At 36.6% G+C, this 56600-nt stretch carries 64 protein-coding genes and 1 tRNA gene (2 of these 65 cut by a window edge); 35 read left to right on the top strand and 30 right to left on the bottom strand.

The window, feature by feature from the left end; all coding sequences use genetic code 11:
- Together ilvB and SIB75_RS08080 are read left to right on the top strand one after the other, a co-directional pair.
- A protein-coding gene (gene ilvB / locus SIB75_RS08085; RefSeq protein ID WP_413682762.1) for a biosynthetic-type acetolactate synthase large subunit crosses the window boundary here: on the top strand, positions 1-596 show its final stretch. 1168 nt of this gene lie to the left of the window's left edge; 596 of the gene's 1764 nt are visible here — the last part of the coding sequence; its start codon lies off the left edge, out of view; its stop codon occupies positions 594-596.
- 15 nt (positions 597-611) lie between these two features.
- Positions 612-959 carry a nuclease gene (locus SIB75_RS08080; RefSeq protein WP_413682761.1) on the top strand — a complete coding sequence of 116 codons (348 nt, stop codon included), beginning with the start codon at positions 612-614 and terminating at the stop codon, positions 957-959.
- A gap of 29 nt (positions 960-988) precedes the next feature.
- On the opposite strand, the gene pgeF is transcribed toward SIB75_RS08080, so the two are convergent.
- The 3 genes from pgeF to SIB75_RS08065 form a co-directional block, all read right to left on the bottom strand.
- Positions 989-1639, bottom strand: a complete 651-nt coding sequence (gene pgeF / locus SIB75_RS08075) for a peptidoglycan editing factor PgeF (RefSeq protein WP_413682760.1) — start codon at positions 1637-1639, stop codon at positions 989-991.
- A gap of 168 nt (positions 1640-1807) precedes the next feature.
- Positions 1808-2695, bottom strand: coding sequence for a Tab2 family RNA-binding protein (locus tag SIB75_RS08070; RefSeq protein WP_413682759.1), 888 nt, complete (start codon positions 2693-2695; stop codon positions 1808-1810).
- Between the two features lie 23 nt (positions 2696-2718).
- A complete protein-coding gene (locus tag SIB75_RS08065; RefSeq protein WP_413682758.1) occupies positions 2719-4011 on the bottom strand; it encodes a S1 RNA-binding domain-containing protein in 1293 nt (430 codons plus the stop codon).
- 101 nt (positions 4012-4112) lie between these two features.
- Between SIB75_RS08065 and SIB75_RS08060 the strand changes: the two genes are divergently transcribed.
- The 5 genes from SIB75_RS08060 (at position 4113) to SIB75_RS08040 (ending at position 8647) form a co-directional block, all read left to right on the top strand.
- Positions 4113-4910 (top strand): creatininase family protein, encoded by a 798-nt coding sequence (locus SIB75_RS08060; protein ID WP_413682757.1) that lies wholly within the window; start codon positions 4113-4115, stop codon positions 4908-4910.
- Between the two features lie 74 nt (positions 4911-4984).
- The gene (locus SIB75_RS08055; protein ID WP_413682756.1) at positions 4985-5710 is read left to right on the top strand and encodes an aldehyde oxygenase (deformylating); all 726 of its coding nucleotides are present in this window, start codon (positions 4985-4987) and stop codon (positions 5708-5710) included.
- A gap of 146 nt (positions 5711-5856) precedes the next feature.
- Positions 5857-6897: a long-chain acyl-[acyl-carrier-protein] reductase gene (locus SIB75_RS08050; RefSeq protein ID WP_413682755.1), complete on the top strand. Its 1041-nt coding sequence runs from the start codon at positions 5857-5859 to the stop codon at positions 6895-6897.
- 26 nt (positions 6898-6923) lie between these two features.
- Positions 6924-7913: an acetyl-CoA carboxylase carboxyltransferase subunit alpha gene (locus tag SIB75_RS08045; protein WP_413682754.1), complete on the top strand. Its 990-nt coding sequence runs from the start codon at positions 6924-6926 to the stop codon at positions 7911-7913.
- Positions 7914-7939: 26 nt separating this feature from the next.
- Positions 7940-8647 (top strand): SDR family oxidoreductase, encoded by a 708-nt coding sequence (locus tag SIB75_RS08040; RefSeq protein WP_413682753.1) that lies wholly within the window; start codon positions 7940-7942, stop codon positions 8645-8647.
- A 26-nt stretch (positions 8648-8673) separates the two neighbouring features.
- Here SIB75_RS08040 and SIB75_RS08035 read toward each other — a convergent pair whose 3' ends face one another.
- Positions 8674-9348: a phosphoribosylanthranilate isomerase gene (locus SIB75_RS08035; protein ID WP_413682752.1), complete on the bottom strand. Its 675-nt coding sequence runs from the start codon at positions 9346-9348 to the stop codon at positions 8674-8676.
- A 63-nt stretch (positions 9349-9411) separates the two neighbouring features.
- Between SIB75_RS08035 and SIB75_RS08030 the strand changes: the two genes are divergently transcribed.
- Positions 9412-10653: a site-2 protease family protein gene (locus SIB75_RS08030; RefSeq protein WP_413682751.1), complete on the top strand. Its 1242-nt coding sequence runs from the start codon at positions 9412-9414 to the stop codon at positions 10651-10653.
- On the opposite strand, the gene SIB75_RS08025 is transcribed toward SIB75_RS08030, so the two are convergent.
- A complete protein-coding gene (locus SIB75_RS08025) occupies positions 10644-11393 on the bottom strand; it encodes a lipoate--protein ligase family protein (protein WP_413682750.1) in 750 nt (249 codons plus the stop codon). The two genes, SIB75_RS08030 and SIB75_RS08025, sit on opposite strands and share 10 nt — an antisense overlap.
- A gap of 270 nt (positions 11394-11663) precedes the next feature.
- On the opposite strand from SIB75_RS08025, the gene SIB75_RS08020 reads away from it, so the two are divergent.
- Both SIB75_RS08020 and SIB75_RS08015 read left to right on the top strand, forming a co-directional pair.
- On the top strand, positions 11664-12068 hold the full coding sequence (locus SIB75_RS08020) for a hypothetical protein (RefSeq protein ID WP_413682749.1): 405 nt from the start codon (positions 11664-11666) through the stop codon (positions 12066-12068).
- 69 nt (positions 12069-12137) lie between these two features.
- Positions 12138-13151, top strand: coding sequence for a protochlorophyllide reductase (locus SIB75_RS08015; protein ID WP_413682748.1), 1014 nt, complete (start codon positions 12138-12140; stop codon positions 13149-13151).
- A gap of 16 nt (positions 13152-13167) precedes the next feature.
- Here the strand turns inward: SIB75_RS08015 and bchL are convergent, their stop codons facing one another.
- Positions 13168-14058, bottom strand: coding sequence for a ferredoxin:protochlorophyllide reductase (ATP-dependent) iron-sulfur ATP-binding protein (gene bchL, locus SIB75_RS08010; protein ID WP_413390057.1), 891 nt, complete (start codon positions 14056-14058; stop codon positions 13168-13170).
- Between the two features lie 357 nt (positions 14059-14415).
- Here bchL and SIB75_RS08005 point away from each other — a divergent pair, with 357 nt between their 5' ends.
- Together SIB75_RS08005 and SIB75_RS08000 are read left to right on the top strand one after the other, a co-directional pair.
- Positions 14416-15675 carry a ferredoxin:protochlorophyllide reductase (ATP-dependent) subunit N gene (locus SIB75_RS08005; RefSeq protein ID WP_413390058.1) on the top strand — a complete coding sequence of 420 codons (1260 nt, stop codon included), beginning with the start codon at positions 14416-14418 and terminating at the stop codon, positions 15673-15675.
- Positions 15676-15679: 4 nt separating this feature from the next.
- On the top strand, positions 15680-17257 hold the full coding sequence (locus SIB75_RS08000) for a ferredoxin:protochlorophyllide reductase (ATP-dependent) subunit B (protein WP_413682747.1): 1578 nt from the start codon (positions 15680-15682) through the stop codon (positions 17255-17257).
- A gap of 11 nt (positions 17258-17268) precedes the next feature.
- Here SIB75_RS08000 and SIB75_RS07995 read toward each other — a convergent pair whose 3' ends face one another.
- Positions 17269-17634 carry a hypothetical protein gene (locus SIB75_RS07995; protein WP_413390060.1) on the bottom strand — a complete coding sequence of 122 codons (366 nt, stop codon included), beginning with the start codon at positions 17632-17634 and terminating at the stop codon, positions 17269-17271.
- A 101-nt stretch (positions 17635-17735) separates the two neighbouring features.
- Here SIB75_RS07995 and SIB75_RS07990 point away from each other — a divergent pair, with 101 nt between their 5' ends.
- On the top strand, positions 17736-18512 hold the full coding sequence (locus SIB75_RS07990; RefSeq protein ID WP_413390061.1) for a BMC domain-containing protein: 777 nt from the start codon (positions 17736-17738) through the stop codon (positions 18510-18512).
- Here SIB75_RS07990 and SIB75_RS07985 read toward each other — a convergent pair.
- On the bottom strand, positions 18509-19099 hold the full coding sequence (locus SIB75_RS07985) for a non-canonical purine NTP pyrophosphatase (protein ID WP_413390062.1): 591 nt from the start codon (positions 19097-19099) through the stop codon (positions 18509-18511). The two genes, SIB75_RS07990 and SIB75_RS07985, sit on opposite strands and share 4 nt — an antisense overlap.
- A gap of 160 nt (positions 19100-19259) precedes the next feature.
- Positions 19260-19457: a hypothetical protein gene (locus SIB75_RS07980; protein ID WP_413390063.1), complete on the bottom strand. Its 198-nt coding sequence runs from the start codon at positions 19455-19457 to the stop codon at positions 19260-19262.
- Between SIB75_RS07980 and SIB75_RS07975 the strand changes: the two genes are divergently transcribed.
- The 9 genes from SIB75_RS07975 to SIB75_RS07935 all read left to right on the top strand — a co-directional run bounded on the left by SIB75_RS07975 (position 19456) and on the right by SIB75_RS07935 (position 27178).
- Complete coding sequence (locus SIB75_RS07975; protein ID WP_011130577.1) at positions 19456-19767, top strand: BMC domain-containing protein; 312 nt, start codon at positions 19456-19458, stop codon at positions 19765-19767. The genes SIB75_RS07980 and SIB75_RS07975 overlap by 2 nt on opposite strands.
- Positions 19768-19839: 72 nt before the next feature.
- Entirely contained in the window at positions 19840-21252 is a 1413-nt protein-coding gene (locus tag SIB75_RS07970) for a form I ribulose bisphosphate carboxylase large subunit (protein ID WP_011294510.1), read from the top strand.
- A gap of 95 nt (positions 21253-21347) precedes the next feature.
- Entirely contained in the window at positions 21348-21689 is a 342-nt protein-coding gene (locus SIB75_RS07965) for a ribulose bisphosphate carboxylase small subunit (RefSeq protein ID WP_036906978.1), read from the top strand.
- Positions 21690-21787: 98 nt separating this feature from the next.
- Complete coding sequence (locus SIB75_RS07960; protein WP_413682746.1) at positions 21788-24175, top strand: CsoS2 family carboxysome shell protein; 2388 nt, start codon at positions 21788-21790, stop codon at positions 24173-24175.
- A gap of 7 nt (positions 24176-24182) precedes the next feature.
- On the top strand, positions 24183-25718 hold the full coding sequence (locus SIB75_RS07955; protein ID WP_413682745.1) for a carboxysome shell carbonic anhydrase: 1536 nt from the start codon (positions 24183-24185) through the stop codon (positions 25716-25718).
- On the top strand, positions 25719-25994 hold the full coding sequence (locus SIB75_RS07950) for a carboxysome peptide A (RefSeq protein ID WP_413390066.1): 276 nt from the start codon (positions 25719-25721) through the stop codon (positions 25992-25994).
- Positions 25994-26245 carry a carboxysome peptide B gene (locus SIB75_RS07945; protein WP_413390067.1) on the top strand — a complete coding sequence of 84 codons (252 nt, stop codon included), beginning with the start codon at positions 25994-25996 and terminating at the stop codon, positions 26243-26245. Before SIB75_RS07950 ends, SIB75_RS07945 begins: the two co-directional genes overlap by 1 nt.
- Positions 26246-26290: 45 nt before the next feature.
- The gene (locus tag SIB75_RS07940) at positions 26291-26839 is read left to right on the top strand and encodes a BMC domain-containing protein (protein ID WP_413682744.1); all 549 of its coding nucleotides are present in this window, start codon (positions 26291-26293) and stop codon (positions 26837-26839) included.
- 75 nt (positions 26840-26914) lie between these two features.
- Positions 26915-27178, top strand: coding sequence for a 4a-hydroxytetrahydrobiopterin dehydratase (locus tag SIB75_RS07935; protein WP_413390069.1), 264 nt, complete (start codon positions 26915-26917; stop codon positions 27176-27178).
- Here the strand turns inward: SIB75_RS07935 and SIB75_RS07930 are convergent.
- From SIB75_RS07930 to gloB, 3 genes are all read right to left on the bottom strand, one after another.
- Positions 27175-27405 (bottom strand): DUF3136 domain-containing protein, encoded by a 231-nt coding sequence (locus SIB75_RS07930; protein WP_413390070.1) that lies wholly within the window; start codon positions 27403-27405, stop codon positions 27175-27177. The genes SIB75_RS07935 and SIB75_RS07930 overlap by 4 nt on opposite strands.
- Before the next feature lie 86 nt (positions 27406-27491).
- Positions 27492-27899 carry a Rid family detoxifying hydrolase gene (locus tag SIB75_RS07925; protein ID WP_413682743.1) on the bottom strand — a complete coding sequence of 136 codons (408 nt, stop codon included), beginning with the start codon at positions 27897-27899 and terminating at the stop codon, positions 27492-27494.
- Positions 27900-27944: 45 nt separating this feature from the next.
- A complete protein-coding gene (gloB, locus tag SIB75_RS07920) occupies positions 27945-28700 on the bottom strand; it encodes a hydroxyacylglutathione hydrolase (protein ID WP_413682742.1) in 756 nt (251 codons plus the stop codon).
- Between the two features lie 50 nt (positions 28701-28750).
- On the opposite strand from gloB, the gene hisG reads away from it, so the two are divergent.
- Genes hisG through SIB75_RS07905 form a run of 3 tightly spaced genes read left to right on the top strand, consistent with a single transcriptional unit; the run spans position 28751 to position 31752 of the window.
- Positions 28751-29413 carry an ATP phosphoribosyltransferase gene (hisG, locus tag SIB75_RS07915; protein WP_413682741.1) on the top strand — a complete coding sequence of 221 codons (663 nt, stop codon included), beginning with the start codon at positions 28751-28753 and terminating at the stop codon, positions 29411-29413.
- Positions 29400-31196 (top strand): ABC transporter ATP-binding protein, encoded by a 1797-nt coding sequence (locus SIB75_RS07910; RefSeq protein ID WP_413682740.1) that lies wholly within the window; start codon positions 29400-29402, stop codon positions 31194-31196. The genes hisG and SIB75_RS07910 overlap by 14 nt, the downstream gene beginning before the upstream one ends.
- 13 nt (positions 31197-31209) lie before the next feature.
- The gene (locus tag SIB75_RS07905; RefSeq protein WP_413682739.1) at positions 31210-31752 is read left to right on the top strand and encodes a GNAT family N-acetyltransferase; all 543 of its coding nucleotides are present in this window, start codon (positions 31210-31212) and stop codon (positions 31750-31752) included.
- Positions 31753-31774: 22 nt separating this feature from the next.
- On the opposite strand, the gene SIB75_RS07900 is transcribed toward SIB75_RS07905, so the two are convergent.
- Positions 31775-32479 carry a TIGR04283 family arsenosugar biosynthesis glycosyltransferase gene (locus tag SIB75_RS07900; protein ID WP_413682738.1) on the bottom strand — a complete coding sequence of 235 codons (705 nt, stop codon included), beginning with the start codon at positions 32477-32479 and terminating at the stop codon, positions 31775-31777.
- Positions 32428-33150, bottom strand: coding sequence for a TIGR04282 family arsenosugar biosynthesis glycosyltransferase (locus SIB75_RS07895; protein ID WP_413682737.1), 723 nt, complete (start codon positions 33148-33150; stop codon positions 32428-32430). The genes SIB75_RS07900 and SIB75_RS07895 overlap by 52 nt, the downstream gene beginning before the upstream one ends.
- Positions 33151-33372: 222 nt before the next feature.
- On the opposite strand from SIB75_RS07895, the gene dnaA reads away from it, so the two are divergent.
- Entirely contained in the window at positions 33373-34773 is a 1401-nt protein-coding gene (gene dnaA, locus SIB75_RS07890) for a chromosomal replication initiator protein DnaA (RefSeq protein WP_413682736.1), read from the top strand.
- 26 nt (positions 34774-34799) lie between these two features.
- On the opposite strand, the gene SIB75_RS07885 is transcribed toward dnaA, so the two are convergent.
- Positions 34800-36041: a glutathione S-transferase N-terminal domain-containing protein gene (locus SIB75_RS07885; protein ID WP_413682735.1), complete on the bottom strand. Its 1242-nt coding sequence runs from the start codon at positions 36039-36041 to the stop codon at positions 34800-34802.
- Between the two features lie 41 nt (positions 36042-36082).
- Between SIB75_RS07885 and gorA the strand changes: the two genes are divergently transcribed.
- Entirely contained in the window at positions 36083-37444 is a 1362-nt protein-coding gene (gene gorA / locus SIB75_RS07880) for a glutathione-disulfide reductase (RefSeq protein ID WP_413682734.1), read from the top strand.
- 14 nt (positions 37445-37458) lie between these two features.
- Here gorA and SIB75_RS07875 read toward each other — a convergent pair whose 3' ends face one another.
- Positions 37459-38553: a calcium/sodium antiporter gene (locus SIB75_RS07875; RefSeq protein ID WP_413682733.1), complete on the bottom strand. Its 1095-nt coding sequence runs from the start codon at positions 38551-38553 to the stop codon at positions 37459-37461.
- A gap of 148 nt (positions 38554-38701) precedes the next feature.
- Between SIB75_RS07875 and pyrC the strand changes: the two genes are divergently transcribed.
- The 6 genes from pyrC (at position 38702) to SIB75_RS07845 (ending at position 41847) form a co-directional block, all read left to right on the top strand.
- The gene (gene pyrC, locus SIB75_RS07870) at positions 38702-39781 is read left to right on the top strand and encodes a dihydroorotase (protein ID WP_413682732.1); all 1080 of its coding nucleotides are present in this window, start codon (positions 38702-38704) and stop codon (positions 39779-39781) included.
- A 125-nt stretch (positions 39782-39906) separates the two neighbouring features.
- Positions 39907-39993, top strand: a tRNA-Leu gene (locus SIB75_RS07865).
- Positions 39993-40265: an NAD(P)H-quinone oxidoreductase subunit L gene (locus tag SIB75_RS07860; protein WP_413682731.1), complete on the top strand. Its 273-nt coding sequence runs from the start codon at positions 39993-39995 to the stop codon at positions 40263-40265. Before SIB75_RS07865 ends, SIB75_RS07860 begins: the two co-directional genes overlap by 1 nt.
- A gap of 3 nt (positions 40266-40268) precedes the next feature.
- A complete protein-coding gene (locus SIB75_RS07855) occupies positions 40269-40601 on the top strand; it encodes a DUF3007 family protein (protein ID WP_413682730.1) in 333 nt (110 codons plus the stop codon).
- An 83-nt stretch (positions 40602-40684) separates the two neighbouring features.
- Positions 40685-41485, top strand: a complete 801-nt coding sequence (gene trpA / locus SIB75_RS07850) for a tryptophan synthase subunit alpha (RefSeq protein WP_413682729.1) — start codon at positions 40685-40687, stop codon at positions 41483-41485.
- A 92-nt stretch (positions 41486-41577) separates the two neighbouring features.
- Positions 41578-41847, top strand: coding sequence for a YciI family protein (locus SIB75_RS07845; protein ID WP_413682728.1), 270 nt, complete (start codon positions 41578-41580; stop codon positions 41845-41847).
- Here SIB75_RS07845 and SIB75_RS07840 read toward each other — a convergent pair.
- The 5 genes from SIB75_RS07840 to hisIE all read right to left on the bottom strand — a co-directional run bounded on the left by SIB75_RS07840 (position 41823) and on the right by hisIE (position 44908).
- A complete protein-coding gene (locus tag SIB75_RS07840; protein WP_413682727.1) occupies positions 41823-42110 on the bottom strand; it encodes a c-type cytochrome in 288 nt (95 codons plus the stop codon). The genes SIB75_RS07845 and SIB75_RS07840 overlap by 25 nt on opposite strands.
- Before the next feature lie 76 nt (positions 42111-42186).
- Entirely contained in the window at positions 42187-42519 is a 333-nt protein-coding gene (locus tag SIB75_RS07835; RefSeq protein ID WP_413682726.1) for a hypothetical protein, read from the bottom strand.
- On the bottom strand, positions 42516-42881 hold the full coding sequence (locus SIB75_RS07830) for a YkvA family protein (RefSeq protein WP_413682725.1): 366 nt from the start codon (positions 42879-42881) through the stop codon (positions 42516-42518). Before SIB75_RS07830 ends, SIB75_RS07835 begins: the two co-directional genes overlap by 4 nt.
- Positions 42882-42883: 2 nt before the next feature.
- Positions 42884-43807 (bottom strand): sigma-70 family RNA polymerase sigma factor, encoded by a 924-nt coding sequence (locus SIB75_RS07825; RefSeq protein WP_413682724.1) that lies wholly within the window; start codon positions 43805-43807, stop codon positions 42884-42886.
- Between the two features lie 459 nt (positions 43808-44266).
- Entirely contained in the window at positions 44267-44908 is a 642-nt protein-coding gene (hisIE, locus tag SIB75_RS07820) for a bifunctional phosphoribosyl-AMP cyclohydrolase/phosphoribosyl-ATP diphosphatase HisIE (protein WP_413682723.1), read from the bottom strand.
- A gap of 77 nt (positions 44909-44985) precedes the next feature.
- Between hisIE and SIB75_RS07815 the strand changes: the two genes are divergently transcribed.
- Positions 44986-45456 carry a 6-carboxytetrahydropterin synthase gene (locus SIB75_RS07815; RefSeq protein ID WP_413682722.1) on the top strand — a complete coding sequence of 157 codons (471 nt, stop codon included), beginning with the start codon at positions 44986-44988 and terminating at the stop codon, positions 45454-45456.
- Between the two features lie 51 nt (positions 45457-45507).
- Here the strand turns inward: SIB75_RS07815 and clpB are convergent, their stop codons facing one another.
- The 9 genes from clpB to SIB75_RS07770 form a co-directional block, all read right to left on the bottom strand.
- Positions 45508-48099 carry an ATP-dependent chaperone ClpB gene (gene clpB / locus SIB75_RS07810; RefSeq protein WP_413682720.1) on the bottom strand — a complete coding sequence of 864 codons (2592 nt, stop codon included), beginning with the start codon at positions 48097-48099 and terminating at the stop codon, positions 45508-45510.
- Between the two features lie 386 nt (positions 48100-48485).
- Positions 48486-48836: a plastocyanin gene (gene petE / locus SIB75_RS07805; protein ID WP_413390093.1), complete on the bottom strand. Its 351-nt coding sequence runs from the start codon at positions 48834-48836 to the stop codon at positions 48486-48488.
- Positions 48837-48890: 54 nt separating this feature from the next.
- On the bottom strand, positions 48891-49877 hold the full coding sequence (locus tag SIB75_RS07800; protein ID WP_413682719.1) for an NAD-dependent epimerase/dehydratase family protein: 987 nt from the start codon (positions 49875-49877) through the stop codon (positions 48891-48893).
- Positions 49874-50932, bottom strand: coding sequence for a uroporphyrinogen decarboxylase (gene hemE / locus SIB75_RS07795; RefSeq protein WP_413682718.1), 1059 nt, complete (start codon positions 50930-50932; stop codon positions 49874-49876). The genes SIB75_RS07800 and hemE overlap by 4 nt, the downstream gene beginning before the upstream one ends.
- A 161-nt stretch (positions 50933-51093) precedes the next feature.
- The gene (gene glgB, locus SIB75_RS07790; protein ID WP_413682717.1) at positions 51094-53361 is read right to left on the bottom strand and encodes a 1,4-alpha-glucan branching protein GlgB; all 2268 of its coding nucleotides are present in this window, start codon (positions 53359-53361) and stop codon (positions 51094-51096) included.
- 56 nt (positions 53362-53417) lie between these two features.
- Entirely contained in the window at positions 53418-54995 is a 1578-nt protein-coding gene (locus tag SIB75_RS07785) for a CocE/NonD family hydrolase (protein WP_413682716.1), read from the bottom strand.
- 7 nt (positions 54996-55002) lie between these two features.
- The gene (locus SIB75_RS07780; RefSeq protein ID WP_413682715.1) at positions 55003-55272 is read right to left on the bottom strand and encodes a hypothetical protein; all 270 of its coding nucleotides are present in this window, start codon (positions 55270-55272) and stop codon (positions 55003-55005) included.
- A gap of 66 nt (positions 55273-55338) precedes the next feature.
- A complete protein-coding gene (locus SIB75_RS07775; protein WP_413682714.1) occupies positions 55339-55737 on the bottom strand; it encodes a DUF4332 domain-containing protein in 399 nt (132 codons plus the stop codon).
- The gene (locus tag SIB75_RS07770; RefSeq protein ID WP_413682713.1) at positions 55730-56263 is read right to left on the bottom strand and encodes a Ycf51 family protein; all 534 of its coding nucleotides are present in this window, start codon (positions 56261-56263) and stop codon (positions 55730-55732) included. Before SIB75_RS07770 ends, SIB75_RS07775 begins: the two co-directional genes overlap by 8 nt.
- A gap of 72 nt (positions 56264-56335) precedes the next feature.
- Between SIB75_RS07770 and SIB75_RS07765 the strand changes: the two genes are divergently transcribed.
- Positions 56336-56600 carry the 5' end (the start) of a translocation/assembly module TamB domain-containing protein gene (locus SIB75_RS07765; protein ID WP_413682712.1) on the top strand. Its footprint extends 3692 nt past the window's final position, so the window shows 265 of its 3957 coding nt (coding positions 1-265); the start codon lies at positions 56336-56338; the stop codon falls past the right edge of the window.

Genomic DNA, 56600 nt, shown 5'->3' with positions numbered 1-56600 from the left:
ATCCACAGGAAGTATTGATTGCGTTAAGAGATTTGGCGCAAGATGCTTACATCACGACTGATGTGGGACAACATCAGATGTGGGCAGCTCAATATTTGTTGAATGGACCAAGACAATGGATTAGCAGTGCTGGACTTGGAACAATGGGTTTTGGAATGCCTGCTGCAATGGGAGTCAAAGTTGCTTTGCCTAAGGAGCAAGTAATTTGTATCGCAGGTGATGCAAGTATCCTCATGAACATTCAGGAACTTGGAACAATTGCTCAATATAAGTTGAATATAAAAGTAATTATCATCAACAATCATTGGCAAGGGATGGTTAGACAATGGCAAGAAAGTTTTTATGATGAACGATATTCGGCATCTAACATGTCAGTTGGGGAACCTGACTTTATTTCGCTATCAAAGGCTTTTGGGATTGAGGGCATTGTGATTTCTGAAAGAGAGAATCTAATTCCTGAGCTTAAGAAAGCAATGGCGAATGAAGGACCAGTTCTTGTTAACGTAAATGTAAGAAAAGGTGAAAATTGTTACCCCATGGTGCCACCCGGAAAAAGTAATGCTCAAATGGTTGGTATACCTGATATTAAGAAATAATTTAAAAAGTTTTTTATGAATAAAATTTTTTCAAAGATCTTAATATTATTTATTTCTTTTTTATGTTTTTATTCGGAAGTTTTTGCAGCTGAAATTTTGCAAGTTACTAGTTCGTCTGTTTTGCTGATCGGAGATCATAATCGTACCTATACTGTTAAATTAGCATGTACAGAAGTCAGCCCAGAGTTAGAAGAAAAATCTGTTAAGTGGCTCAAAAAACAACTACCAAGACATACAAAAGTCAATCTAAAACCTAAAGGATCAGTCGATGGTGTGCTGGTTGCTAAAGTTATTCCTTTTGATAGCAATGTTGATATAGCTGAGAAATATATAAACGAGGGATTAGCCAGAGAAAAATGCTAAATTAATTATAAAATTCTATTAACCAATGATTATGAATATATACAACTCCATTGTCTTGAATTGGTTTTATCTCTTCTGAAAGAATTAAATAGTTTTGGATTTGAGAATGTGCAGATTCTATTTAGATTTATTTGATTTTGTTTAATACCTTCTTTAAACAATTGTAAAATGGCGGCAGCTTGTATATCAATAAGTATTTTATTAGGGTTGGAATCTTCTTTGAATAAGGGAATCATTTCTTCTCCTTTGATTTCTCTTATGTATAAACTTTTTTCCATAAAGCTGCTACCTGTAAGTTGAACAATTAAACCTTCAACATCTTTTTTTTCAACTTGATATTTATCTCCTGTGATAGAAGGCCCTATGGCAATAATTAAATTATTTTTCTTAGAACCGATTTCTTCTAATTTTTTTAATGTCTTTGAGATTATTTGCTTTTTAATACCTTTTAATCCAGAATGACAAGCTGCTATATTTCTGGTCTTTATATCAGCGATAAGTATAGGAATACAATCTGCTGTGTATATCCATAAGCTTTGATATTGCTCTTTCGTTATTAAGCAATCAGCAATTTTAGGCTTTAAATTTGATTTATTATCTACTTGAATTACTTTATCACTATGTACTTGCTGCGCATAATGAATATTAGAAAATAGATTCAGTTTGTTTTGTAATTCCATAGGCTTATTATTGTTTAATCTTTTCGTGAAGAATGCATGTGTGAAACTATTTTCTGTTAATAGATCAGATTGAAAAAAATTAATTTCCTTATAAGTTAATAACCTCATATTTCTAAGATACTCTTTATGCCGAGAAATCTATTTGAACTTTGTAGTTAGAGTAAATTGTTAAATTTCTCCAATATCCTTTAGCATCCAAAAACCGTCTAGAGAATTTTCTTCGGGACTTTTTTGAACTGAAATAAATTGAAGTCCATCTGCCTCTAGTTTCGTATTTAGAAAATTATTTTCAATAGCTTTTTTTGCTTCTTCTTCAACATCAGTAACTAACCATCTATCAGCTTGTCCTGCTTCCAAAATTATTTGAGTACCTTCTATTAAAAGCTTTGCGGGTTCAAGTCCCCCAAGCCAAGCGGCAAGTGCTAAGGACCTTTTTTGACTAAATAGCCTAATGCCTGGGATAGAAACATTTTGATTGATTGAATCTTTTATGGGAATTAAATTGGAAAACTCTATTTTCCATTCATCAGCTTCTCTAAGTGTATTGAGAGAAAGTGAAGCAAAGCTCCAAGAATCTCCCCTTACTTCCTCCGGTAATGGTATGGCTTGGTTTGTGATTGGGTTTGATGGAGGGGCAAGATTAACGCCTGTATATCCTTTTTGCTGAGGATAAAAAGTCCTTTCTCTGTTTATAAGCCATTCAATCAATGAATATGTTCTTCTGCTGGAAATAAGTTCAATTCCGATTTGATCTGCTGCACGCTTTATCATTGTTTTCATAGAGGACCGCCAACAGCGAATAACGGAAGGCTTATCCCAACCTTGTGAATAAGCTTCTTCAATTGCTTCTTCTAATGCATCTTTTAACCAGATAGAATTAACACTTGATGCTGGACATATTTTTTCCCATTTAAAAGTTTTTATATCATTGAAATTATTTGTAGATGTAATTAATAACTCCCATCTTTTTTTACCATTTTCATCAATTATGGGGCGGGAATAAAAATCTATTTCCCAGTCTGCTTTTTTTAAATTAGATTTTTTTGAATCAATCACAATTTTTTTTCTTCAATAGAAATTTATGAGGATAGTTTTTTTTCTTGTTCTTCTTTTTTATTATCAACTTTTTCTTTATTCAAACTATTTCGAGCTTTAACTGCTCGCTCATCCGCTTCTTCCATTACTTTTGCTTTGTCAGTAATAAGCTCTCCGGGAGGACCCTCCAAAAGAGCTGTATTCAATCCAATTCGTCCCCGTGAAGGATCTAAATCAGTTATCAAAGCTTTGATAGATTCACCTGTTTGAAAAACTTCTCTAAGGCTTCTCATGCTTCCGTTGGTCACCATTGAATGATGCAATAATCCACTAACGCCCTTCAAATCAACAAAGAATCCATAAGGTTTTATGGTTAATATTTCACCTTCTATTAATTGTCCAATTTCTAATTCCGAAAATCTTGAAGCAATTGCAGCTTTCTTTTCGGAGAGAACAAGTTTTCTTCTCTCAGGATTTACTTCTAAAAAAGCAGTGTTAATTGTTTTTGAAACAAGAGATTGATGATCCTCTCCATTTTCAAGTTGTGACCTTGGAATAAAACCTCTTAATCCTTCGAAGTCGCAAGTAACCCCCCCACGGTTAAAACCATTTATTTTGACTCGGATGACTTTCCCTTCTTTTGCAAGGTTTTGAACTTTGTCCCAGCTTTTTCTTAGCTCTAATGCTCTGCAACTAATTGTTACCATCCCATCTGCATTTTGTTCCCTGGTAACAAGCACTTCGACTTGTAAACCTTTGGGAAAGCGCTCTTTTAAATTTGTAATTACACCCAGACCACATTCATTTTTAGGCATAAATCCAGGAGCTTTGCCCCCTATGTCTACATAAATGCCATCACTTTCAATTGCAATAACTGAACCTTTTGCAATTTCTCCAGTGGTGCCGATTGGTTGATTCTCTTCTAATGCTGCTAAAAATTCGTCTTCATCAAAATCAAATTCATCAACTGTTCTACTTTTTTGTTCAAAAATATTTTGATCTTCAAAAGCCTCAATATTTTTATAGTCGGAATTATTTTCAGATCTCAGAACATCTTCCATAGTCGTTGCTTTGAAATTATCGGTAGATTCTTCTGGAATTAATTTTTTCTTTTCAGGAGCTTTCTTTAGGTGAAAAATTTCTTTTTGATCTAGAACGTTTTCCTCAAATCTTTTATCTTTGGATTGATTTGAAATATCTTTCTCAGATGATCCTTTATCAATGATGTTTTCTTCAGTCTTCCGACTGATGTGCATAACCTGTAATGGCTTCCGCGGAGCATTTGCTGCCGGTCTGGGGGGAGTAGCTTTTTTAGGCTGAGAATCTGACCCGGCCATAATACCCTTGTAATAAGTTAAACATTCTTACAGTCAAGGGTAAGTTGTTTTTTAATTATTAGGAGATTTCTATCATTTTTCAAACTCGTCGATTTGAGCATTTGACCTGGCCTGAAGCGTCTAAAGCCGCTTCAGCTAAAGGATCTACATTGGTTTGGCCTTTTGGGGCATGTGAACAACATGGACCTCATTTACCTTTAATTACTGATACTTTTTTTGCTGAAAATATTTTATTTAAGACACTTGAAAGTTTGCCAGCAGAAATGCCGATATGGATGATGCCAAGCCAGTCAATTGGCTTCTCTCCTGAGCATCAATCTTTCCCAGGAACTTTATCCTTATCAGCAGATGTTTTACTTTCACTAGTTACTGATGTCGGTAAGCAAATAGCCACTATGGGATTCACAAGATTAGTCTTCTTTAATGCTCATGGAGGACAAATAGGGCTTTTGCAAGCTGTTTCAAGGCAACTAAGGATTCAATGTCCTTCCTTAGCCGTATTGCCTTGTTTCCTTTGGAGTGGCGTCCCAGGTTTAGATGAGCTCCTACCTCAGAAAGAAGTTGAGGAAGGACTTCACGCTGCTTTGGCTGAAACAAGTCTTATGTTGCACATGGATAAAGATTTGATTCAAAATGACTCTTATCTAGAAAAAAAAGAAACAGATCAAGAAATAATTTCTACTCCAAAGGGGTGGAGCCTTGAAGGTGCATCACCATGTGCATGGCTTACAGAAGATTTGAGCTCATCTGGAGTTATTGGAGATGCTAGTGCTTCAAATTCTGAATTGGGTGCCGCTTTGGAAAATGCACTAATAGATCATTGGAAGTCCCTGTTTATAAGCCTTTTGGGGAGTGATTGGCCGCCAACTATGTCAAAAAGACCTATTTCTAGCAGTTAAGATGTGGTAACTGAACTACCATTTTGCAATTAATTCTGTAAGATCACTCAGATTGATAAATTTCTAATAGATCTATGCAAGCTCTTGCATCCGACAATTTAACCGTAGAGAAAGAAGAGTTATGTGCTGACTCTCTTCCGGATTTCACCTCAGAATCCTACAAAGATGCATATAGCAGAATTAATGCAGTTGTAATTGAAGGTGAGCAAGAGGCTTATGCGAATTTTCTAGATCTCGCAAAGTTGATCCCTGAGCATGCAGATGAACTTGTGAGATTAGGGAAGATGGAGAAAAAGCATATGAATGGTTTTTGCGCTTGTGGAAGAAATCTTGCCGTAAAGCCAGATATGCCTTTTGCGAAAACCTTTTTCTCAAGACTCCATAATAATTTTTTAGAGGCTTTTAAAGTTGGAGATACAACTACTTGTCTTCTGATTCAATGCATTTTAATTGAATCTTTTGCAATATCTGCTTACCACGTTTACATCCGCGTTGCTGATCCTTTTGCAAAAAGAATTACAGAAGGTGTTGTTCAAGATGAATATTTGCACTTGAACTATGGTCAAGAATGGCTCAAAGCTAATCTTAAGACGGTCAAAAAAGATCTTATGAAGGCTAATAAAGAAAATTTGCCTCTTATAAAATCAATGCTGGATGAAGTTTCAAATGACGCAGAAGTACTTCATATGGACAAGGAAGAGTTAATGGAGGAATTTATGATTGCTTATCAAGATTCCCTTCTTGAAATAGGTCTTGACAACAGAGAAATTGCTAGAATGGCTCTTGCAGCAGTGATATAAAGGTTTTTAAATTTATATTTTTTCACCTTCATCTATTCCTCAAGAACTTTAAGTTCTTGAGGAATTCTTTTTTTTGTGACCTTGGTGGTCTAACCTTCATTCTTGGATAAATATTTAGTTTCAATTTTGACCTTGCTTGCTTCCAAATGTTTGGGCTAATTGGACATTCAACAAGTTTTGAAGATGCCAAGCGAAAGGCATTGGACTTGGGCTATGACCATATTGCTGAAGGGGATTTGGATGTTTGGTGTACTGCTCCTCCTCAGTTGGTAGAGCATGTGAAAATTGTAAGTGCGATCGGAAAGACAATTGAGGGAGCTTATATCGACTCTTGTTTTGTCCCTGAGATGCTAAGTCGCTTTAAAACTGCAAGAAGAAAAGTTTTGAATGCGATGGAGTTAGCTCAAAAGAAAGGGATAAGTATCACTGCTCTTGGTGGATTCACATCAATAATCTTTGAGAATTTTAATTTGCTTCAAAATCAACAAGTTAGAAATACGACACTTGATTGGCAAAGATTTACTACTGGTAATACTCATACTGCTTGGGTTATTTGTAGGCAGTTAGAGCAAAATGCACCTCGAATAGGAATTGATTTAAGTAAATCAAAAGTTGCTGTTGTCGGAGCTACGGGTGATATTGGCAGTGCCGTGTGTAGGTGGCTTACAAGTCGAACTGGTGTCTCAGAACTTCTCCTAGTAGCTAGACAGCAAAAACCTTTAATTGAACTTCAATCTCAACTTGGAGGAGGGAGAATTCTTAGCCTTGATGAAGCTTTACCCGAGGCAGATATTGTAATTTGGGTTGCAAGTATGCCCAAAACCTTAGAAATTGACCCATCTAAAATTAAACGACCCTGCTTGATGATTGATGGCGGATATCCTAAAAATCTAGGTGAGAAGTTTTCAGGACCTGGTATACATGTCTTAAAAGGTGGAATAGTTCAATTTTTTAAAGATATTGGTTGGAGCATGATGGAGTTAGCTGAGATGGACAATCCTAAAAGAGAAATGTTTGCTTGTTTTGCTGAGGCAATGATTCTTGAATTCGAAAACTGCCATACAAATTTCAGTTGGGGTAGGAACAATATCACTCTTGAAAAGATGGATTTTATAGGCCAAGCCTCTCAGAGGCACGGATTTTCTGCTGTTGGCTTGAAAACAAATATTCAGACTTTAACCGTCTGAATATTTGAATATTTGGTTATTTTTCTATGGCTAGACGTTTTCTTCTCGAATTTGAAAAACCTCTTGTTGAATTAGAGAATCAGATTGATCAAATCAGAGAATTGGCAAGGGATTCAGAGGTTGATGTAAGTCAACAACTTCTGCAATTAGAGACTCTTGCTGCAAGAAGGCGAGAAGAAATATTTAATGCACTCACTCCAGCTCAAAAGATTCAAGTAGCTAGACATCCTCAAAGGCCTAGCACACTTGATTACATCCAGATGTTTTGTGATGACTGGGTCGAATTACATGGAGACCGAAACGGGACTGATGATCAAGCTCTCATAGGAGGGTTGGCTCGAATCGGTGAAAAATCTGTTCTTCTCATTGGACAACAAAAAGGTAGAGATACAAAAGAGAATGTTGCAAGAAATTTTGGCATGGCAAAGCCTGGAGGCTATAGAAAGGCTTTAAGGCTTATGGATCATGCAGATCGCTTCAACCTGCCAATAATCTGTTTTATAGATACTCCTGGCGCTTATGCAGGGCTCATAGCGGAAGAGCAAGGCCAGGGAGAGGCAATCGCAGTGAATTTGCGAGAAATGTTTAGGCTTAAAGTTCCCATAATTGCAACTGTCATTGGAGAAGGTGGCTCTGGGGGCGCTCTTGGTATAGGTGTTGCAGATAGGTTGCTTATGTTTGAACATAGTGTTTACACAGTTGCAAGCCCTGAAGCTTGTGCTTCGATTTTATGGAGGGATGCTGGTAAGGCTCCTGAGGCAGCATCAGCATTAAAAATTACTGGCCCTGACCTTATGAAGTTAGGAATTGTTGATGAGGTTCTAAAAGAGCCTTCTGGGGGGAATAATTGGGCTCCGCTTCAGGCTGGAGAGACTTTGAAAAATGCTCTTGAGAAGCATTTATCCGAATTATTAGCTTTATCCACTAGGGAATTAAGAGACAATAGATATTCCAAATTTAGAAAAATGGGAAAATATTTGGAATCTCAGTCTATCGAAAGTGAAATTTCAGTTTAAAGTTTTAATGTTTGCTTCTAACTTTCTTGTCAACAGTATTAATTACGGGTGCTTCTAGAGGAATTGGAAGAGCAACAGCTAAAGCTTTTGCTGATTCTGGATGGGATTTACTACTCTTAGCCAGATCTGAAGATGATCTCGAAAGACTTGTCGAAGAAATTGATAATAAAAAAATCAAGGTTTTCTACAAATCAATTGATTTAAGTAATCCCCAAAATATATCTAAGGGAATAGTTGAATTAATGAATAATGGTTTTACTCCCTCAGTTTTAATAAATAATGCTGGAGTCGCTTGGACTGGAGATCTTTTGTCTATGCCACTTGAAAAATGGGAATGGATTATGCAAATGAATCTCACCAGTATTTTTCAGGTTTGCTCTGAAGTGGTTCCGTTAATGAGAAAAAAAGGAGGATTAGTTATCAACGTTAGTAGTCATGCTTCTAGAAATGCTTTCCCACAATGGGGAGCCTATTGTGTCTCAAAAGCAGCTTTGGCAAGTTTTACCAAATGCTTAGCAGAAGAAGAACGTAAGAATTTAATACGAGCATGCACACTTACACTTGGATCAGTAAATTCATCTCTTTGGGATTCTGATACCGTCGGTATGGAATTTGATAGGAATTCAATGCTTTCAGTTGATCAAGTGGCATTTGAACTTTTACATCTTGCTAATCAGCCAAGTAATCAAATTATTGAGGATATAACTCTGATGCCTTCTTCAGGAGCATTTTGATTTTTGGCAGACTGGTAAATTACTCATTAATTTTGTTCTCTTATCTTGCGAACAAGAGATTCAACTTTTTTAAGATCTTTAATACCTGGAGATACTTCTAGTCGACTTGAGGCATCAATCCAATCTGGTCTAATTTTCGAAAAGATTTCAGGTATTATTTCAGCTGATATTCCACCAGCTAAGATCCAAGGAGCTTTAAAAGTTTTGTTGAATAAGAACTCTTTTGGCACTCTTTTCCCAGTCCCTCCAAGGGACTTGTTATCCCATGCGTCTAATAGAATAGCATCAACATCTTTCTCGTATTGACTTATAATTTTTAAATCATTAATGGATTTTAATCTGAAGGCTTTCCATAATTTAATTGTTGGAAATTCATTCTTTAATTCACGACAATAATCAACTGATTCATGACCATGTAGCTGGATTACTGATGGTGGATTCGATCTATTATTTATACATTTTATTGTTTCTAACTTTTCATTTGCAATAACAAATACTTTTTCAATTTCTGAAGAAACTTTTTCTACTTCATTAAAAATTTTTATACACTCTTCTTCAGCTACAAAACGAGGCGAATTTTTAACACCTATAACTCCAATAGCATTTATTTTGAATTGTGCGATAGATTTTGCTTGTGAGGTCGTTGTTATGCCACAAATTTTGATTGCTGTTGATTTTTTAGAAGTAGATTTTCTGATCATTATCAGAACTTTTATTAGGATTGATTGAAATGGATTTTACTGAGAACTTGGAGGTCTTTAAACTTGGTTAGTTGGGAAGTTATGAAAATCAAAGGTATCCCTTTAAGGATCCATCCTAGTTGGTTTTTGGTTTTCTTATATTTTACTTTGTCAGCAAGAGATCAGTTTGAGACGCTTTTGGATGGTCAAGCATCTATGTGGAATGGATGGCTTATTGGTGCTTTTACATCAGTTCTTTTGTTCTTATCTGTTTTATTGCACGAATTAGCTCATTCCTTTGTAGCAATGGGAGAAGGTCTAAAAGTTAGAGACATAACACTTTTTTTTCTTGGAGGAATGGCAAATCTTGAAAATGAATGTCAAACTTCAAAAGGAAGTTTGAAAATCGCAATTTCAGGACCAATTGTCAGTCTCTTATTAGCTTTTTTAATGATTTTATTAAGTAATAATTTGTCAGTATCAAATATTATTTTTTCTAATTTATTTAAGCAGGTTGGGAGTCTTAATCTTTTGATAGGAGTATTTAATTTACTTCCGATAATTCCTCTTGATGGAGGTGTAATATTAAAATCTTTAATATGGTATTTTACAGGGAGTAAAAGGAAAGGTATTAAAGTTGCAATAGCCTCTGCAAGATTAATTTCTTTTCTTTCTATCTTTATTGGTATTTTTAGTTTACTTAATGGCAGATTTTATGTTTCAATTTGCTTATTAGTAATTGGATTATTTATTTTTACTTCATCTAAGTCACAGAGTCAAATTATTAAAATTCAAAAGATATTATCAGAATTATATGTCAATCAAGTCTGTGGTCGATCATATAGGGTTCTGGAAGATGATTCGCCTGTGAGAGTTTTATCTAAATTTAATTCATTAAATAAAGATAATTTTTCTAAAGAAGAATGGATTCTTTTATTTAGAGAAGGTAGATGGGTTGGTTATGTTAACGAAAAAATCTTGAAGAATATTTCTGTACAAAATTGGGATAAAAAGTTTCTTTATGAGTTTTCATTACCTATTGATGATTTACCATCAATTAGTGAAAAAGAATCATTATGGAAGGCAATAATTAAATTAGAAAAAACAAAAGAGGCAAGACTTCTTGTCCTTTCAGTAGCTGGTCTTCCTATTGGAACTTTAGATAGAGTAGATTTAGGGAAAGCAGTACTTGAAAACATCGGATTAAATATTCCTGATCAATTAATTAAAGTTGCAAGAAAAGAGAATATATATCCAATTGGTCTGAATCTGCCTACCATAGCAAAATCAATGATTTCGTTTGATCTAGAAGAGGATCAAAATTGATGTATTTTTTCGAAATTATCTATAGCTAAACGATTTATCATTTCTTTATCTTTTTTATCTAATTTATAATTAGAAAACTTTAGATTTGGCCAGGTTTTAATTAACGATTCTTTTAAAAACTTTATAATTTTATCTTTTTCTTTAATTTCATTTTTTATACTTGGTGGACCAATATTAAAGACTTTTTTCCATAATTGTTTTGAAGGCTCCATTAATATCTCTCCATGCTGAAGTAAGTGTCCCTTTTTCCAGTACTGAGCACTACCAATATATTTGTTTTTGTTTTCATCAACTAAATCAGCCAATGTTGAATTAGAAAAACAATTACTCGTAGATATATTTACGGATTGATTACCAAAAAACAAATCCACCCCAGCTTTTTTTATTCCATTTTTTAGCCATTGAGTCGTCTTTAAGTATGATTCTTTTTTCTTCCTGGGTGGGTCTTTCCATATTAGTGCGTAAGTCAGCCCTCCGCTATGAAGAACAGCGTTTCCGCCACTGGGCCTTCTTACAATTTTTAATTGTTCAGTTTTTAAAAGTTTAAGCCATTTTCTGGGGAGTTCTTTTTGATGTTTGCCAATCGATAGCCAATTTCCATCCCATGTATAAAAACGTATTGCCATAAAAAAATCTTTATCAGTAAATGACTTCTCTAGCAGGAAGAGATCAATTGCCATTTGCTCTGGTCCACTTAATTCAAGAGGATCTAAATAAAGGACTTCTTCTTGAGTATTCATGTTGATTTTTAGTTATATGTAATAAAATCTTTTAAGAAGCAATTTAAATATCATGAACTTTTAGTCTAAGGATAGTTAAAACTGTTTAATTAAACTTTGACGAAAAGTATTCTGATAAAAGATTTATTTAATTTCTTAGAAAACTTATTCTCTCAAAATTCTACTTTGACTTCTTTTGCTGCATTTATAAATGCAGCAAAAGAAGTCAAAGAATTGATTCCCTTATTAATTAAGTTAATATGAAAAAAATTGGGGGATTTTCATTTAATTTTGGGACAACCTCAACTAATTGAAGAGCCAGTCAGAAGGGAGCGTTCAAGAAAAATCAGGAAGAGCATTCCTTCTGCAAATAAAAAGATCGATACTTTTTCTAAAGTTTCTGAATTTCAGAAAGAAGAAGTTAGGCGAGAACTTTTATATAGTTATGTGGGATTAATTTTGAAATTTGGATTATTGATTGTATTTGCAACTAGTCTCGTGAACTTAGGACTTGCATCTCATCAACGTGTTAATAGAAATCTGGAGTTGTCATATCTTTTAGAGAAAGAATCGAGAAAACTTCAAAAGTTAAGACTACGCTTTGATGAAATATTTACTAATGGTGGAGAACAAAGTTTTTTTAAGGAGCAAGATCAGTGGATTACTCCAAATAGTGTCAGAGTTATCTGGCGATGAGTAACTTTGCTTCCCTTCGGTTTAGATTTGTCTTTGAAAATTGATTAAAAATAGTTTTTACTGAAGAAGATGGCTCTAGTTCAAGCGGCACCAGGAACTGTCTTAATTACTGGAACAACGTCAGGAGTTGGACTGTATGCAACAAAATCCTTGGTAGAGAGAGGATGGAGAGTCATTACGGCAAATAGATCTTCATTGAGAGCTGAAGCTTCTGCCTCAGCAGTTGGCTTGCCTATTAACAGTCCAAGACAACTAAAACATATACAAATTGATCTTGGCGATTTAGATAGTGTTCGCAATGGGGCTAAAACTCTTCTAGAGGATTTGGAACAACCATTAGATGCTTTGGTTTGTAATGCTGCTGTTTATCTCCCACGTTTAAAAAAACCTTTGAGATCTCCTCAGGGATATGAAATATCAATGGCAACTAATCATTTTGGACATTTTTTATTAATTCAGTTGCTATTAGAAAATCTTAGTAAGTCATCAAGACCAGTCTGGAAGGGGAGGTCTTGGGGGGTGGAATCATCTAGGGTAGTTATTTTAGGAACTGTAACTGCTAACAATAAAGAACTTGGCGGGAAAATCCCAATCCCAGCTCCTGCTGATCTTGGAAATCTATCTGGCTTTGAAGAAGGGTTTTGCGAACCCATATCAATGGCCAGTGGTAAACGTTTTAAACCAGGTAAAGCCTATAAAGACAGTAAGTTATGCAATATGATTACAACCCAAGAATTACATAGGCGATTTAATTCTTCTCCAATTCTTTTTAGCTCTCTTTACCCTGGATGTGTAGCCAATACAAGATTATTTAGAAATACTCCTAAACTTTTTCAGTGGTTGTTCCCATGGTTTCAGAAATTAATAACTGGCGGTTTTGTAAGTGAGGCGCTAGCTGGCGATAGGGTAGCCCAAGTCGTTTCAGATCCTCAATTTGCTATTTCTGGCGTTCATTGGAGCTGGGGTAATAGACAACGCAAAAATAGACAACAATTTTCACAAGAATTGTCCGATCGAGTGACAGATCCAGTGACTTCTAGAAAAGTTTGGGAATTATCTATGGAATTAGTTGGTCTGAAATAAACCTTCAACTAGTTATTTAGTCAAATCCAAGTAGATCAAATATTTCACGGTCTTTTAAAGGTTCTGCTTGAAGAGGCTCAACCTTGTCGATCATCTTTTGTGCTAGTGAAAGATATTCATTTTGACATTCAAGTACACCATCTTCTGAGGAGTCCATCTCGAAAATTGTGCATTTCTTAAGTCTTGATCTACGTATTGCATCAACGTTTTGGAAATGAGCCATAGTTTTTAGCCCTGTTTCTTTGTTGAATTTTTCTATTTGATCCAATTCTGCAGAACGATTAGCAATCACTCCGCCAAGGCGAACTTTGTAGTTCTTCGCTTTAGCGTTAATTGCAGCAACTATTCGATTCATCGCAAAAATAGAATCGAAATCATTAGCAGTAACGATTAAACAATAGTTGGCGTGCTGTAGTGGGGCTGCAAAGCCTCCACAAACAACGTCTCCAAGCACATCAAAAATAACAACATCCGTATCTTCTAAAAGATGATGCTCTTTAAGAAGTTTGACCGTTTGACCTGTTACATACCCTCCGCATCCTGTCCCCGCTGGTGGCCCACCACTCTCAACACACATCACACCATTGAATCCTTCAAACATGAAGTCTTCAGGTCTTAGTTCTTCGCTGTGGAAATCTACTTCTTCAAGAATATCGATAACAGTGGGCACCATCTTATGTGTGAGGGTGAAAGTGCTGTCATGCTTAGGGTCACAACCAATTTGAAGAACTTTCTTGCCAAGCTTTGAAAACGCAGCTGACAAATTTGACGAAGTAGTTGATTTTCCAATGCCTCCCTTGCCATATACAGCAATTACTAGAGCGCCTTCTTGTATTTGAACTTTTGCATCCTGTTGAACTTGGACACTACCTTCCCCATCAGGTTTACGAGCTAAAGTCGATGTCATTAATCTTTTTCTTTCGAAAGTCCTTGATTTATATTCTTGCAGGCAAATATCTCTTTAGGAAATGTTTAGAGAATTCGAAACATTTGATATTAAATATATATCTTGAAACGAGAATATTTACACATTAACCGTGCTGTATACGTACTTTTACTCATGTCATGTGCTTTTTTTGTGGATAAGGAATTAGCACTTAGATCTATTGCGGTCTCTAAGCGCTATTAACTATCGCAAAAGCAAAAGTCACCGTAGTAAGACATTAGGTAACGAAAAAGTAACTAAATGCGAAAGAGATTAAGTGTTTGTTGACGGTTTACCCATTTTGGATGCAGTTTAAATATATACATGTATTAAATTTCTATGAGCGGTGCAACGCTCCTTAAAGAATCTGGTCCAAAAGAAGTCTTTTGCGGGTTAACTTCTATTGTTTGGCTCCATAGAAGAATGCCTGATGCTTTCTTCCTTGTGGTGGGTTCTAGAACCTGTGCTCATTTAATTCAAAGTGCAGCAGGTGTGATGATTTTCGCTGAGCCGCGTTTTGGCACAGCTATTTTAGAAGAACGAGATTTAGCTGGATTAGCTGATGCTCATGATGAGTTAAACCGAGTAGTAAAAAATCTTTTAGCTAGACGTCCAGAAATTAAAACCCTTTTTCTTGTTGGTTCTTGCCCAAGCGAAGTTATAAAAATAGATCTTTCAAGGGTTGCAGAAAACCTGAATATCGAACTTAAAGGTCAAGTAACTGTATTGAATTATTCTGGAAGTGGAATAGAAACAACTTTCACGCAAGGCGAAGACGGAGCATTAAAGGCTCTGATTCCACTGATGCCGAAGAGCGATCAAAAGAAATTACTTTTAGTTGGAACTCTTGCAAATGCTGTGGAGGACCGTTTAATAAGTATTTTTAATCGGCTTGGAATAGATAATGTTGAAAGTTTTCCACCTAGGCAGTCAACAGAATTACCTTCTATTGGTCCTGAGACCAAAGTCCTTCTTACTCAGCCCTATTTAACTGATACGGCAAGAGAGCTTAAAAATAAAGGTGCTGAAATAATTGAAGCTCCCTTTCCTCTAGGTGTTACGGGTAGCACATTGTGGATTCAGGCCGCTGCAAATTCATTTGGCATCGATAAATCCATTGTTGATTCAATATTAAATCCACTGATATCGAGAGCAAAGAAAGCTTTGGAGCCTCATGTTGAGAAACTTTCTGGTAAGAAACTGTTCCTTTTGCCAGAATCTCAATTAGAAATACCTCTCGCAAGATTTCTAAGTAATGAGTGTGGAATGGAGATAGTTGAAATAGGAACGCCTTATTTAAATAGAGATTTAATGAAAGCAGAAATAGACTTGCTACCTCCTGATTGTCGTATTGTCGAAGGACAACATGTAGAGAAACAATTAGACAGAGTAAGAGATAGTTCTCCAGATCTTGTCGTTTGTGGAATGGGACTTGCCAATCCACTTGAAGCAGAGGGGATATCAACCAAATGGTCAATTGAAATGGTTTTCAGCCCAATTCACGGGATTGATCAAGCTTCAGATCTAGCAGAATTATTCTCAAGGCCACTTCGCAGGCATGACATTTTAAATCCTACTAAAACTCTTACATCAAACTAATTTCATGGAATTAACTCTCTGGACATACGAAGGACCTCCTCATATTGGGGCGATGAGAATCGCTACGTCTATGAAAAAATTGCATTATGTATTGCATGCACCTCAAGGAGATACCTACGCTGATCTTCTTTTTACGATGATTGAACGCCGTGGGAGTAGACCACCTGTAACGTATACAACTTTTCAAGCTAGAGATTTAGGAGGTGATACCGCTGAACTTGTAAAAGGGCATATAAAAGAAGCTGTAGATAGATTTAATCCAGAAGCTCTTTTGGTTGGCGAAAGTTGTACAGCCGAATTAATTCAAGATCAGCCTGGTTCGCTAGCGAAAGGTATGGGGTTTGAGATCCCAATTGTCAGCCTCGAATTACCTGCCTATAGCAAAAAGGAAAACTGGGGTGGCTCCGAGACTTTTTATCAAATCGTAAGAACTTTACTTAAAGATCACTCGAAAGAATCGAAACAAACGTGGCAGGAAGAAAAAAGAAGACCCAGAGTAAATCTTCTTGGCCCAACTTTGCTTGGTTTTAGATGTCGAGATGATGTTTTGGAAATACAAAAACTACTTGGTCAGTATGGGATAGACGTCAATGTTGTGGCGCCATTAGGAGCATCACCTGCAGATATATTGCGAATCCCCAATGCTGATGTCAATGTTTGCCTTTATCCAGAAATAGCGGAATCAACTTGTATTTGGCTTGAAAGAAATTTAAATATTCCTTTTACAACAACAGTTCCTCTTGGTGTTGGGGCTACTCAGGATTTTCTTAAAGAATTACACAAAGTGTTAGAGATGGAAATCCCTCAATCAGTAAACGAATCTAATAATTCGAAATTAACCTGGTACTCGAATTCAGTGGATTCGAATTACCTAACAGGAAAAAGAGTCTTTATTTTTGGAGACGGAACACACGCTCTTGCTGCAGCAAGAATTGCTAATGAGGAGCTTGGTTTTAAAGTTGTAGGTCTAGGAACTTATAGTCGTGAAATGGCTAGGAAAGTTCGTCCAGCCGCTAAGGCACTTGGTTTAGAGGCATTGATAACCAATGACTACTTAGAAGTAGAAGATGCGATAAAAGAAACATCTCCAGAACTAGTCCTTGGCACACAAATGGAGCGACATAGTGCAAAAAGACTTGGTATCCCATGCGCTGTGATCAGTACACCAATGCATGTGCAGGATGTACCTGCTCGGTATAGCCCTCAAATGGGATGGGAGGGGGCAAATGTCATTTTTGATGACTGGGTTCATCCATTAATGATGGGACTTGAGGAACATTTGATTGGAATGTTTAAGCATGACTTCGAATTTGTTGATGGGCACCAAAGTCATCTAGGACATTTAGGTGGGAAAGGAAATCAAAATACAAATAAAGAGGCTATAAAAACAAACTTACAAGATTCAGTAATTACAGAGGGCGATCTTATATGGACGCATGAAGGTGAAAAAGAACTTTCAAAAATCCCATTTTTTGTAAGAGGTAAGGTAAGAAGAAATACAGAGAATTATGCTCGTCAGGCAGGATGCAGAGAAATCAACGAAGAAACTCTTTATGACGCCAAGGCTCACTATAAAGCCTAGATTTGCTTCTTCTAATTACGCCAATGAGAATTTTCTTGGCTTGATTTGATTAATCTCCAAACATTTCTTGATATCTTCTTAGCAATGAGACCACCTCTCTCAACTTTTGAAGAGCCTGGCCTTACGCCTAAAAGTTTTGATACTTCTGTAGTGCTAAGTGGAGCTCCTGTTTCTATCGCTAGAGATGTTAGTTCAAGTCTTTGACGAAGCTCATATGTATCACATTTTTCATCTTCTTTTAACCAATTCAAGTTATCAATACCTTTATCAGACAATTTTTTCATAAGACCTAATGAGACTAAGCCAAGCGCTTGCTCCGGATTGATTTCGGTATTTGATTTATTGTTCTTTGAATCCTTTGGCTGAGGTACAGACATTCTTCAATTAGATCTATATATATTGAATTTATCGGCTTAAATTCAGCATGCAAGTCTAAATTGCTAGCTAAAAAGGCAATCTTTGAGGTAATATCCCGCCCATGACAAGATTCGCCACATTTGAAAATAATGAAAGGCGACAAGGTGGCAGCCAGAGAATTACTGGTGCAGAAGTAAATGAATATCTTTCTGGAGATCCAAAACGTGTCATAACAACCGATTCAGAAAAATCGTTGGTTGCACGTCAAGCAAGTCATGTTCAACAAATTGAATTAAGAACATATGTATTCTTAGATTCTTTGCAACCTCAACTTGCGGCTTATATGGGAACGGCAAGTTCAGGCTTCTTACCCATACCTGGCGATGCTTGTCTTTGGATGGAGGTTTCACCTGGAATGGCAGTTCATAGGGTTACAGATATTGCATTAAAAGCCAGTAATGTTCGATTAGGGCAAATGATTGTTGAAAGGGCATTCGGATCACTTGCTCTTTATCACAGAGATCAAAGCACAGTTATACATTCAGGAGATGTAGTTTTAGATGCTATAGGTAGCACAATTGATAAACGAACTAATCCCGAAGTTACATGGACTGAAGTCATTCGCTCTATTACTCCTGATCATGCTGTTTTGATCAATCGTCAAAATAGAAGAGGCTCAATGATTCAATCTGGAATGAGTATGTTCATTCTTGAAACTGAACCGGCTGGTTATGTATTGATGGCTGCAAACGAAGCAGAGAAAGCCTCAAACATCACAATTGTCGATGTTAAAGGGGTTGGTGCTTTTGGAAGATTGACTTTGGCTGGAAAGGAGGGCGATGTTGAGGAGGCTGCTGCTGCTGCAATGAGATCTATTGATTACATAAATAGAAATTAATTACGTTTAATTCCAATAGCTTTCAAAAGAAAAGGAGCTAATGCTCTAGCAGCTTTTCCTCTACTTCCATGTTTTGATAATTGTGAATTATTTAATTCTCCGTAAGTGCAATTAGTTTCACGAACCCAAAATAATGATTCAAATTCCCCATTTGGATAAGCAGGCTTTCTTAAAATTTCTCCCCAGCAAATACCAATTGTGTTTTTAATTAATTCTCCACGATTATTACAAAGCACCATGACGCTGCAGACTTTTGCACTTCTATAAGGGCTGTCTCCCAGAGCCGCAAGAATTTTTTCTATCTTTTTTTCATTAGTTTCAGCAAGTCGCGCAGAAAATATACCTGGTGCATTTCCAAGAGAATCAATTTCAAGTCCTGAATCATCAGCAATGGTCCAAGTATTAGTTAATTCTGCTGCGGCTTTTGCTTTTAGCATTGCGTTATCCAAATATGTTTTTCCTGTCTCTTCCACATCTAGAGAACTAGGTTGTTTTTTAACTTCAATTGGGAGAGGTCCAAGCATTGCTTCTATCTCAGCAACCTTCTTTGGATTACCACTAGCTATGGTTATTAGTGGCTTTTTCAAATCGAATAATCTAATTAGTTTTTTATAGTCTTACAGGAAGAAGTCAAAAACAATAGTAGTTGAATTTTTTAGAAGATTTTGAGACAGTTTTGGGTGAACATTCCAACCCTGACATAGCCAGGAAGCTGTCTCGTGGGTAAAAATAACTACAGAGACTTGTTTACGCAATGCAATATGAGTATGTCCTAACCATTAATCGAACAGCGTTACTCAACTGTCGTAGCAAGGGTGATAAGCTGAGCTTATGAATAGGACTAGAAACTGTAATCAGATCTATTAGAAAACCCTCTTGACTAATTGCTCTTTGACGGGCCATTGTCCCTCCTGAACATTCCATCCCTCTACTGAAATAGGACATGGCTAGCGAAACAATGGGTATTGCTCTCGGCATGATCGAGACACGCGGATTAGTACCAGCTATTGAAGCTGCTGACGCGATGACCAAGGCAGCAGAAGTGCGCTTGATTGGTCGTGAGTTTGTTGGTGGTGGTTACGTAACAGTTTTAGTTCGCGGAGAAACTGGTGCTGTAAACGCAGCAGTTCGTGCAGGCGCAGACGCTTGTGAGCGAGTAGGTGACGGACTGGTTGCAGCTCACATCATTGCTCGTCCTCATCGTGAAGTTGAGCCAGCTTTGGGCAACGGTAATTTCTTGGGTCAGAAGGACTGATTTTTGACTAAGTCCCAAGAGGAGAGGACTTTTCAAATTTTCAACCTTCTAACTAATTAAAAGGAGCTATCAATGGCTAAAAAGTATGATGCTGGAGTTAAGGAGTATAGAGATACTTACTTCACTCCTGATTACGTCCCCCTAGATACTGATCTACTTGCATGTTTTAAATGCACAGGTCAGGAAGGTGTACCAAAGGAAGAGGTTGCAGCAGCTGTTGCAGCTGAATCATCTACTGGTACATGGTCAACAGTTTGGTCGGAATTACTTGTAGATCTTGAATTCTACAAAGGCCGCTGTTATCGCATTGAAGATGTCCCTGGAGATAAGGATGCCTTCTATGCATTTATTGCCTACCCATTAGATCTTTTTGAAGAAGGATCTATAACTAACGTTTTAACATCACTTGTTGGAAACGTCTTTGGTTTTAAAGCCCTGCGTCATCTTCGCCTTGAAGATATTCGCTTCCCAATGGCATTTATCAAGACCTGCGGCGGACCACCTAGTGGAATAGTTGTTGAACGTGATCGTCTTAATAAATACGGTCGTCCATTACTTGGTTGTACCATTAAGCCAAAACTTGGTCTTTCAGGTAAAAACTACGGTCGTGTTGTTTACGAATGCCTTCGTGGCGGTCTTGACCTAACTAAAGATGATGAGAATATCAATTCTCAGCCATTCCAGCGTTGGAGAGAGCGTTTTGAATTTGTTGCTGAAGCTGTAAAGCTAGCTCAACAGGAAACTGGTGAAGTTAAAGGTCACTACCTGAATTGCACAGCAACTACTCCTGAAGAGATGTATAAGCGTGCTGAGTTCGCTAAAGAACTTGACATGCCAATCATCATGCATGACTACATCACTGGTGGTTTTACTGCTAATACAGGTCTTGCTAATTGGTGCCGTGAAAATGGCATGCTTCTTCATATTCACCGTGCTATGCATGCGGTTATCGACCGTCATCCTCAGCATGGTATCCACTTCAGAGTTCTTGCTAAGTGTTTGCGTCTATCTGGCGGAGATCAACTACATACAGGAACAGTTGTTGGAAAACTAGAAGGAGACCGTCAAACAACTCTTGGTTATATTGACAACCTTCGTGAATCTTTTGTCCCTGAAGACCGTACTCGCGGTAACTTCTTTGATCAAGATTGGGGTTCTATGCCTGGTGTATTTGCTGTGGCATCTGGCGGTATTCATGTTTGGCATATGCCAGCATTGCTTGCAATCTTTGGAGATGATTCTTGTCTCCAGTTTGGTGGCGGTACTCATGGTCACCCATGGGGATCAGCTGCTGGTGCAGCCGCGAACCGTGTAGCTCTCGAAGCATGTGTTAAAGCACGTAATGCTGGTAGAGAAATCGAAAAAGAAAGTCGCGATATCCTTCTAGAAGCTGCGAAGCATAGCCCTGAATTGGCAATTGCTCTTGAGACATGGAAGGAGATTAAGTTCGAATTCGATACAGTTGATAAACTCGACGTTCAGTAAAAAAAGATAGAGGTGACATTTTAGTTACCTCTAACCTTTTCATTTCACTAGTCGATAACTATCGACTTTTATCCATTCACTAACTTAAGTTCACCATGCCTTTCCAGAGCACAGTAGGTGACTATCAGACAGTCGCCACCCTGGAAACATTCGGCTTCTTACCGCCGATGACCCAGGACGAAATCTACGATCAAATTGCTTACATCATTGCTCAGGGCTGGAGCCCAGTTATTGAGCATGTTCATCCAAGTGGTTCAATGCAGACCTATTGGTCTTATTGGAAATTACCTTTCTTCGGTGAGAAAGATTTGAATTTGGTTGTAAGCGAGTTAGAAGCTTGCCATAGAGCATATCCTGACCATCATGTTCGTATAGTTGGATATGACGCATATACACAAAGTCAAGGTACTTGCTTTGTGGTTTTCCAAGGCCGCTAAATTAGTAGGCTTTGACAAATTTAGCCCCGAAAAACTTTTGGGGCTAATAATTCTTTAGAGAATTTAATTTTTTTTTGTAACCTCTCCATTGGGTTGATATGGCAAAACAAACAAGTCGACAATTAGTTCTTGATCGCCGCCAGGCTCTTAGTCAAGGAGGCAAAAATGCATCTATCAAAGGCTCTACTCCTAATAGAGTACGTTCTTCTGGTGATGCGAGAGCTACGAGGACAGACTCAGCTTTTGTCAAAACCAATAAATCTGTAACTAATTCAAATAATTCTTCTTCTCAGTCAAGTTCAAGTAGTTTTCAATCAAGTACTTCTGGGAATTCAAATAGTTCAAGATCATATAAAAGTTCAGTAGCTCATTCTAGTCGTCAACTTGTAATCGCCAGACGAGAAGCATTATCTCGTAGAGGCAAATCTGCTGATCATACTAAAGATATAACTAGAGTTGACGTTGAGAGGAAAAAGTTTCAAAACGCTCCTTCTTATGAGTCAAAAAAGGATGAACATTGTTGTCCAGAATGTGAGCAAAAAGCTATAGAGGAGACTAGTAATACAATTTCAAAGCCAGAAATTAGTTTAACGTTAAACAAAAGAACGACTAATCATCGTTCAACTATCAAAAGAAAAGCGATTACGAATTCAAGTAGAGCTTTTGTGTTGGCTCGTAGAGAAGCATTATCAAAGCACGGTAAATCAGCTGGGAAACAACCAACAACAGCTGCGTCAGTAGCTCGTCAAGGTAATCCAGATTTGACCACTAAAGAAATAGCTCAACGTGTTAGAGAACTTAAAAGCAAAACTGGTGCCACTGGATCAAAACGCACTTCAGTAACTCGTCCTTGTGGTCCAAATAAGAATGGAGCAAAGCAAAATGCTAATGCCCCAGATGCTCATTGGAAGGTTGGTATAAGTGAGACATCTACTGGGCAAATTGTTACTGGAACGCAGGCGAATAGATCTATAAAAACCACAGGTAATGAGGCAAGCACATGCCGTTCAATAACCGGTACCCAGTATTTAGGTTCAGAAGTAATTGATTCTTTCTGTAATGGATCAAAGACACCTATAAGTCAGCCAGCAAAAGTAGCTGTTACAAGTACTAGTCATGGAAATCTTGTAACTGGTAACGAGGTGGGTAGATCAGAGAAAGTTACTGGTGATGAGCCTGGAACCTGCAAAAACCTTACTGGTACTGAATATATATCTGCTAATCAATCTAATAATTACTGCGGAGGAGTTAACCCTTCACCTTCAAAAATTGGCTATAGCCAAACTATAGAGGGTCAAAAAGTTAGTGGAACTATGACAGGAAGATCAGGTTTGGTTACAGGAAATGAGGCAGGATCAAATAAAGGTTTAACTGGTGATCAGTATTTAGGTGCTGATCCTCTACCTTCTGGTAGACCAGCAGCAAAGGTTGGTTCTCTAGAAACAATTCGCGGAAACGGTGTAACTGGTACTGATGTCTCGAGAAGAGATAATGTTACTGGTAATGAGGCTGGTAGTTGTAAGAACGTGACAGGAGATGAATATGTAGGTTCTAAGCAATTCGATTCTTTTTGTGGTGCCAAGCCTGCTCCAGATCCGGCAAAAGTTGGTCTGAGTGTTACCAATAAAACACAAACAGTTAGTGGAACCATGACAGGTAGATCTCCTCTCGTAACAGGAGATGAACCTGGTACTTGCAAAGCAGTTACAGGTACACCCTATGCAGGATTGGATCAAGCAAATCAATGGTGTGATAATTCTGCGTCATCTGAGATAGAGGCTAGAACCCCTAGGCAACTTGGTACTCCTGCAGCAAGATTGACGGGTCTGCAGCCTGGTATAGGTGGAAAGATGACAGGTGCTCATAAGGGTGCTTGTGAGCCTTTAACAGGAACTCCTTATGTGGGAGGAGATCAATTGATAGATAATTGTGGGGTTTCCAATATTCCTGAAGGTTATGCCCATCAAGAAAATGTTGAGAAGGCAGCTGCATGGACCAGTTTTAGCGTTAAATCTCCAGCTAGACAGGCTCATATTCAAAATGAAATTAACTCAGGTGTCACAGGTACGAGCTATGAAGATAGCTCAAAAATTACTGGCCCATTTGACATGGCTGCTAACAAAGTGACAGGTACCGAGCAATTTCGCTTTGACAGAAAACCATCAAATTCTCAGAATAACAAAGTTGATGAAATAGTTAATGAAGAGGCTAAGCAACGACCAACCTCACAAATAACAGGAGAAGGACAATCCGCTGGATTGAACATAACTGGTGATGATTGGGCTAGAGGAGAGCATGTCACTGGAACTGAAGGAGCTTCTGCTAAGCGTAGAAACCCTTCACGCCCAGGGGGGATGAATGCAATGAAAGCATCTGAATTAAAGAGAAACCAAGAAGTTCTCGAACCAGATTTTCTAATCACTGGTTCTAGTGGTAATACAAGGGAAGGCCAACTGGTAACTTTCTCTGGTGGAGCAAGAGGTTAAATAGAAAATGGCCTATCGTAATTTGGCCAAGAAATCTTTTCGTGGGCCAACGGCTCCTATGAAGAGATTCGTAGAAATAGAAACAAAAAAGTCTAAAGAAATTAAAACTATTAATTGGAGTTCTAGTTCTACTGGTAAAGACCATCAATTAACTAACTCAAAAGAAAATGAAAAATTAAGTCAATATGAAAATTCAGTTAAAGGAAGATTTGACAATATTGTCCCTCTCCTTAAAAGAGTTTCAAGTTTTCAGAATGATTTGGACTTTATTGAAAAAGCCCAAAATTTATGTCGAACAGAATTAGGATATGAATTGCCATTACACATCCTTGAAAAGGCTTGGGTTGGAAATGTTGATATGCGTTCATTATTTGCTTGGTGTGTATTCCAATCACATCAGTTGACAAGTAATGAGTTTTTCAACTCCGATCCATTAGAAGGCTCTTTAAATAGTCAAGATGCTAAAGCTTTCCAGGCTTTCCTTTATGACTGCGGATTTCATCTTTTAGATATAACTCCATGTGCTGATGGTCGATTGGCTCATGCAATCTCTTTTGCCTTACGGATCCCTTTCAGCTCTGTACGTAGGCGATCTCATGCAGGTGCTCTATTTGATATTGAAAAAACAGTTAATCGTTGGGTTAAAACTGAACATAGTAGATATAGAGAAGCTTCACCAAATCCTTCTACTGAACCCACTAGATATCTAAAATCAGTTGTTTATCATTTTAGCTCTGTTGATCCTCTTCATCAAGGATGTGCAGCTCATGGTAGTAATGATGAACTGGCTGCTTCAGAAGGTCTACAAAGATTACTTGATTTTAGGGAAGCAGTTGAAAATAGTTTTTGTTGTGGTGCATCCGTTGATTTGCTTTTAATTGGTCTTGACACAGATACAGACGCGATAAGAGTTCATACGCCTTCAAAAAATAATGAAGTTGATTTGAAATCATGGGTTTGTGCTAATGAAATTTATAAGGAGACTCAATTCTTAAATACTCAGGAGGGTCTTCAAAAGATTCAAGAAAAGGTGAAATGTGTCTGCCCAGGAGAAACAGATCCAGGCATGGTTATGTTTCTTACCAGACTTATTTCAAATAATATTTCTCAAATTGATTATGTGAAAAACTTTCACGATGGAAGTTATAAAGATGCGGGTCATGCAGAGAGATTTATTGGAGTAGGTATTGGCTTTAAAGAAATTCATTTAAGGAATCTTACATATTTTGCTCATTTGGAAACTGTTGAACAAGGTGCACCTGATCTTGATGTTGGGGTGAAAATTTTTAAAGGTCTTAACAACTCACGAAACTTACCAATCCCAATTGTGATTCGTTTCGATTATTCTGGTAGTGTTCCACATGCAAGAGATAGGGCTTTAGCTGATTGTTATAGAGTTAACGAAGCTATTAATTCTCGTTATCGAGATTTAATAGATGATGGCTCTCTTCACACATTTCTTACTATTCGAGATAGAGATAAAAAGGCTCCTGCAGAAGTTGTAGGTTCCTCGCTTAATCCAATCCTTCAGGAGGCTCACTAAATGCTCATCTGTAAAGTCCTTAAACCACTTGTCTCAACCAATCGTATTCCAGGCTTTGAACATAAGCATTTACAGGTTGTATTGGATGGTAGTTCCCAAAAAGTTGCTGTTGATGCTGTTGGTTGTAAACCAGATGATTGGGTCATATGTGTAGGAAGTTCTGCTGCTCGTGAAGCGGCTGGAAGTAAGTCTTATCCAAGTGATTTAACAATTGTGGGCATTATTGATCATTGGGATCCAGAGACACAACAACAGATCTCCGGAGGAGCAAAATAATGGAGATCATGCAAGTGATGGGACGTTTGGTTTGTACACAGAGAGTGGAAGGGTTAGGACATATGCATTTAAGAATATTATGTAATAACAAAGGTAAAAGACTTGTAGCAGTTGACCCTGTCGGCGCGAGAGAAGGGAATTGGGTTTTTACCGCAACAGGAACCGCAGCAAGGTGGGCATGCCCAGACGGTAATACTCAAACGGATTTAACTATTGGTGGGATTATTGACCATTGGATACCTGATGATTAATTTTGCCGCTCTTCAATAAAGCTTAATTTTATAAATTCATAAATTATGACTAACTCTTCAAATCGTCGACCAAAAAGTAGTAATAAAACTATTAAGCCTAAAGATCAAGTAGTTGATATTACTCCGATCAATTCAACTACTCAAACAAAAACTTCTACGAAGATACAGTCTTCCTCAACCGGAAAAACATCTAGTACTAAAAATAGTCCTAGCGCTAAAAATCTATCTAATGGCTCTAGAGGTGCTGGTTCAAATAAAAAAATAATCGGAAACGATCAAGGTTTTGAGAGTAATTCAAACTCTGGTATTGCATTAGGAATGATAGAGACTCGTGGATTGGTACCAGCAATTGAAGCGGCTGATGCAATGACGAAAGCTGCGGAAGTTAATTTGATCGTTAAGGAACTCGTTGGTGGAGGATATGTAACCGTAATGGTTCGAGGTGAGACTGGTGCTGTAAATGCTTCTGTGAGAGCAGGAGCTGATGCTTGCGAGCGGGTCGGGGATGGATTGGTTGCTGCCCACATTATTGCCCGACCTCATGTCGAGGTTGAGCCAGTACTGAAAAGTAGTGGAGCAAAAAGGAGAAGCTGAGTAAGTTTAAATTTTTAATTTTTTTCTTCAATTAATTCACGATGTAGTAGTTTTTATAAAAGATATGTTTTTTTCATGGAAGGATGGAGGCAAAAAAAAAGACCAGAGTGTCTAGAAAAAAGATTTGAATTTCAATCTTATGAAAAAAATAGAGATTTTCTCGATGCCTTAGGTGATTTTTGTGAGGAGGTCAATCGTTTCCCAGATATAAGTTTTGGGAAGACCTATGCAAATATAACTATCAGGCCTTTAGAAAATAATGAGAAAGAGGAAATATCAAAAGATGACCATGATTTCGCAAGTAAAATAGATTATTTAAATAAACATCAAGAAAATTAATTTTCTTCTTTTGGTTGTTCTAGATCTCTTTTGATTAATGCCATTAGATAAGAGGGTGTTTTATATCTTCCTGGCAAACAACGATTAAGAGTCTCCAAATGACTCCAGCAAACTGTTCTTTGAATTTGATCAGAGGTACGTCCTTGTTGCAAGAGCCTCCTAAGTGCTTTGCAGTAGAGAGGGTATCCTGCTTCTAGTTCGCCAATAGTCAACTTGGCAGTGGACATTGTCTATTGCGAATCAATTATTAATTTAGACAATAAAGGGGCCAATTAGCAAAGTGGCAAGCTCTTTTTTCTTCACAAAGTGGTTTTTATTTTTCGTTTCCTAGCCAAGCAACGCAGTCTACCTCAATTTTTCCTCCCTTAGGAAGATTTGATACTTCAACGCATGCCCTTGCTGGACTAGCTGATCCCCCAAAGGTTTCAGCATAAATTGCATTTACTTTTGCGAAGTCATTTAAATCAGTTAAATAAATGGTTGTTCTTATTATATTTGAACTTTCGCCACCAGCGGCTTCAACAACGGCCATTAAATTGTTTAAAACCTGTCTAGTTTCTTCTTCTATATTTCCATTCCCGATCATTACCCCAGTTGAAGGGTCTAGAGCAATTTGTCCTGAGCAATACAACCAGTTTTCCACTAAAACAGCTTGATTGTAGGGGCCAACTGGTTTAGGCGCGGAATTTGTTTCAATTGCTTCTATAGCTGAACTTTTCATGAATGATTAGTCTTGAATTAAGAGTTTTGATACTTAAATTAGAATTTAACATTTCCAACTATCTTTGTGCCTTCTTAGCATTGTAAATTCTTCGACATTTTTTGCTCTTAAAAATAAATTTGTTTTTCTTTCTTCGGAGATTGTTGATGGGAGACTAGATATTCCCTTCTGAAGCTTATCTTGAACTCGTTTTAATCTTTCAAGAATAGAAATATTGTTAGACTCTAAGGTTAATGCCCATTTTAAATTGTTTTCTGTATATTCATGAGCAGAGTATATTTTAGTGTTTTCTGGTAGAGAGTTAAGTTTATACAAACTTTCAAACATTTGAGACGGAGTTCCTTCTAGAAGGCGACCACAACCCCCACCGAAAATAGTATCTCCAGGAAATAATATATTATATTTAGCGTTTTTCTTCGTTACATAAAAAGCTATGTGGTTGTTAGTATGACCATTTACTTCGATGACTTTAATCTCACTATCCAATAAATGAAAAATATCATTATCATCAACCGAAAATGTTTGAAAAGGGATTCTAATAAGTTCTTTTTTTGATGCAATTACCTTTGCATCCGGCCATCTTCTTATTAACTTTTGTGTACCTCCAATATGGTCATCGTGATGATGTGTTTGAAGGATAGCTTTTAAAGATAGCTCTTTTCCTAAAAGCCATTTTTCTACTGGATCTGATATGGAAGGATCTACTACTACTGCATTGCAATTGTGGACCCATACCCATACGATATTGTCCTGTAAAACAGTAATTGGGTGAATAGTGAATTCGCTTTTTTTCTCTAACATTTTTTATTTAAGTAATGGAATAGTTAGAATCCACCTCAATAGTTATTGACATGTTTACTGTTGCATTAGCGAAAGGCGCCTTATTGAAAGAATCAGTCTCAATGTTTTCGAACATTGGAATTGATTTCTCTGCTGTTTTAGAAGATAGCAATCGCCAATTGATGGTTCCGTCAGCTTGTGGAGGTGCTAAAGCTCTTTTGGTTCGTAACAGTGATGTTCCTGTTTACGTATCTTATGGGCAGGCGCAACTAGGAATAGTGGGTTTTGATGTGTTGAAAGAGCAGAAGTTGCAGGTTTCTAATTTAGTAGATCTTGGCTTTGGAGCGTGTCATATGTCTGTTGCAGTTAAATCGAGCAGTGGTTATCTGAGTGCTTCTGACTTGCCACCAAACTGTCGTGTGGCAAGTAAATTTACAAACTGTGCAAAGAATTTTTTTGATCAAATTGATTTACCTGTCCAATTAGTTCATTTGAGTGGATCGGTTGAACTAGGTCCCATAACAGGTATGGCTGAAGCAATCGTTGATTTAGTCGCAACTGGTCGTACTCTTAGAGATAATGGTCTTATAGAAATTGAAGAACTTTTCAAATCAAGCGCTCGGCTTGTTGGGCATCCACTATCCCTAAGGCTAGACAGAGGCCCCCTCCAAGAAATTATTGATTCAATTCAAACCCAATCTCAGACCAACCTCTTCCCTGATGGCAAAAAGTGATTTTCGAAGAGTTAAGAAACTTGGTAAGTATTTAAAAAAGGAAAGAAAACGTTTAATTCTTATACTTTTTATACTAATACCTGTTGCTTTGGCGGGTGCTATTCAACCTCTTCTCGTAGGTCAAGCTATTTCTGTTTTAAGAGGAGAAGATACGATACCTTTTTTTGATAATTTATCTAATGAATCATCAATTAGCCTAATAATAGTAATTCTGTTCATAACAGTATTACTTAGACTTGGATTGCAGGGTTTTCAGTCATACAATATACAGGCTGTAGGGCAAAGGCTGACTGCTCAAATTAGGAATGATTTGTTCTCTCATTCAATGTCATTGTCATTGCGTTTCCATGACAAAATTCCTGTTGGTAAATTACTAACAAGATTAACTAGCGATGTTGATGCCTTGTCAGAAGTTTTTGGGAGTGGTGCTGTTGGAGTTTTGGCTGATTTTGTGAGTCTGATAGTTATATCAATAACGATGATTTTAATTGAATGGAGGTTGGGGTTACTCCTTTTGATTATTCAAATACCTGTTACCATCTTTATCCTTTGGTTACAAAAACGTTATAGAAAACAAAATTATAAAGTTAGAGAAGAACTTTCTCAATTGAATGCAAACTTTCAGGAAAATTTGCAAGGCCTAGAAGTTGTTCAAATGTTTAGAAGGCAATCGTTAAATGGTCAAAAATTTTCCAAAACTGGAAGTAATTATAAAAATGCAGTAAACGGCACAATTTTCTATGACAGTAGTATTTCTGCGTTTATTGAATGGGTCTCATTGGCGGCAGTAGCCATGGTTATTTCTCTGGGCGGTTACATGGTTACTGCTGGAGCTATGGGATTAGGTACTCTAACGACATTCATTCTTTATTCACAAAGATTATTTGAACCTTTAAGACAATTAGCAGAAAGATTTACACAAATACAGGGAGGGTTAACAGCGGTTGAAAGAATAAGTGAATTGCTTGAGAAAAAAATAGAGATTTATGATCAAGTTGATCAGAAAGTAGAAAATAAAAAATTTATAAATTCAAATAAAACTGTTTTTGGAGAAGTCTTGTTTGAAAATGTAAGTTTTTTTTACAGAGAAGACGAACCGATAATAAATGATTTAAGTTTCAAGATTAAAGCTGGAGAACATGTTGCCCTCGTAGGGCCAACTGGTTCAGGTAAGACGACTTTGATTAGATTGTTGTGTAGGCTTTATGAACCTCAAAAAGGAAATATATATATTGATGGTCAAAACATTCGAAATATATCTATTCAGTCACTAAGGAAACAACTTGGAGTCGTTCTTCAAGATACTTTCCTTTTTAGTGGAAATGTTTCGGATAATCTTCGTTTAGACTCTTCAATCGATAATCAACGCTTAAAGGATATATGCAGTGAATTAGGACTTGATAATTTATTGAGAAAACTCCCCAATGGATTAGACACTTATATCAGAGAAAGAGGCGGAAATCTTTCTTCAGGAGAAAGACAGCTTTTATCTATTGCAAGAGTCGCAATAAGAGATCCAAAAGTATTAATTATGGATGAAGCCACTGCTTTTATGGATCCGTCAACTGAGGCAACCTTGCAAAGAGATCTTGATAGGTTATTAGAGAAAAGAACAGCGCTTGTAATTGCGCATAGATTGGCAACAATAGAATCATCTGATCGAATCCTTGTAATGAGAAAAGGAAGGCTAATTGAGCAAGGTACTCATGAAGAGTTGAGGGCTTTGGGTGGACTTTATTCTCAACTTTCTGAATTGCAAGAAAAAGGTCTAGCAACAATCTGATGGGTATTTATTTATGATAAATCTTGGATCAAAACAAATAGGAATGCCAGGGTGGAGGAATCAAAATATTCTTTCAGATGAAAATTTAAAAAATATATATGGACAAAAAGCTCTTCAATACTTTAATGAAGACAATTCATCCCTCTTTGTTTTTAGTGATTCAAAATCTTTTGATTTAATTGAACTTGAGCAACTTTTGCAAGCAGTTGGATGGGGTAGAAGACCTCTCAGAAGGGTAAAACGAGCTCTAGATAATAGCTTGCTTAAGATTGGTCTATGGCAACATGATCCTAAATTTCCAAGATTGATTGGATTTGCAAGATGCACAGGGGACGGAGTTATTGATGCAACAATATGGGATGTAGCTATCAACCCTGTTTATCAAGGATATGGATTAGGGAAGCAACTCATGTCATATTTGATGAGAAGTTTAAAAAGAGAAGGTATTAGTAGAGTAACTTTATTTGCTGATTCTGATGTGATTACTTTTTATAAAAGACAAGGTTGGAATCTAGAGCCAAAAGGTAATAAATGTGCTTTTTGGTATTCAAATTAATTGATTCATTGTTATTGTTAAATTATGAATAGTATTCTTTTGATAAATTATCTATATCATGACCTTGGCGCCATTTTTTTCTTAAGGATGCATTTCTAAGTGCACGTTTAATTATATTTGAATTTGACCATTTTATATCATCTGTATATAAATTTACTCCTATCCGCCTTGCTTTTGCTATTTTAGTAATTCTTGTTATTAACTCAAGGTCTTCCATTATTTTTAAGGAAGAGTAACCTCCTGTACGGTGATAAAGATTTTTATGTATTAGCAAACCTTGATCGCCATACGGTCGTTGTAAAAAATGACTTCTTAATGCTACTGCGAATTCTAAAATTCTAAATTGTAAGTTATATTTTTTGATTTTAAAGTCAAAATACCAGGCAAAGTTTTTTGATGTTTTAGTTTGCATTATTTTTAGTAATTTTTTTACCCATACTTTATCTAATCTGCTATCAGCATGAAGGAATAGAAGCCATTCCCCTTTTGCCTGTGAAGCGCCTATTCCTAATTGCAAGCCCCTATTTTGCTCAAGACTATTGATAATATTTATTCCTTGTATTTGTGCAATTGAAATAGTTGAATCCCTGCTCCCCCCATCCACTATTGTTAAATCAGAACTATAAGGCCATGCTTTTAAATCAGCCAAGAGAAGAGGAAGATGATTTGCTTCGTCTAGAGTTGGTATGATAATGCTGAGAGTTGGAAGCTTTTTTGATCTAGCCATGGTGATAAGTCAGAAACATTATCAAGATCATTTTTAGTTTGAAGTAATTGATAATCTATTTGATTTAAGGAAGCTGATCGAATTGTTTCTTGAAGCACTTTATTGGTTCCCCAACTTATACCAGAAAATGGCCAGGTACATTGTGGACTTAAAAGTTTATTTGATAATCCTATAAGCCAATATCCTCCGTCAGTTGAAGGGCCTAAGACCATTTCTTTATGAGTAAGTAATTGAATAGCTTCAATTAAGTCGAAATGTGAGATTGATGGTAAATCAGTTCCAATTAGTAGGATAGGATTTCGAATTTTTTTGTGAGAAATGGTTTTTTCAGAATGAGTCTTTAAAAACTGTCTTTTCATTTTTGTTCCAAGATTTCCAGCCCCTTGAGTCTCAATCTTTTGGATTTTATTTCTGTGTGCCCATTTTTTTGCTGCCTGAATTCCAATTCCATCGATGGCAACTTTTACATCTGCAAGACCTTCTTTTTGAATCTTTCTAGCAACTTTAATCGTGTGATTTGTTAGCTTTTCTTGGATCTTTGCGGCGTGAAGAGCTCCTATATCCTCTGATAAACGACTTTTACATCTATAAATTGCGTGCCATCTTGTCATTAAAACTATGATTGGTTTTTTGTTTTTCTTCAATCTTGCTTTTGTTGCTATCCGATCCATTGGCAATGATTTCAGGTTTTTCGATGCTCTTGAATTTTAAGTTACTATTCATTTCAACTTATTAATGTTTGTTCTGTAAAAAATAAATCTATTTCGTGTCCATTTTGCTAATTCATAATGGTATTTCATTTCTTTGACGTGACGATTCAATTTTTACAACTGGATTCCCAGATTTAACAATTTCTGATTCAAGTTCTCGCTAAACTCATAATCCATTAGGTAATGCCTGTGCCCTCTCGGAATGAGCTATGGACGAAGGTGCAGCAATTACTGCAAAAGACTTTAAGTAAACCTTCATATGAAACATGGATACGCCCAGCTGAATTCCATGATTTCAAAGATGGATGCCTAACCTTGTTGGCACCTAATAGCTTCTCAAGTGATTGGTTAAGAAAAAATTATTCTCATAAAATCGAAGAGTTTGCAACAGAGATTTTTGGCCGTGAGGTAAAGGTTTATATAAAAGTTAGAGAAGAATATTCAGAAAACAAAAGTAATAAGAAAAAGACTTTTTCTGATATGGAAAATAATGCAATTTCTACTAGAGATAATTCAAAAGTTAAATCTAAGCAAGCGCCAACAAAAAAATTTTTACCTAGTTTGAATCTCCGCTATGTCTTTAATAGATTTGTTGTAGGACCTAATAGTCGGATGGCTCATGCTGCTGCAATGGCAGTAGCCGAGGCTCCTGGTAGAGAGTTTAACCCATTATTTATTTGTGGAGGGGTTGGATTAGGTAAAACTCATCTCATGCAATCCATTGGCCATTATAGATTGGAAATAGATCCACAAGCAAAGGTTGCATATGTTTCTACTGAGACTTTTACTAATGATTTAATTGTTGCTATAAGAAAAGATGGAATGCAAGCTTTTAGAAATAGGTATAGAGAAGCTGATTTGATATTGGTTGATGATATTCAATTTATAGAGGGAAAAGAATATACACAGGAGGAATTCTTTCATACTTTTAATGCTTTGCATGAGGCAGGTAGGCAAATTGTTCTTACAAGTGACAGGCCTCCAAGTCAAATACCTCGTTTGCAAGAGCGATTGATTTCAAGATTTTCAATGGGGCTAATCGCAGATATTCAAGCGCCTGATTTAGAGACCAGAATGGCAATATTACAAAAAAAAGCTGAGCATGAAAGGATGCGTTTACCAAGAGATTTGATTCAGTTTATAGCTGGAAGATTCACCTCAAATATTAGAGAGTTGGAGGGGGCTTTTACTCGAGCTGTCGCATTTGCCTCTATTACTGGGTTGCCAATGACAGTCGAATCGGTGGCACCTATGCTTGATCCTACTGGACAAGGAGTTGAAGTTAAACCTAAGCAAGTCTTGGAAAAAGTTGCTGAGGTCTTTGGAGTTACTGAGGAGGAAATGCGTAGTCCAAGTAGGCGTAGACCTGTAAGTCAGGCAAGGCAGGTCGGCATGTATTTAATGCGCCACGGTACTGATCTAAGTCTGCCTCGAATTGGAGAATCTTTTGGGGGAAAAGATCATACAACAGTTATGTATGCCATTGAACAAGTAGAAAAGAAGCTTTCAAGTGAACCACAATTGGCCAGTCAAGTTCAAAAAGTTAAGGATCTTCTTCAAATCGATTCACGAAAACGTCGTTAAAGAAAACATGTAACGAGAATAAATTTCTAATTAAACTGTATAGGATTTTGATCTAGCCTATTTCTTGTAGGTATTGGAGGACCTTGATCACTACCATCAATAGTTGCTGTACGTTCAAGAGCTTGTCTTAACAATCTTCCGGATAATAAAGGCATATCTCTTGGAACTGAAATTCTATCTCGGAGGTAGCGTAATGACGATGCACTATTCTTCTCTGGAATGCAATCTTTTTTTGAAATCATAGAAGTTAATGCTGCCCTTAATGGTTGATCAAATGATTTATTTTTCATTGGGTTAACATCAATGATTCTTTCTTTATGTTTGATAACTCTCTCTAAAGCTAATGCCTCAAATTGTTGTTTTGATTTTTGATCAACTTCGAAATCTACTAGTTCTAATTGCCCTAATCCAGCACCCACATCAATTTCTTTGGAAAATAATTGTTGGTTTGCATTTGAATTAGTAAAGCAGCCTCCCATTTGAGGGGGTAAATCATGAGCATGAGTATGGAAATCTCCTTGAGTTCCTCTATATTCCTCAAGTTTTTCAAGATTTTTAAGCCATGTATTTATAAAAGGGTGCTCTTCTCTCAATGAATATCCTTTGTAGTAAGCCAATGAGGCATTCATTCTTTCAACATATGGAATGAAAATCACATCTGCTGATCCAGGCTTTTCACCATTTACTGTTGAGATTGGTGTTAGCCATCCTGAAGCATTTTTTTGGAGTTCATTTTCAAATTTTTTTGCAATATTTTTGAAATTATCTTTCTTTTGTACTTCTTGGGCTTGGAAAAGAGAGTTGCGACACAACCAATTACACCAAGATGAGAATAATTCTCTTTCAAGTGCCCTATGTTTGAAAACTTTCTTCTCATTTAGAGATTGACCTAGAGGCCCATAAATTTCTTCTAACACAAATAGGATCTCATCACTTTCTGTGATTAAATGATTTTCAATTTCTATTGCAGGAAGCATTCCTGAGGGCACTTTTTTTAAATACCATCTTTCCTTTTCTCCGTAGCAACGCATGGTTACTTTTTTAATCCGGTAAGGAATTTTTTTAAGCTCTAACCAAATCCAAACTTTTTGGCAATAAGGACACCAAGCATGATTGTCTCTGTAAAGAGTAACAATTGCCTCGGACTCATCTTTATTAAAAAGACGAAGTGAGGAATATGGGTTGTTTAACCCATTGATTTGATCAATGGGGTCAGCTGTATATATTGCTAATTCTTCCCAACTCATTGCAATTCTGGTTGGATTCATTTATTTCAACGAGAATAGAGAAATAATACTAGGTTGCAAAATTGAAAAGGTCTTTTGATTTAATTGTCATTGGTGCAGGATCCGGTGGATTAGCTGCTGCAAAGAAAGCAGCCAGTTATGGAGCATCTGTAGCGATTGTAGAGGGCGATCTTGTCGGAGGGACGTGTGTAATAAGAGGTTGTGTTCCTAAAAAATTATTAGTTTGTGGCTCTTCTCTCTTAGAGAGTTTTGTGTCTGCACCATCTTATGGTTTTGATTTTGATAATTTAAAGATTAAATCAGAGACTTTATTAGCTAATGTTCGCAAGGAAGTGCAAAGGCTGAATGAATTACACGAGAATTTTCTAAGTAAGGCTAATGTTGAGCTTTTTAAAGGTTGGGGTGAGTTTAAAAATTCAAATTGTATCGCAATTAGAAATCGAATAAATGGAGAGACTTTAAATGAACTTGATGGAGAAAGAATTTTGATTGCAGTAGGAGGTAAACCTCAAAGACCAAATATCGAGGGTGCCTCTTTAGGTTGGACAAGTGATGATATGTTTCTTCTTAAAAGCTTTCCGAAAAAAATTGCAATTGTTGGTGCAGGCTATATTGCTTGCGAATTTGCATGCATATTGCATGGTTTAGGTGTTGAGGTTAATCAATTAGTTCGAGGTGATCGGATTTTAAGAGGGTTTGACTTTGAACTTTCTTCAGCATTAACCGAGGCAATGATAAGTAAAGGAATTGATCTAAGATTTGGTGAGAATGTTTCATCAATAAAAGGAACTCCTGGATCTTTAATTATAAAAACAAATACAGGGAAAGAGTTTGACTCGAATGGATTGCTTTTCGCTACTGGTAGAAAGCCATTCTTAGAGGGGTTGAAGTTAGAACAAGCGGGTATAGAAACTCTTGAAAATAAAATTAAAGTTGATAGTGAAAGTAAAACAAATATTTCTAATATCTTTGCTATTGGAGATGTAACTGACAGGATCAACTTGACACCTGTCGCAATTGATGAGGGTAGAAAGTTTGCTGATAGAAGTTATAGAAAATCAGCTCAAAAGGTTAACTATGATTTTGTTCCTTATGCTGTATTTAGTCAGCCTGAAATAGCTTCAGTAGGCATAACTGAAGACAAGGCTATCCAGTCGTTAGGAAAAGATAAAATTGAAGTATATAGATCAATATTTAGGCCCTTGTCTAAATCATTGCCAAAGACTGGTCCTAAATGTATTTTAAAGCTTATAGTTGATAAAAATAATAATAAAGTTTTGGGATGTCACATGATTGGTGACAATGCATCTGAGATTATTCAGATGGCATCAATCTCACTAATGCTAGGAGCTAAAAAATCTGATTTTGATAATACAATGGCACTCCACCCCACAATAGCTGAGGAGTTTGTGACAATGAGATGATGTTTGTAAAGAGATCAGTTATTAGAACTTTTTCTTAGCCTTAACCAGTAAGCAATTGTTTTATATATAATTATTATTATTGATAATGATATGGCTATAAAAACTAATTCTTTGAATGCTGAATGTAAAGTTGGTAGAGTTAGAGGTATTATTTTGTCTGCAATGTAAAGCATATATAATCCTAATAAAACACCACCTTCTCCTCTACTTATTATTCCTTTTGTCCAAAAAATTGGCATGCACGCAAATGTAGTAATTACCATGATAGGAATATCCTTAGTTATAAGTATATTCTCAACCACCAAACCACTACCTCCAGATAATACAGAACAGCTACTTAAAACTAGTAATTGATTTAACAAACAACTTCCAATTACGTTGCCTATTGCTAGATCAGTTTGACCACGAATAGCGGCCACTAATGACGTAATCAACTCAGGTAAAGAGGTGCCCAGCGAAACTATCGTTAACCCAATTATGGCTTCGCTTACACCTAATAATCCTGCAATTGTAGATGCGCCTTCTATTAATAGCCGTGATCCAAGAGTTAGCAAGAAAATACCACCTAATAATTTCACGCCTGCATTTAATAAACTTGTTGAGTCTTTTTCTGTATTGATTTCTGGCTCTGCTTCTTGGGTTTTTTGAGGCTCCTCTCTCGCTGTGCGAATTTCCCAAGTGGTATTTATTATCAGCGCAACTATCAAAGCTACTCCAAATTGCCAAGTTATCAGCTCTGAAGCTGCCATCCCCCAAACGGCAGTTGAGACTGCTAAAAGAAGAGGAATGTCTCTCCTTACAAGACGACTTTCAACTCTTAAAGGTCGTAAAAGTGCACTGCCTCCGAGAACTACCATCACATTGAAAATATTGCTGCCAATAATGTTGCTCAAAGCCAGACTATCTGATCCAGAGAGGGAGGAGTTAACACTCACAAATAGTTCAGGTGCACTTGTCCCGAGGGATACTATTGTTAAACCAATAACTAGTTGAGGGATCCCAAGGATTAAGGCTAAAGCGACAGATCCCTGAATAAAGAACTCTCCACCGCCAAAAAGTAAAAGTATCCCAGTAATAAGCTCTGAAAATGACAATAATATTGATGGCATAATTGAGTAATTTATGGAGAAACTAAATTAGTGAATTAATTTATATTATTTTCATTTGGTATTATCGTAATATTTTAGCTCTTTATTGATACTTGAAGACTTATAGATCAAGGTTGCATAAGATATACATTGAAAAAGCTTTAATCCTGTGATTACTTCTGTTGATAAAATCTTATTATTAAAGCCGGATGATTGGCATCTGCATTTGAGAGATGGAAAGATTCTTAAAGGTGTTTTAAGTCATACAGCAGATGTGTTTTGTCGTGCAATCATCATGCCTAATCTTGATCCGCCAATAACTACTATAAGCCAAGCACAAGAGTATAAAAAAAGAATTATCCAGTCTATCCCTGAGGGTGTTTCTTTTACCCCATTAATGACAGCGTATCTTACAGATGATATGCCTGCGGAGGTCTTAGAGATAGGCTTTAGAGAAGGTGTCTTTCATGGAGCAAAGCTCTATCCAGCTAATGTGACAACTAATTCCTCGTATGGGGTTACAGATATAAGTAAAGTCGACAATTTATTTGAGACGATGGAAAGAATTGGTATGCCATTATTGATTCATGGAGAAGTGACCGATTTCAATGTTGATGTATTTGATAGAGAAGCTGTCTTTATTGAGCGACACCTTGAACCATTATTACGAAGATTTTCATCACTTAAAGTGGTTTTAGAACACATCACGACCATTGATGCAATTGACTTTATAGAAAACAGTGAGTTTGATATAGCCGCTACAATTACACCTCATCATCTACATATCAATCGAAACGCAATGTTCAATGGTGGGTTAAGGAGTGATTTTTATTGCTTACCCACAGCTAAACGTGAAATTCATCGTATTGCTCTAAGACAAGCTGCTACCAGCGGTAAACCTTGCTTTTTCCTTGGAACTGATTCAGCACCTCATACCCGTAGCTTTAAGGAAAGCTCATGTGGATGTGCGGGAATCTTTAATGCCCCTTTTGCTTTGGAAAGCTATTTAAAAGTTTTCGAAGAAGAAAATGCTCTAGATAGGTTTGAAGCTTTTTCAAGTATCAATGGAGCAGCTTTTTATGGATTACCTTTAAACACAGAGAGAATAACATTAGTAAAAAAAAATATTTCCGTACCTCAAATGATTGACGTTGGACTAGATGGTGATCCCAATGATTTTGTAAAACCATTTCATGCAGGAGAAACTCTAGGCTGGGCAGTAAGGGACTTTAGTGAGATGGGTGAGTGATTCCTCTAATGATTATTTAACTCTAGATATTCTTAAGAGTACTGATTTAAGCACATACGTTTACGCTAATATGTGAATGGCTTAGAGTTGAAACTCTAGCATTGTAACAACCCTTGCTATCACTGGGGAGTGTGGCGGAATTGGTAGACGCACCAGACTTAAAATCTGTTGGCCGCTTTTTGGCCGTGGGGGTTCAAGTCCCCCCACTCCCATGATCTTTTCTATCTCGATTGTGTGTTTAGTACCTTTAGGCTTAATGGGTGCTGTTAGTCCGATAATTACATTATCTGCTTATGCGGTATTGGGAGGGGCGTATTTATTCGTAGTTCCTTTATTTCTTTTTTATTGGATGAATAATCGTTGGAATGTTATGGGAAAGTTAGAACGCCTTTTTATATATGGACTTGTGTTTCTTTTCTTTCCTGGAATGGTTTTGTTTGCACCGTTTCTTAATTTAAGAATGAATGGGAAAGAGGAGTCTTGAATCTTGACAAGAGCACAGGTTTTTCAAATAGGTTTGCTTGTTTTTGTTTTAGGCGGCTTGGGATATGAAGTCTTTCATTTACTTGGATTTGAATCAATATCAGCTGGTATTGCAGCACAGTCAATATTAATTTTAATTATTTTTGCATGGACCGCTTCTTACCTATTCAGGGTCTTTTCTGGAAATATGACTTTTATGGAGCAACGTAAAAGATACAGAGAGGCTTATGAAAAATTGACTGATGAAAAAATTAGAGAAAAGTTTGAGGCCATGACAGAAGAAGAAAAAATTGAATTACTAAAAACAGTTGAGGAAGAAAGTATTGAACAAACTTAAGTTTTAATTACTAAATCTCAATAATTTTTTACTCTTAGGGATACAAAAATGATAAAAAAGATAGATACCCAAGGCTTAGAACATTGAAAAGTACAAATATTAGTAGGTCTTTTTCCAAAATAAAAAAGGAGAAAAGAATTGCATTAATGCCTTTCCTTATGGCTGGTGACCCTGATTTGGAAACCACAGCAAAGATTTTGTTAGAACTTCAAGCAAATGGCGCTGACATGATTGAGCTAGGCATTCCATACAGTGATCCTTTAGCAGATGGACCTATTATTCAATTAGCAGCTTCTCGAGCTCTCTCTGCGGGAACTTCTCCTGACAGGGTTTTTAAAATGTTGTCTGAATTGAGAGATCAATTGACAATACCAATAATTTTATTTACTTACTCCAATCCACTTATTAATAAAGGGCTGGAAGAATTTTGCTTACAAGCTTCGGGAGTAGGTGTCTCAGGGCTTGTCGTCCCAGACCTTCCTTTAGAGGAAGCAGAGAAACTTTCTGAGATAGCTGAATCTAATGAAATTGATTTGGTTCTATTAGTTGCTCCAACTACACCCAAGGATCGTATGAAAAAAATTGCAGAGACTTCTAATGGATTTACTTATCTAGTTAGTGTTACTGGAGTCACAGGAGAAAGGTCTTCACTAGAAGAAAATGTTGGTACTCTTGTCAAGCAACTAAAGTACTCTTCATCTAGTCCGATTGCTGTTGGCTTTGGAATCTCGGAAGTAAAACATATTCAACAAGTTAGGGAATGGGGAGCTGATGGTGCAATTGTTGGTAGTGCTTTAGTTAAAAGAATTGCTAATGCCTCTATAGGAATGAAAGTTGAAGAAGCTGGTTCTTTTTGTAAAGAACTTAGAGCAGCAACTAACTAATATTTTTATAAATAGCAACAGATCAAGCTGAATATTGAATTCTTTTCTATGTTTTATCTTGAGAAAAAGTATCTTTATTTAACTTGAAAATTATGGATCAATTTGTCCTTTGGGGCTCATACTGTGAAGATGCTCTAATAAAGAGAACACCTTTTAGGGAAGAGCATCTTAATAGACTCTCATTACTTAAGGAAAAAGGTATATTAATAACATTAGGACCGACAAAATGTAATAGATATGTTTTTGGGATATTTAAATCTGAGGACATTGAGCATATAAGAAGTCTTATCAAAGAGGACGTTTACTGGAGAAAGGGAATATGGACTGAATTCGAAATTCACTCCTGGACCCAAGCTTTTTGAGCTTGTTCCCATACCCAATTAGCTACAATTTGATCGCCATTTTCTCCTAATTCATCTTCATAACCACTCATTATTCCTATCCCTTGTCTTGTGATCTTCGCTATTGCTTCTGGGTTGTCAATTCCATTGCGCTTTAATGATGAAATCTTTAGATTTTTTGATCTTCTAATTATGTTCCCGCCATTCATGTGACATCCAGCACAGTTGTGCTTGAAAAGATTCCCCCCTGAATTTACCTCAAGAGCATTTAGATCTTTTGGCAAACTTAAATAAAAAAATGTGCAGCATAAACTGATTAGAAAAAAAACTCTTAATTTCCTTTTTATAAGCTTGTGAATTTTAGTTATTGAAATTAATTTTTGAAAGGTCCTCACAAATTTCGTCAAGAAGATCAAGTTGTCCAGAAGAATTTAATTCAAGGCTCTTCTTTATTTTTCCTCCTTCTTCGTTTTTCCATAACTCTTCAACTTCACAAAGTCGATTTGCAACTTTTGGAATTCCTCCAGAGCTAAAATCTTTTTTTAATGAATCAATTAAAGTTGGCATTCTCGATGAAGGGAGATTAAGACTCTGACAAAGTTCTGATTGTGTTCTTCCTGTTTGTCTCAACCAATCTTTGATAAGAAGTACGAGATCTTCTTCTATATCTTTTGCCCAGTGCTGTTTGCTCATAGAGGAAACCATTTATTCAGCTTAGATTGTGCTCTGAATTTTATTTCTGGAGTAATATGATGTTGCCAAAGACTAATTATAGCTGTAAGAGCTACTAGATCATCGCTAAAACCTGAGACAGGAATAAAATCGGGAATTAAATCAACAGGAACAATTAAATAAGTAAGTGCTCCTATGATGGATACCCTCACTTGGGGAGGAGTTGAATTATCTATGATGAGTTCATATCCTTCTAAAGCAGGTTTTGCAATTACTCTGCCTGCTCTTAATAAGATCTTTTTAAGTACTCCTTCGTCGATAACAGAACTTTCAAGTACCTCTGCTTCAAAGACTTCTTTATTTGAGTTCCTTGAACTAACCACAATTAAATCCTTGTCTCTAAAAGACCAGTTTGAATGCCTGTCTTTCTTAATTTTCTTAATGCGCGTTGAACTACTTGTCTGCAATATTCTCTGCTGCAATTCATCTGTCTCGCTACCTCAGCAAGCGTTCTCCATTCGTTAGATCCATCGAGGCCAAATCGAAGACTTAGTATCGTTCTCTCCTTAGGTGTGAGATTTGACTTATCCAATAACGACCAAGCTGACGCACTTCTTTCTGCTAATTCAGCTAGTTCCATAGGAGCCACTTCCTCACTTGGAAGAATATCGACAAGCTCAGATGGATCTGCTTTTGATTTGACTGCCCCTTGCAAACTAACTGTGATACTTCTCAACTCACATGCAAGTAATTCTTCTACTTCCTCTAAAGGAATATTCATTTGTATTGCTATTTGGTTGGTTGAGGGATGAACCCCAAGTTCTTGCATTAGTCGTGACTTAGCAGCACGAAGTTTTGTTAGCTTTTCATTTATGTTTACAGGGATTCTTATTGTTCTACTTTGCGTTGATAGCGCTCTATTTAACCCTTGTCTAATCCACCAGTAAGCGTAAGTTGAAAATCGATGACCTCTTTTGGGATCGTATTTCTCAACAGCTCTTGTTAACCCTAATGTGCCTTCTTGAATTAAATCTAAAAGGTCCAGACCTTTACCTTGATAGCGCTTGGCTAGATTTACAACAAGCCTCAAGTTTGCAGTGATCATTTGATTCTTGGCCCTTTCCCCTGCTTTAAGTGCTTTTTTCTCTGCGCTTGAATATTCGCACTTTGGTCCATTTCCACCAGCTTGTTGGCAGCGTTCATTAAGTGCAACCATTGCTTGAACTTCTCTACCCATTGTGAGTTCTTGCTCTGGTGTGAGCAATTCGTGTCTTCCTATTTCTCCAAGAAAGTCGCTTAATGAACTCACGATTTATTCCTCCTTATATTAATAACCTAGAGAGAAATTGTTTACTTTCAATAGGCGTAATAAAGTGTTCGGAATTTATTATTTATCTTTTATCTATTCTTATGGCCTTCACTAGCTTAATTAAGCGAGAAGAAGTTTTGTGTATTTTTTACTTGGCTATTTTAAAATGCGTCTAAATAAATTTTTTTCAATTAAAACATCTCAAAACCCTTTGATATTAATGACTTTTTAAAGTGGTTTTTTGATTTATAAAACTCTTTAAAGATTTTTGAGTCTCGAATAATTATTTTCAAGTGCTATCCATAATTTTAGAGAAACGACAAATTACCAAAGATTTAAGAAAATCGGTTGATTTGTTTTTTTCACTTTCAAGACTTTTTAATGAATTTAATCCTTAGTTTTTTACCAAAGAAACTTATTTAGAAGTAAATAATTAATATAAGAGTTTGTTTTTTGCTACTAATTTCTTCTTGGAGCGCCTCTTCTTTTAACTAAAACTTTTAGAACATCTTCCCATGAAACATTTTGATTGGCTAAAGAAACTTGAATATGGAAAATTAGATCTGCAGCCTCATTGGCAACTGAAGTTGGATTTTTATCTTTACAAGCCATAATAAATTCGGCTGTTTCTTCTCCTATCTTTTTTAGGATTTTATTATCGCCTTCCTTCAGAAGACTATTTGTATAGCTTCCTTCCTCAGGACTATTTTTGCGACTCTCTATGACATTGAATAATTCACTACAAGCATCAGATGGAGGGTAAAGAACGTCTTCATTTGTTTCTAAATTTTTAAAAAAACAACTTCTTTTTCCTGTATGGCATGCTATTGAACCAATTTGTTCAATAGATAAAAGTATTGTATCTGAATCGCAATCAGTCCTAATTCCTTTCAATTTTTGAAAATGACCGCTCGTCTTTCCTTTGTGCCAAAGTTCTCTCCTTGAACGACTCCAATAGTGAACTTCACCAGATTCTAATGTTTTCGTAATGGATTCCTTGTTCATCCATGCCATCATTAAAATTGAGCCATCGACCCAATCTTGAGCTATGGCTGGGATTAAGCCATTTTGATCAAAATGTAGATTATCTATAAAAAGCATTTTTAATTAAGCCAATTAGGCTTTACAACTCTAATTGTTTAAATTTAATACTCTATTGGTTTTTTATTCATCTTTTTATGACGATTAAAGATATTCCTTTTAATTGCTCAAAGCATTTTAAAGACTATCCATGCTCTCACCGTCAATGGAAACATAAAGGTCACTGTCGTTATGTTCATGGATACAGTCGAAGCTTTACCTTTTGTTTTGCTTCAAATACACTTGATGAAAATGGCTTCGTTGTAGATTTTTCAAGTCTGAGAACTTTGGAAGAGAAGTTAAGAGAACATTTTGATCATACATTTCTTGTGAATTTTGATGATCCTCTTCTTGAAACATGGAAAAAACTTCACTCTGAAGAAGTACTAGATCTTAGAGTCATGAATAATGTTGGAATGGAATCAACTGCTGAATTGGTTTGGGGATGGGCTAATGATTTATTATTTTCAAGAGAGAACGGTAGATCTTGTTGTTGGAAAGCAATAGCGCATGAAAATGAGATTAATTCTGCTAGTTATACCTCCTTCCCTGAGTGGTTTAAATATTGATGTTCTAAACTTTTAGTTGATATGCAATTAGCTTCCTCAGTTTTTATATCTCTAGGTGAAAATTAATTTTGATTCTTTCTTTTCTATTTTTATAGTGCTTCCTTCTTTATATTTGCCTTTAAGAATATATTTTGCTATTTCACTCTCTAATTCTTTTTGAATGACTCTCTTTAAAGGTCTAGCGCCATAGCTCGGATTATATCCAATTTCAGTAATTAAAGATAGAACATCATTATTGATCTCAAGCTCCATTCCTTTTGCTTCCAATCTTTCTCTTAAACGATTTAATTGTAAGTCAACTACTTTGAGTAGAGTTTCTTTTTTAAGTGGTTCGAAATTAATTATTTCATCAAGTCTGTTTAGGAACTCAGGCCTGAAATTTGATTTTAGCTCTTGATTGATAAGTTCATCTATATTTGTAGACAGACTATTCGTTATGTCCTTATCAGTGATTAATTCGCTTCCTAAATTACTGGTGAGAATAATAATAGTATTTTTGAAGTTTGTTGTTCTTCCCTGCCCATCAGTTACTCGTCCTTCGTCAAGTATCTGTAGTAATACATTGAAAACATCTTTATGTGCTTTTTCAATTTCATCGAAAAGCAAAACGCAATAAGGTTTTCGTCTGATTGCTTCTGTTAATTGTCCACCTGCTTCATAACCAACGTAACCAGGAGGAGCGCCAATTAAGCGACTTATAGAGTGCTTTTCCATATATTCAGACATATCTATTCTTATCAGGGCATTTTCACTGTCAAAAAGTTGAGAAGCCAAAGCCTTAGATAACTCTGTTTTCCCCACGCCTGTCGGTCCTAAAAATAAAAAACTTGCGATTGGTCTGCTTGGATCACTAAGTCCTGTCCTAGACCTCTGTATCGCAGAAGATATTGATTGAACGGCTTTATTTTGACCAATAACTTTTTTATGTAGCTCAGTCTCTAGATTGAGTAATTTCTCAATTTCAGTTTGAGCAAGTCTTTTAACTGGGATAGATGTCCACTTAGCAATTATTTCAGCTACATCATCGGCTATCACCTCTTCTCTCAAAAGTGATTTCTCGGCATTTTGAGAGGAATTTTTCAAATTAAGTTCTTTAGATTTTAAATTTTGTTGATAATTTACAAGTGTGCCGTATTCAAGTTCAGCAGCCCTGTTGAGGTCATAATTCCTTTTTGCTTTTTCTATCTCTAGTTGTACTTTCTCAATTTCTTCTTTAAGTGTTGAAATTTCCTCGATTGATTCTTTTTCTTCTTTCCATTTTTTGTTTACTTCAATTTGATGCTTTTTTGACAAGGCTAGTTCTGTAGTAATTAATTCGAGCCTCTCTTGACTTGAAGTATCTGACTCACCTTCAAGAGATAATTTCTCCATTTCAAGTTGGATGATTTTTCTATCAATCTCATCAATTTCTTCTGGTTTTGATGTTATTTCCATCTTTAAACGTGAGGCTGATTCGTCTATTAGATCAATAGCTTTATCAGGCAAAAACCTCTCGGGTATATATCTATCACTCAATATCGCCGCAGCTATTAGTGCGTTATCAGAGATACGAACACCATGATGAACTTCATATCTTTCTTTTAATCCACGTAAGATCGAAATCGTATCTTGGACTGAGGGTTGTTTTACAAGTATTTGCTGAAATCTTCTTTCCAGCGCAGGGTCTTTCTCAAAATTTTCTCTATGCTCATTTATGGTTGTTGCTCCAATACATCTCAATTCACCTCTAGCAAGCATTGGTTTTAGGAGATTACTAGCGTCCATTGCGCCACCACTCGCACCTGCGCCGACGACAGTATGTATTTCATCGATGAACAAAATTATTTTCCCTTCTGAATCTGTGACATTTTTAAGAACTGACTTAAGTCTCTCTTCGAACTCACCACGGAATTTTGCACCTGCTATAAGTGCTCCCATGTCTAAGGAAATCAGTTGACGGTCCTCAAGTGCTGTAGGAACATCTCCGTTGATAATTCTTTGTGCTAAACCTTCAATAATTGCTGTTTTACCCACGCCAGCTTCACCAATTAATACCGGGTTGTTTTTAGTCCTACGGCTAAGTATTTGAATGGTTCTACGAATTTCCTCATCTCTTCCAATTACAGGATCTAATTTTCCATCTCGAGCAGCAGAAGTAAGGTCCATGCCATACTTTTGAAGAGCTTCGTAGCTATTTTCAGCATTTTTTTGGGTCACTTTTCTGTCACCTCTAATATCTTGTATAGCCTTAAAGAGACTATTTTTTTTAATTTGATTTTGTACTAATAACCTATTACAAACTCTCTCGTCATCAAATAGGGAAATCACTAAATGTTCACTTGAAATAAAATCATCTTTGAAAGAGTGTTTAATATTTTTTGCTCTTGAAATTGACAATGATATATTTTTACCAAAGAATATTGATTCTTGTGTCTTTTGCATTTTTGGTTGATTTTTTATAAATTTATCTACTTCTATGATTAGGCTTTTTATTGAACCGCCAGATCTCTCTATTACTTTTATTGCGATTTCATTTTTATTTAGAAGAGAATAAAGAAGATGTTCTGTTTCTAAATTTTGATGATTTTGAGTTAAGGCTAAATCTTTTGCATTTATGATCCCCTGCCAAGCAGCTTCAGTGAAATCATCAGGATTTATCTTCATCCTTAAAATTAATTACCTAATTTATTTTATGCAAATCCTATGATTCTATAAATATATGAAAACCGACCTTTTCTTACGTATTGAAATATAGGTTTGGTTAACTCTTGGGACCTTAAGAACAATTAATTTGATTTTTTATTCCTTGAGTTTACTTTCTGTAAACTATGATTCATACTTATTAGTAGTTTAAGATAATTTAAATTTTTCATGTGTGGAGTATAAATACTTTTTAGAAATTAAAATTAAATCCCTTAAATTTTTACTTTGCAAACACTTATCTTTTTATAAAAATATTATCTTTGATGATTTTATCTAAGCTTCTAGATATATTTTTTATCAAAAAAAAGACGGGGTCTCCCCCATCTTTAACAAATTCTTTTATGGATTTAATTTACTACGATTTTACCAACCATTCCAGCACCTCTGTGAGGCTCACAGTAGAAGTCGTATGTTCCAGCGGTACTAAAAGTTCTCTCCCAAGACTCTCCTGGAGCAAAAGCTAGATCTGGATGACTTAGATCATCGTTTCCGTCAAAAACGGCATTGTGAGGAGCTAGTTTGTTGTTCACAAACTTAACAGTGTCACCAGCACTTATGTTTAAAGTGCTTGGCTCAAAAGCAAGCATTCCTGCATCGGTTCCTAGCTTAACTTCAACAGTTGAAGCGTTTACATTGGATACACCAATTACTAGGAATGTAAAGAAAGCAAATAAAGCTGTTGAAATAGAACGAATCATGAAATTAATTCTTCTTTTTTTTTAATTTTACTACTTTAGCTTCTGTTTGACATTTTAGTGTTTAGTTAAACCAGAATTATGTAAAACTTGACCTAGTGTTTTGGCATAGCTTATACCTCCAAAGCTTTCTGGAGATGTTACGGGCTCATGAATAAAGTGTTTTTGTCTCAGGCTAAACCTATCCCAATTTGTGATTTGAATTGGCAGTAAAATAGTTAAAAGCTCAACAAGCCAAATCCAAAGAGGGATTTGAGGGACTTTTCTCATTCCTTTCCATCCTAAAAGCGTCTGAATTGCAACATCAATGCTTATGTAGGGTTGCCCTAGAACGAATTTTTTTATTTTGCTTTTTGGAATGGATTGCTCAGGTTCGAAATTAGAAGTAACTAGATGCCCGCAAATGAAAGCAATATCTGCTGCGTGAATAAAATGAAACCTTGAAACTACTTTTATCCATCTAGCTAGCCAGATCCATTTAAATGCATCTTTAAGGCCTTGTGTAAGATAACTTGTTGGAAAATTACTTTTACCGTCTATACGCCCGCCGAATACTAGTGTTGGGAATACAGCTATGATTTTTCTTGATAGTTGGTGAGTTTCAAGCTCTTTTAGGCATTGTGCTTTCGTTTGTATGTACTCTGTTCCATGAGTAAAGGCTTCTGGTAGCAAATTTAAATTTTTATCAAGTACACTTGCAGTTGAGAAATAAATGATTTGTTTGATATTGGAAGGATTAAGTAGATTGAGCAAATTCTTTACTGCATCAATATTTACTTCTTTCGCTCTTTTGGGATCACCCCAAGCAGTTGCTGTATGAATAACTCTGTTGACTTCTGAAATTTCTTTTTTGAACTTATTTGATTGTCGCAAATCTCCAACTAAAACCTTAATCCTTGGATTTTCTAAATTTATTGAAGTTATTTTTTTTGGATCTCTAACCCATAAAAATAATTCTGAATTTGAGTTTTTTATTAGCCAATTTGCTATGTATTGCCCCACGCATCCACTTGCTCCTGTGATCAGAATTATTTCGTTTTTCAAGATGAAACTTTTATAAGTTCATTGACATTTTTACCAGCCTCGAAAAATACTCTTGCATTTTCTTCTGGTGTCCCAGGAAGTATTCCATGACCAAGATTAAGAATATGTTTTCTACCCTTCGCTTTCTTGACTACATCAACAATTCTTGATCTGATCGCATCAGGAGTACCAAACAAAAGTCCCGGATCAACATTCCCTTGGACTCCCACTTCTTGAGGCAGTCTTGCTAGTCCCTCTGCCATGTCGACAGTCCAATCTAAAGATACTATATCTACTCCAGTCTGTCCCATCCTTTCAAGAACTCCTGCACTGCCTGAGATGTATAAAATCATAGGTGTGTCTGGATGCTTTTCTTTTACTAAATTGACTACTTTTTGTTGATAAGGTGCTGCAAACTCATCATAATCCTGTGGACTTAATTGTCCTGCCCATGAATCAAACATTTGGACTACTTGGGCTCCGGATTGGATTTGGTAAGACAAATAGTTAGCAATTGATTCTGCAAAATGATTTAAAAGTTGATGCAGTAGTTCTGGCTCTTGGAATGCCATCGCCTTTATAACTGCATAATTTTTGCTGCTTTTCCCTTCTACAACATAGGCAGCAAGAGTCCAGGGAGCACCAACAAAACCTAGAACTGCAGCATTGTTTCCAACGCTTTCTCTTAACCTTCCTAAAACTTCACCGACAAAAGACATGCTTTCTTCTGGTTGAAGGGGCTTAAGGTTTTTTACTTGTTTGAGGTTTCTTATTGGGTCATTTATTAAAGGCCCTTTGCTTTCAACTATGTCAAAGTTAATTCCCATTCCAGGAAGAGGAGTCAAGATATCTGAAAAAAGTATTACTCCATCAGGTTGAAAAGCCTTAAAAGGTTGCATTGAAATTTCATAAGAAAGATCGGGGTTTTCGGATCTTTCTCTGAAACTTGGATGGTTATCACGTAGATCGCGATATACCTTCATGTATCTCCCCGCTTGGCGCATCATCCAAACCGGTGGCCTTTCAACACTTTCTCCGCGAGCTGCACGAAGGAGTAGAGGAGTAGTTTCGTTCATTATTTTGTCCTTTTAAGCGAAAAACTTACAGGAAGCAGTAACTTGAAAATCATGAAATACGTTCTCTGCAAAAGTTCGTCATGCCTTTTGAATTTTTACATCCAGACGACAGTTGAAATTAGGTTATCAGGCAAGGTTGAAACATTTCTATTCGCGGAGGGTTAATTCTCGTTAGATTTATGCTTTAGAACTAGAACGCTAAGAGGCGGGAGGCAAAGATCTATAGAATTTTCATAGCCATGGATATTGTATAAGTCTGTTGATTTTCCTCCCATATTCCCTAAATTTGAGCCTCCATATTGACTCGCATCTGTATTGAAAATTTCTTCATAAAATCCATTAACAGGTACACCAATTCTGTAATTAGAGTGGTTTTGAGGGGTGAAGTTTGCCACTATTACTAACCATTCACCATCGGTCTTTTCTCTTCTCATAAAACTAATTACTGAATTTTTATTGTCATCGCAATCAATCCACTGGAATCCGTATTCATCAAAATCATTTCTCCATAAAGCAGGTTCTTTTTTGTATAAAGTATTCAAATCATCTACTAATTTTTGTATTCCTTTATGTGGTTCATGATTTAGAAGATCCCATTGCAAATCATCCCAAACATTCCATTCTTGGCGTTGTCCAAATTCCATTCCCATAAATATTGTTTTTTTACCTGGATGTGTCCACATATATGCAAGTAAGGCACGTGTATTAGCATACTTTTGCCAGTCGTCACCTGGCATTTTATGTAGGAGATGACTTTTCCCGTGAACAACTTCATCGTGGCTTAAAGCAAGCATAAAGTTTTCAGTAAAGTTATAACAAATGGAAAAAGTAATATTGTTTTGATTGAATTGCCTAAACCATGGGTCAATTTCAAAATAATCGAGCATATCGTGCATCCAACCCATGTTCCACTTGAGGTTGAAACCAAGTCCATCCATATCAGTTGGCTTGGTTACGCCAGTCCATGTGGTTGATTCTTCGGCAATTGAAAGTGCACCAGGAAAATGTTGAAAAAGAACATGATTAGCCTGTTGTAGAAATCTAACTGCTTCGAAATTTTCATTCCCCCCATCTTCGTTAGGTATCCATTCACCTTCTGGACGAAGATAGTCTTTATAAAGCATTGATGCGACTGCATCAACACGTATTCCATCGATATGAAACTGATCAAACCAGAAAATTAGATTTGCAACTAGAAAATTACGAACTTCATTCCGACTGTAATTGAAAATTAATGTTCCCCATTCTTTGTGTTCTCCAATTCTGGGATCTGAATGCTCGTATAGATGACTACCGTCAAAATAAGCAAGACCATGCTGATCTTTAGGGAAGTGACCTGGGACCCAATCGAGAATAATACCTATGCCCTCTTTATGGCATGAATCAACGAAGGCACGAAACTCATCTGGTGAGCCATATCTACTAGTAGGTGCATACCAACCAGTAACTTGATATCCCCATGAGCCATCAAAAGGGTGCTCTGAAATTGGCATAAGCTCAATATGAGTGAAGCCTCTTTCTTTGACATAGGGAATTACTTTATTTGCCAATTCTTTGTATGTAAGCAATCTTGAGCCAGGCTTCATATCTGCTGCTGGGACGGGAGCCCTATGTTCCCCGTCTGAGTTGATAAATGGATCATCTGAGGAAGCGTGCATCCAGCTGCCTAAATGCATCTCATAAACGGATATCGGTTGCTCAAGAGGATCTCTATTGTCACGCTTGGATATCCAAAATTGATCATTCCATTGAAACGAATCGATCTTTGATATTACTGAGCTTTTTGCAGGTCTTACTTCATGTTGAAAACCATAAGGATCGGCTTTCTCGTAGCAATGTCCTTTTTCAGTTCTAATTTCATATTTATATAAATCACCATCCCCTAGACCTGGTATGAATAATTCCCATATCCCTCCTAAACGTTTTTGCATAGGGTGATGTCTGCCATCCCATGAATTCAGATCACCAATAACGGAGACACTTTTTGCATGAGGGGCCCACAAGCAAAACATAACTCCTTCTTTTTTATCTATTTCAGTCAGGTGGGCCCCCATCTTTCGCCAAATGTGATGGTGGTTTCCCTCTGCGAAAAGATGTCTATCAACTTCACCCATCCACTCTTTTCGGAAGCTCCAGGGATCATGTTGAATATGTTCAATTCCTCCTCTGTTTACTTTTATTTGATAATCAGTGCCAGGATTTTTTTCTACAACTCCTTCAAAAATCCATTCATGGTTGGGATTTTGCAGCTGAAGCCTTGTCTCTTTTGTTATGAGTTCAACCGTAGTTGCCTCTGGCATCCATATTCGTATTACCCATTTGTCTTTAAACGGTTGAGGACCAAGGATAGAAAAAGGACTTTCATGTCTGCATTCAGAAAGTCTTTGACCGTCATCTTTCAAATAATCTAGAAGAATAGAGACGGGCATGACTTATGGCTGAAATAGCTAGTTAGCTTAATCCTCTGTCAGTAAATATTGAACCCCTAAGAGGAAATAAGTGATTCAAATTTAAGTTTTGAATTCGAAAGTAAGAGCGAAATTGTAGTCACTAAGCAGTGAGGGCTTGGTCCAGCGCACAAATATTGACACTGTCCTGGATTTACTCCAATTGCTGGCCATCCAGATCCCGAGATTGAAATCCTTAAACGATCTCCTTCTTTAAATGTGGCTAATATTGGTTGTAGTCTTATTTCTCTACAGGTTTTTATATCTTTATCAAAATTGCTAATTCTGAGGACCCCAGTCGAAAGTTGAGTAGCAGTATTTTTGATTTCACTTGGAATTATTGATAACGCAACGAACATATCAAAGCTTTCCCTGTCACATTTTGTTTCTAAGTAGAGAGTTGGAATACCCTCTATCCTCAAATCTTTTGACATTGGAGGTGTTGTAAATACTGCAACATCAGAGCGAGTATCGATATTGAATCTGTTCGCTTCTCCAGGCGTATCACTTAGATGCCCTCCGATAGCGGGTACAGGCCTCCATGGGTCATGAACCAAATTCACCTCGCAATCTACTTTTGAAACAGAATGAGTGGCTAAGCCACCTTCAGAATGACTTATCGAGGCTAAACCTTCGCTACAGAGATTCCATGTAGGAGTTTTATTTTGATCCGAAAGCTCCCAACTATTTCTTGTAAGATTCCAGAGATTGATTTGAGGGAAAGGAATTTCTTTATTTTTTTCTTTTAAATGAGAATCAAAAAAATTTAACTGAGTGCGTTGTGCACCCTCCCACCATTGAAGATGAGTGGCAGGACCAATGATTAATTTAGGATTACCTCCTGCCTTTGTTGATTTTTCAAAAATATCTAAAATCCCTCTTAAATGGGGATCCCACCACCCCCCAATTAGAAGCAAAGGTTTTTTTAACCAGCTATTTAATGGCTCATAAGTTTTCCATTGAGGATTTTTGCTAGAAGAAAGATTTAGCCATTTATAGGCCATCCCTTCTGGATCATTCTTTTTCAGTAATCCATGACCATTAAATAAATATTTTTTTGATTCAAGATTTTCACGAATTTCGTGCCAAGCTTCCCAATTCTTTTCTCTTTGTGCCTTTTGGGCTGCTAATTGCAAACCCCATCCAATTCCCAAGTGCCACCAAAAGGCTCCTCCTTCACAACTCCAATGTTCATTTTCTGAAAGCCCTGTCATTGCAGGGATAATGCAATCAGGTGGATAAGTGCCTTCCTCTGCAATGAGCTGTGTTAATCCTTGATATGAAAACCCATATGTACCCAGAAGACCATTGCATTCAGGCAAGGATCGAACCCAAACATGAGTTTGACTTGTGTCTGAGGTTTCTTGACTAAATCCTTTAAATTGACCTTCAGATCCGCCTTGACCTCTTACATCTTGTATTACAACTAGATAGCCATTGCTAGCCCACCAAGAGGGATGAGCATATGTAACTGTAGAAGCAATTTCTCTTCCATATGGCTGACGCATAAGTAATGCAGGCCATGGTCCCTCCCCTTGTGGTAACCAGATTCGAGATTTGAGTAATGTTCCGTCTCTAAGTTTTAAGTCTTCGTCCCTGTACTTTATTGAAGTCATTTGTGGCTTAAAAAGTTTCAGGGCAATAAAGACCTCTTACATACATCGAAAGTATCTCAGCATCAACTTCGCTTATATTCTTTTGAACTGAGATTTTTTGAATAGATTTTGGTGAACTAGCCGAAATGTTTTCTTTATTTAGGTTCCTAAATCTTTTACAAATGGATTTTGCTTCATCAGGATTTCTTTTTACACCATCAAGAAGTCTTGATTGAGCCATTGCACCTTGATTAATGGCAAATGATGTAAATATTAGGGTGATTAGTAAACTATTCATTTGCTCAAGTTTAGCTAGTTTCTTTTTGATTATTTTTATTCTATTACCTAATTCTTCTTGGGTAAATTAAATAATTGCTTTTTTAGCTTTTTCTATTAAAAAGTTAGCTTTGCTTAGATCTATTAATGGAATTCGTCCTGTTCTTAAATTTCTTTCAAAACGACCACTCTTTTGAACTAGCTCTTGAGGAGTAAGTCGAGAAAGTGCCTTGTTAGAAATCAATCCTGAGTGCATTAGCAAGGCTGCTTCGTTAAGTTCAATATCTAAAGTACATATAAAATAGGCTATGCATTTAAGTCTTTTTAGATTGCGAATACTACCCAGACTTCCATAGATTAGATTATTAATTTCTTCATCACTAATAGATAATAAAGAATTCCAGGTCTTTATATTATTTGATAAGAGTATTTTTTCCTCTTGATAAAAGCTTTTAGGAAGATTTTTTAATAATAACTTTTTATTCATATGGATCTATTGAGGTGTTTTCTTTAAAATCAGCCTCGTTCGATAAATCTTCACTTGGAGAATAATTTCTATCAGGTAATTCTATAATCTTTGATTCTTTTAAATCATTTATTATTTCACCAAGAATAATTGGTTTACTTATTCCATCTCCAGCCGATTCTATCTTTCTTAGTCTGACCTTAACCTGAGCACCATTTCTTCCTCCCCCTTTTAAATTGCCTGCAATTTGTAGCAATGTTGGCTTGATAGCTTCTTTAGGAAAATCGTTTGAGGCTTGAGCAACAACTAAATCAAAGCCATTATCATAAACAATAGGAGCATATTTGTAACCTTCTACATTAAAAGGAGGCGTATAACTTTGCTCGAAGGCCCAGCAACTAGCAGATAATAAAAGTGTGAAAATTGTTGTTCCAGTCAGCCGGAATTTAATACCCCAGTTAAATAAATAAGCCAAAACAGTCAAGATGCCAAGTCCTGAACCTCCCCAGGCTAGCCATTTTGTTACATCTTGGATAACTTCAATCATAGACATAGGCTGGTTTCTCCTGAATTGATTCTTTATAGTTTGTTAGCTCCCCAAGTTTGAGAATAATGTTTCATGGGAGATGAGTGGAACTCTAAAAGATTAAAGCGGTGGGGGCTTGCGGGAACCTTTGTGGCGTTGGGTGGTGTTTTGATTTGGAGCGGGGCAGATCTATTAGTAGGCAGAACTATAAGCCGCTTCTCACCTCAAATAGAAAAAACATTATCTAATTCTTTAGGTCATCCTTTGGAAATAGGAGCCTATAGAGGCCTTAGGCCATGGGGAGTTGCTCTGGGACGAACAAAGTTGCTTCCAGGTGAAAAAGATTCTTCATCAGTCA

The organism is Prochlorococcus sp. MIT 1011, assembly GCF_047305235.1.
In the GTDB taxonomy this organism is placed as follows: domain Bacteria; phylum Cyanobacteriota; class Cyanobacteriia; order PCC-6307; family Cyanobiaceae; genus Prochlorococcus_B.
Note: the sequence above shows the minus strand (reverse complement) of the source record. Positions and strands in the feature narration are given on the sequence as shown.

What these genes read in the sequence shown, in the direction of transcription:
- SIB75_RS07875 (WP_413682733.1), bottom strand. Translation starts at nt 38,553, where the DNA reads ATGCCATCAATATTATTGTCATTTTCAGAGCTTATTACTGGGATACTT.
- SIB75_RS08055 (WP_413682756.1), top strand. Translation starts at nt 4,985, where the DNA reads ATGCAAGCTCTTGCATCCGACAATTTAACCGTAGAGAAAGAAGAGTTA.
- SIB75_RS07860 (WP_413682731.1), top strand. Translation starts at nt 39,993, where the DNA reads ATGATCTTTTCTATCTCGATTGTGTGTTTAGTACCTTTAGGCTTAATG.
- gloB (WP_413682742.1), bottom strand. Translation starts at nt 28,700, where the DNA reads ATGTTAGAGAAAAAAAGCGAATTCACTATTCACCCAATTACTGTTTTA.
- SIB75_RS07815 (WP_413682722.1), top strand. Translation starts at nt 44,986, where the DNA reads ATGACGATTAAAGATATTCCTTTTAATTGCTCAAAGCATTTTAAAGAC.
- SIB75_RS07975 (WP_011130577.1), top strand. Translation starts at nt 19,456, where the DNA reads ATGGCTAGCGAAACAATGGGTATTGCTCTCGGCATGATCGAGACACGC.
- SIB75_RS08025 (WP_413682750.1), bottom strand. Translation starts at nt 11,393, where the DNA reads ATGAATACTCAAGAAGAAGTCCTTTATTTAGATCCTCTTGAATTAAGT.
- SIB75_RS07845 (WP_413682728.1), top strand. Translation starts at nt 41,578, where the DNA reads ATGGATCAATTTGTCCTTTGGGGCTCATACTGTGAAGATGCTCTAATA.
- SIB75_RS07780 (WP_413682715.1), bottom strand. Translation starts at nt 55,272, where the DNA reads ATGAATAGTTTACTAATCACCCTAATATTTACATCATTTGCCATTAAT.
- hisG (WP_413682741.1), top strand. Translation starts at nt 28,751, where the DNA reads ATGTTTACTGTTGCATTAGCGAAAGGCGCCTTATTGAAAGAATCAGTC.
- SIB75_RS08005 (WP_413390058.1), top strand. Translation starts at nt 14,416, where the DNA reads ATGAGCGGTGCAACGCTCCTTAAAGAATCTGGTCCAAAAGAAGTCTTT.
- SIB75_RS08015 (WP_413682748.1), top strand. Translation starts at nt 12,138, where the DNA reads ATGGCTCTAGTTCAAGCGGCACCAGGAACTGTCTTAATTACTGGAACA.
- SIB75_RS08080 (WP_413682761.1), top strand. Translation starts at nt 612, where the DNA reads ATGAATAAAATTTTTTCAAAGATCTTAATATTATTTATTTCTTTTTTA.
- bchL (WP_413390057.1), bottom strand. Translation starts at nt 14,058, where the DNA reads ATGACATCGACTTTAGCTCGTAAACCTGATGGGGAAGGTAGTGTCCAA.
- SIB75_RS08050 (WP_413682755.1), top strand. Translation starts at nt 5,857, where the DNA reads ATGTTTGGGCTAATTGGACATTCAACAAGTTTTGAAGATGCCAAGCGA.
- SIB75_RS07770 (WP_413682713.1), bottom strand. Translation starts at nt 56,263, where the DNA reads ATGATTGAAGTTATCCAAGATGTAACAAAATGGCTAGCCTGGGGAGGT.
- SIB75_RS07965 (WP_036906978.1), top strand. Translation starts at nt 21,348, where the DNA reads ATGCCTTTCCAGAGCACAGTAGGTGACTATCAGACAGTCGCCACCCTG.
- SIB75_RS07970 (WP_011294510.1), top strand. Translation starts at nt 19,840, where the DNA reads ATGGCTAAAAAGTATGATGCTGGAGTTAAGGAGTATAGAGATACTTAC.
- petE (WP_413390093.1), bottom strand. Translation starts at nt 48,836, where the DNA reads ATGATTCGTTCTATTTCAACAGCTTTATTTGCTTTCTTTACATTCCTA.
- SIB75_RS07925 (WP_413682743.1), bottom strand. Translation starts at nt 27,899, where the DNA reads ATGAAAAGTTCAGCTATAGAAGCAATTGAAACAAATTCCGCGCCTAAA.
- SIB75_RS07895 (WP_413682737.1), bottom strand. Translation starts at nt 33,150, where the DNA reads ATGGATCGGATAGCAACAAAAGCAAGATTGAAGAAAAACAAAAAACCA.
- SIB75_RS07980 (WP_413390063.1), bottom strand. Translation starts at nt 19,457, where the DNA reads ATGTCCTATTTCAGTAGAGGGATGGAATGTTCAGGAGGGACAATGGCC.
- SIB75_RS08035 (WP_413682752.1), bottom strand. Translation starts at nt 9,348, where the DNA reads ATGATCAGAAAATCTACTTCTAAAAAATCAACAGCAATCAAAATTTGT.
- SIB75_RS07910 (WP_413682740.1), top strand. Translation starts at nt 29,400, where the DNA reads ATGGCAAAAAGTGATTTTCGAAGAGTTAAGAAACTTGGTAAGTATTTA.
- SIB75_RS07935 (WP_413390069.1), top strand. Translation starts at nt 26,915, where the DNA reads ATGGAAGGATGGAGGCAAAAAAAAAGACCAGAGTGTCTAGAAAAAAGA.
- SIB75_RS07930 (WP_413390070.1), bottom strand. Translation starts at nt 27,405, where the DNA reads ATGTCCACTGCCAAGTTGACTATTGGCGAACTAGAAGCAGGATACCCT.
- SIB75_RS07885 (WP_413682735.1), bottom strand. Translation starts at nt 36,041, where the DNA reads ATGAATCCAACCAGAATTGCAATGAGTTGGGAAGAATTAGCAATATAT.
- hemE (WP_413682718.1), bottom strand. Translation starts at nt 50,932, where the DNA reads ATGAACGAAACTACTCCTCTACTCCTTCGTGCAGCTCGCGGAGAAAGT.
- clpB (WP_413682720.1), bottom strand. Translation starts at nt 48,099, where the DNA reads ATGAAGATAAATCCTGATGATTTCACTGAAGCTGCTTGGCAGGGGATC.
- SIB75_RS07960 (WP_413682746.1), top strand. Translation starts at nt 21,788, where the DNA reads ATGGCAAAACAAACAAGTCGACAATTAGTTCTTGATCGCCGCCAGGCT.
- SIB75_RS07900 (WP_413682738.1), bottom strand. Translation starts at nt 32,479, where the DNA reads ATGGCTAGATCAAAAAAGCTTCCAACTCTCAGCATTATCATACCAACT.
- SIB75_RS07995 (WP_413390060.1), bottom strand. Translation starts at nt 17,634, where the DNA reads ATGTCTGTACCTCAGCCAAAGGATTCAAAGAACAATAAATCAAATACC.
- SIB75_RS08045 (WP_413682754.1), top strand. Translation starts at nt 6,924, where the DNA reads ATGGCTAGACGTTTTCTTCTCGAATTTGAAAAACCTCTTGTTGAATTA.
- SIB75_RS07785 (WP_413682716.1), bottom strand. Translation starts at nt 54,995, where the DNA reads ATGACTTCAATAAAGTACAGGGACGAAGACTTAAAACTTAGAGACGGA.
- SIB75_RS07945 (WP_413390067.1), top strand. Translation starts at nt 25,994, where the DNA reads ATGGAGATCATGCAAGTGATGGGACGTTTGGTTTGTACACAGAGAGTG.
- SIB75_RS08000 (WP_413682747.1), top strand. Translation starts at nt 15,680, where the DNA reads ATGGAATTAACTCTCTGGACATACGAAGGACCTCCTCATATTGGGGCG.
- SIB75_RS07835 (WP_413682726.1), bottom strand. Translation starts at nt 42,519, where the DNA reads ATGAGCAAACAGCACTGGGCAAAAGATATAGAAGAAGATCTCGTACTT.
- dnaA (WP_413682736.1), top strand. Translation starts at nt 33,373, where the DNA reads ATGCCTGTGCCCTCTCGGAATGAGCTATGGACGAAGGTGCAGCAATTA.
- SIB75_RS07955 (WP_413682745.1), top strand. Translation starts at nt 24,183, where the DNA reads ATGGCCTATCGTAATTTGGCCAAGAAATCTTTTCGTGGGCCAACGGCT.
- glgB (WP_413682717.1), bottom strand. Translation starts at nt 53,361, where the DNA reads ATGCCCGTCTCTATTCTTCTAGATTATTTGAAAGATGACGGTCAAAGA.
- SIB75_RS08065 (WP_413682758.1), bottom strand. Translation starts at nt 4,011, where the DNA reads ATGGCCGGGTCAGATTCTCAGCCTAAAAAAGCTACTCCCCCCAGACCG.
- pgeF (WP_413682760.1), bottom strand. Translation starts at nt 1,639, where the DNA reads ATGGAATTACAAAACAAACTGAATCTATTTTCTAATATTCATTATGCG.
- SIB75_RS07950 (WP_413390066.1), top strand. Translation starts at nt 25,719, where the DNA reads ATGCTCATCTGTAAAGTCCTTAAACCACTTGTCTCAACCAATCGTATT.
- SIB75_RS07905 (WP_413682739.1), top strand. Translation starts at nt 31,210, where the DNA reads ATGATAAATCTTGGATCAAAACAAATAGGAATGCCAGGGTGGAGGAAT.
- SIB75_RS07775 (WP_413682714.1), bottom strand. Translation starts at nt 55,737, where the DNA reads ATGAATAAAAAGTTATTATTAAAAAATCTTCCTAAAAGCTTTTATCAA.
- SIB75_RS07940 (WP_413682744.1), top strand. Translation starts at nt 26,291, where the DNA reads ATGACTAACTCTTCAAATCGTCGACCAAAAAGTAGTAATAAAACTATT.
- hisIE (WP_413682723.1), bottom strand. Translation starts at nt 44,908, where the DNA reads ATGCTTTTTATAGATAATCTACATTTTGATCAAAATGGCTTAATCCCA.
- SIB75_RS07990 (WP_413390061.1), top strand. Translation starts at nt 17,736, where the DNA reads ATGACAAGATTCGCCACATTTGAAAATAATGAAAGGCGACAAGGTGGC.